32 protein-coding genes and 2 pseudogenes (1 of these 34 running past the window's edge) are annotated in these 57,671 nt (G+C 74.2%); 18 read left to right on the forward strand and 16 right to left on the reverse strand.

All coding sequences use genetic code 11. From position 1 onward, the window contains the following. Positions 1-159: 159 nt before the first annotated feature. A complete protein-coding gene (locus ADL08_RS13985) occupies positions 160-744 on the reverse strand; it encodes a helix-turn-helix domain-containing protein (RefSeq protein WP_199837004.1) in 585 nt (194 codons plus the stop codon). A gap of 141 nt (positions 745-885) precedes the next feature. Between ADL08_RS13985 and ADL08_RS13990 the strand changes: the two genes are divergently transcribed. Both ADL08_RS13990 and ADL08_RS13995 read left to right on the forward strand, forming a co-directional pair. Further along, complete coding sequence (locus ADL08_RS13990; protein WP_053642684.1) at positions 886-1,722, forward strand: EamA family transporter; 837 nt, start codon at positions 886-888, stop codon at positions 1,720-1,722. Positions 1,723-1,880: 158 nt separating this feature from the next. Further along, on the forward strand, positions 1,881-2,588 hold the full coding sequence (locus ADL08_RS13995) for a B3/4 domain-containing protein (RefSeq protein WP_053642686.1): 708 nt from the start codon (positions 1,881-1,883) through the stop codon (positions 2,586-2,588). A 23-nt stretch (positions 2,589-2,611) separates the two neighbouring features. Here the strand turns inward: ADL08_RS13995 and ADL08_RS14000 are convergent, their stop codons facing one another. Continuing rightward, positions 2,612-3,667: a mechanosensitive ion channel family protein gene (locus ADL08_RS14000; RefSeq protein ID WP_053642687.1), complete on the reverse strand. Its 1,056-nt coding sequence runs from the start codon at positions 3,665-3,667 to the stop codon at positions 2,612-2,614. A 543-nt stretch (positions 3,668-4,210) separates the two neighbouring features. Between ADL08_RS14000 and ADL08_RS14005 the strand changes: the two genes are divergently transcribed. The 4 genes from ADL08_RS14005 (at position 4,211) to ADL08_RS14020 (ending at position 6,030) form a co-directional block, all read left to right on the forward strand. Beyond that, on the forward strand, positions 4,211-4,564 hold the full coding sequence (locus ADL08_RS14005) for a hypothetical protein (protein ID WP_053642690.1): 354 nt from the start codon (positions 4,211-4,213) through the stop codon (positions 4,562-4,564). 84 nt (positions 4,565-4,648) lie between these two features. Further along, positions 4,649-4,921 carry a hypothetical protein gene (locus ADL08_RS14010; RefSeq protein WP_053642691.1) on the forward strand — a complete coding sequence of 91 codons (273 nt, stop codon included), beginning with the start codon at positions 4,649-4,651 and terminating at the stop codon, positions 4,919-4,921. A 337-nt stretch (positions 4,922-5,258) separates the two neighbouring features. Next, positions 5,259-5,612, forward strand: a complete 354-nt coding sequence (locus ADL08_RS14015; protein ID WP_234352136.1) for a serine protease inhibitor — start codon at positions 5,259-5,261, stop codon at positions 5,610-5,612. 61 nt (positions 5,613-5,673) lie between these two features. After that, the gene (locus tag ADL08_RS14020) at positions 5,674-6,030 is read left to right on the forward strand and encodes an ankyrin repeat domain-containing protein (protein WP_234352131.1); all 357 of its coding nucleotides are present in this window, start codon (positions 5,674-5,676) and stop codon (positions 6,028-6,030) included. Between the two features lie 123 nt (positions 6,031-6,153). Here ADL08_RS14020 and ADL08_RS14025 read toward each other — a convergent pair whose 3' ends face one another. Beyond that, the gene (locus ADL08_RS14025) at positions 6,154-6,807 is read right to left on the reverse strand and encodes a hypothetical protein (RefSeq protein ID WP_053642695.1); all 654 of its coding nucleotides are present in this window, start codon (positions 6,805-6,807) and stop codon (positions 6,154-6,156) included. A 324-nt stretch (positions 6,808-7,131) separates the two neighbouring features. On the opposite strand from ADL08_RS14025, the gene ADL08_RS14030 reads away from it, so the two are divergent. Genes ADL08_RS14030 through ADL08_RS14040 form a run of 3 tightly spaced genes read left to right on the forward strand, consistent with a single transcriptional unit; the run spans position 7,132 to position 11,193 of the window. Then, positions 7,132-8,622, forward strand: a complete 1,491-nt coding sequence (locus ADL08_RS14030) for a sugar porter family MFS transporter (protein ID WP_053642697.1) — start codon at positions 7,132-7,134, stop codon at positions 8,620-8,622. Continuing rightward, positions 8,619-10,049, forward strand: coding sequence for a glucose-6-phosphate dehydrogenase (gene zwf / locus ADL08_RS14035; RefSeq protein ID WP_053642699.1), 1,431 nt, complete (start codon positions 8,619-8,621; stop codon positions 10,047-10,049). Before ADL08_RS14030 ends, zwf begins: the two co-directional genes overlap by 4 nt. A gap of 52 nt (positions 10,050-10,101) precedes the next feature. Then, positions 10,102-11,193, forward strand: a complete 1,092-nt coding sequence (locus tag ADL08_RS14040; protein ID WP_078968200.1) for an FUSC family protein — start codon at positions 10,102-10,104, stop codon at positions 11,191-11,193. 31 nt (positions 11,194-11,224) lie between these two features. Here the strand turns inward: ADL08_RS14040 and ADL08_RS14045 are convergent, their stop codons facing one another. The 3 genes and pseudogenes from ADL08_RS14045 to ADL08_RS14055 form a co-directional block, all read right to left on the reverse strand. After that, positions 11,225-13,615 carry a SpoIIE family protein phosphatase gene (locus ADL08_RS14045; protein ID WP_234352132.1) on the reverse strand — a complete coding sequence of 797 codons (2,391 nt, stop codon included), beginning with the start codon at positions 13,613-13,615 and terminating at the stop codon, positions 11,225-11,227. A 141-nt stretch (positions 13,616-13,756) separates the two neighbouring features. After that, a complete protein-coding gene (locus ADL08_RS14050) occupies positions 13,757-14,818 on the reverse strand; it encodes a hypothetical protein (protein WP_053642703.1) in 1,062 nt (353 codons plus the stop codon). 57 nt (positions 14,819-14,875) lie between these two features. Then, positions 14,876-15,094: pseudogene (locus tag ADL08_RS14055) on the reverse strand (hypothetical protein); the annotation flags it as partial. Between the two features lie 43 nt (positions 15,095-15,137). Here ADL08_RS14055 and ADL08_RS39190 point away from each other — a divergent pair. Further along, positions 15,138-15,577, forward strand: a pseudogene (locus tag ADL08_RS39190) (endonuclease); the annotation flags it as partial. Positions 15,578-15,727: 150 nt separating this feature from the next. Here ADL08_RS39190 and ADL08_RS14065 read toward each other — a convergent pair. Beyond that, a complete protein-coding gene (locus ADL08_RS14065; RefSeq protein ID WP_234352133.1) occupies positions 15,728-19,063 on the reverse strand; it encodes a DNRLRE domain-containing protein in 3,336 nt (1,111 codons plus the stop codon). 748 nt (positions 19,064-19,811) lie between these two features. Between ADL08_RS14065 and ADL08_RS14070 the strand changes: the two genes are divergently transcribed. Both ADL08_RS14070 and ADL08_RS14075 read left to right on the forward strand, forming a co-directional pair. After that, positions 19,812-26,534 (forward strand): RHS repeat-associated core domain-containing protein, encoded by a 6,723-nt coding sequence (locus tag ADL08_RS14070; RefSeq protein WP_053642712.1) that lies wholly within the window; start codon positions 19,812-19,814, stop codon positions 26,532-26,534. A gap of 8 nt (positions 26,535-26,542) precedes the next feature. After that, positions 26,543-26,935 (forward strand): hypothetical protein, encoded by a 393-nt coding sequence (locus ADL08_RS14075; protein WP_053642714.1) that lies wholly within the window; start codon positions 26,543-26,545, stop codon positions 26,933-26,935. A gap of 197 nt (positions 26,936-27,132) precedes the next feature. Here the strand turns inward: ADL08_RS14075 and ADL08_RS14080 are convergent, their stop codons facing one another. Continuing rightward, positions 27,133-27,816, reverse strand: a complete 684-nt coding sequence (locus ADL08_RS14080; RefSeq protein ID WP_053642716.1) for a hypothetical protein — start codon at positions 27,814-27,816, stop codon at positions 27,133-27,135. Between the two features lie 344 nt (positions 27,817-28,160). On the opposite strand from ADL08_RS14080, the gene ADL08_RS14085 reads away from it, so the two are divergent. Continuing rightward, entirely contained in the window at positions 28,161-28,949 is a 789-nt protein-coding gene (locus ADL08_RS14085; protein ID WP_267889563.1) for a maleylpyruvate isomerase N-terminal domain-containing protein, read from the forward strand. Positions 28,950-28,958: 9 nt separating this feature from the next. Here the strand turns inward: ADL08_RS14085 and ADL08_RS14090 are convergent, their stop codons facing one another. Both ADL08_RS14090 and ADL08_RS14095 read right to left on the reverse strand, forming a co-directional pair. Beyond that, a complete protein-coding gene (locus ADL08_RS14090) occupies positions 28,959-29,438 on the reverse strand; it encodes a diadenosine tetraphosphate hydrolase (protein WP_053642721.1) in 480 nt (159 codons plus the stop codon). 10 nt (positions 29,439-29,448) lie between these two features. After that, entirely contained in the window at positions 29,449-30,099 is a 651-nt protein-coding gene (locus tag ADL08_RS14095; RefSeq protein ID WP_234352134.1) for a VanZ family protein, read from the reverse strand. Positions 30,100-30,302: 203 nt separating this feature from the next. Between ADL08_RS14095 and ADL08_RS14100 the strand changes: the two genes are divergently transcribed. Both ADL08_RS14100 and ADL08_RS14105 read left to right on the forward strand, forming a co-directional pair. After that, complete coding sequence (locus tag ADL08_RS14100; RefSeq protein ID WP_053642722.1) at positions 30,303-30,986, forward strand: DUF4230 domain-containing protein; 684 nt, start codon at positions 30,303-30,305, stop codon at positions 30,984-30,986. A gap of 210 nt (positions 30,987-31,196) precedes the next feature. Next, positions 31,197-32,294, forward strand: a complete 1,098-nt coding sequence (locus ADL08_RS14105) for a glutamate--cysteine ligase (RefSeq protein WP_053642723.1) — start codon at positions 31,197-31,199, stop codon at positions 32,292-32,294. An 84-nt stretch (positions 32,295-32,378) separates the two neighbouring features. Here the strand turns inward: ADL08_RS14105 and ADL08_RS14110 are convergent, their stop codons facing one another. The 4 genes from ADL08_RS14110 to ADL08_RS14125 form a co-directional block, all read right to left on the reverse strand. Then, positions 32,379-32,645, reverse strand: coding sequence for a DUF4235 domain-containing protein (locus tag ADL08_RS14110; RefSeq protein ID WP_053642726.1), 267 nt, complete (start codon positions 32,643-32,645; stop codon positions 32,379-32,381). Between the two features lie 68 nt (positions 32,646-32,713). Further along, complete coding sequence (locus ADL08_RS14115; RefSeq protein ID WP_053642728.1) at positions 32,714-33,532, reverse strand: hypothetical protein; 819 nt, start codon at positions 33,530-33,532, stop codon at positions 32,714-32,716. Further along, positions 33,529-37,791, reverse strand: coding sequence for a DEAD/DEAH box helicase (locus tag ADL08_RS14120; RefSeq protein ID WP_053642730.1), 4,263 nt, complete (start codon positions 37,789-37,791; stop codon positions 33,529-33,531). The genes ADL08_RS14115 and ADL08_RS14120 overlap by 4 nt, the downstream gene beginning before the upstream one ends. Positions 37,792-37,993: 202 nt before the next feature. Then, complete coding sequence (locus ADL08_RS14125; RefSeq protein ID WP_053642732.1) at positions 37,994-39,229, reverse strand: NAD(P)/FAD-dependent oxidoreductase; 1,236 nt, start codon at positions 39,227-39,229, stop codon at positions 37,994-37,996. Positions 39,230-39,538: 309 nt separating this feature from the next. Here ADL08_RS14125 and ADL08_RS14130 point away from each other — a divergent pair, with 309 nt between their 5' ends. Then, positions 39,539-40,723 (forward strand): serine/threonine-protein kinase, encoded by a 1,185-nt coding sequence (locus ADL08_RS14130; RefSeq protein ID WP_078970573.1) that lies wholly within the window; start codon positions 39,539-39,541, stop codon positions 40,721-40,723. Between the two features lie 9 nt (positions 40,724-40,732). On the opposite strand, the gene ADL08_RS14135 is transcribed toward ADL08_RS14130, so the two are convergent. Both ADL08_RS14135 and ADL08_RS14140 read right to left on the reverse strand, forming a co-directional pair. Then, positions 40,733-41,668, reverse strand: a complete 936-nt coding sequence (locus tag ADL08_RS14135) for an oxygenase MpaB family protein (protein WP_078968198.1) — start codon at positions 41,666-41,668, stop codon at positions 40,733-40,735. 70 nt (positions 41,669-41,738) lie between these two features. Further along, entirely contained in the window at positions 41,739-42,161 is a 423-nt protein-coding gene (locus ADL08_RS14140) for an SsgA family sporulation/cell division regulator (protein ID WP_053642734.1), read from the reverse strand. Between the two features lie 814 nt (positions 42,162-42,975). Between ADL08_RS14140 and ADL08_RS14145 the strand changes: the two genes are divergently transcribed. Continuing rightward, the gene (locus ADL08_RS14145) at positions 42,976-43,194 is read left to right on the forward strand and encodes an MbtH family protein (RefSeq protein WP_053642736.1); all 219 of its coding nucleotides are present in this window, start codon (positions 42,976-42,978) and stop codon (positions 43,192-43,194) included. A gap of 403 nt (positions 43,195-43,597) precedes the next feature. Then, positions 43,598-57,671: the 5' portion of a non-ribosomal peptide synthetase gene (locus ADL08_RS14150; RefSeq protein ID WP_053642738.1), read on the forward strand. Its footprint extends 539 nt past the window's final position; only the first 14,074 of its 14,613 coding nucleotides appear in the window; its start codon is at positions 43,598-43,600; the stop codon falls past the right edge of the window.

Raw genomic sequence — 57,671 nt, forward strand, 5'->3', positions numbered from 1 at the left:
GATGCCGTGGTGCACCGCCGACCCCCACGGGCCGGACGAGCGCGCCGTCCCCGTCCCGTCCCCCGAGCGACCTGACCTGCGACGACGCTCTCGATCGAGGACAGCTTCGCCCACCGGCCGCCTCGCGTCATGGGTGCCACCACCCATCTTCGGCGCCCGTCAGGACGTGGCGGCCGGGCCCGGCGGCAGGTGGACGGTCATGATCAGGTGGCAGGTCCCGGTGCCGGCGCCGCGGTAGGTGTGGGCGGTGTCGCCGTCGAAGGCGGCGGTCTGGCCGGCCCCGACGGGGTGCTCGACGCCGTCGACGACCAGGGTCATCCGGCCCGAGGTGACGCTGACCGTCTCGACGACCCCGGCCCGGTGGGGATGGCTGGGGTACTCCTCGCCCGGTTCCAGCCTCCAGCGCCAGACCTCGACCGGCGCCGGGCCCGTGGTCGTCAGCACGAGCCGGGCCTCGCTCCCCTCCCCGCCGGTCCACAGCGGTGTGACGGCGGCGGCGTCCACCACGCGTACGCGGTCCTCCGCCGGGCCCTCCATCAGGGCGGACACCGAGACCCCGAGGGTGTCGGCCAGCCGGACCAGGGTGGCGAAGTTGGGGTTGCCCTGGGCCCTCTCCAGGCCCACCAGGGCGCCCTTGCTGACCTTGGCGCGCCGGCCGAGCTCGTCGAGGGACAGGCCGGCGCGGACGCGCGCCGCCCTGACGTTGTGCGCGAGCGTCCGCAGGGCCGCCTCTGTCTCGGCCAATTCGATCACCCTTCCCGATTCCCGCGAGCCGATTCCCGTGAGCGGATCACTGGAATGTACCGCCCGGTCGATCGGTTGACACGTGGCGGTCGGTTCGTTGTACGGTTCGGTCGTTCTGCTGAAAAAGTAAGGAACGTTCCCGTGATCGCTCTGCTGCTGGCCCTGGGCAGCTCCCTGGCCTACGGCTGCGCCGACTTCCTCGGCGGCCTGGGGGCCCGCAGGGCCCACGTCCTGCGCACCGTGATGGTCGCCGCTCCCGCCTCCCTCGCGGTCGAGCTGCTGCTGTGGCCGTTCCTCGGCGCCTCGTTCGGCCCCGGCGCCCTCGGCTGGGGAGCCGCGTCCGGCGTCGCCTCGGCCGCCGCGTTCGTCCTGCTCTACCGGACCCTGGCCCTCGGCCCGATGAACGTCCTGTCACCCGTGACCGCCCTCGTCTCCGCCGTGCTCCCGGTCGGCGTGGGACTCCTCCAGGGCGAGCACCTGGGGACCGCCGGCCTCCTCGGCCTGCCGCTCGCCCTCGCGGCGGTGGTGCTCCTCAGCGCCGGGCACGGCGCCGGATCCGCCCGCCCCTCCCGTACGGCCCTGCTCCTCGCCCTCGGCGCGGGCGCCGCCATCGCCCTCCAGTTGGTCTTCCTCCACCAGGCGCCCTCCGACAGCGGGGTGGCCCCGCTGATCGTGGGCCGGGCGGTCTCCTCGGCCGTCACCCTGACCGCCGCCGGGCTGATGTACCGCAGGCTGGGGCCCGAGAAGCCCGCGTACGCGGTGTCGGCCGCCGCCGGAGCGCTGGACTCGGTGGCGAACCTGCTGTTCCTGCTCGCCGTGCGCGGCGGTGACCTCGCGGTCGTCGCCGTGGTCACCGCCCTCTACCCGGCCGGCACGGTCCTGCTCGCCCGCGGCGTCCTCGCCGAACGCGTCCACCGCGGCCGGCTCGTCGGCCTCGGCACGGCCGCCGTCGCCGTCAGCCTCCTCGCCCTGGCCTGAGGGCCCGAAGCCGCACCGGCCCGACGAACACGGCGCCGCCCCGTACGAAGACCGCACCGCCCCGTACGAAGACCGCACCGCCCCGTACGAAGACCGCACCGCCCCGTACGAAGACCGCACCGCCCCCGTACGCAGACCCCGCAGGAAACGGAGCCCCCATGGTCGCCTTCCGCCTCGCCCCCGCCGTCGCCGACGCCTTCCCCGGCGCCCGCGTCGCCCTGGTCACCGCCACCGGCCTGCGCGGACGCGAGCCCTGGCCCCGCACGGCCGCCGCCGTCGCGGAGCTCGAACAGCGGCTCGCCGACGGCACCTGGCGCCCCGCCGACGAGACCGACCCCCGCATCGAGGCCTGGCACGCCGCGTACCGCTCCTTCGGCACCAACCCCCGCCGCGTCCGCCCCAGCGTCGACGCGCTCGGCCGCCGCCTCGCCAAGAAGGAGGCCCTGCCGCGCGTCAACCCGGCCGTCGACTCCTACAACACCGTCTCCGTCCGCCACGGCCTGCCCGCCGGCGCCTTCGACCTCGACCACGTCACCGGTGACGTCGACCTCCGCCCCGCCCACGGCACCGAGACCTTCACCCCGCTCGGCGAACCCGACGCCGTCGAGACCCCGAAGCCCGGTGAGATCGTCTACGCGGACGCGGCCGGGATCCTCACCCGCCACTGGAACCACCGCGACGCCCACCGCACCCGCGTCACCGAGGACTCCACCCGGGTCGTCTTCGCCCTGGAGACCCTCCGCGCCGACCACGACGGCCGCCTCCTCGACACCGCCGTGGACGAGCTGCGGGCCCTGCTCGCCCCGCACGCGGAGCGGACCGCGGTCCACCATCTGGACCCGGCCCGCCTCCACGCCACCGTCTGAACCCCGCCCGGACGCGCGCCGGATCAGGCCGCCCTGTCCGCTTCGCCGGGCGCCGGGGCGGTGACGACCCGGGGCAGGGCGCCGGGGTGCTCCCGCGCGAGCCACCGCACGAGCTCCTCCCGTACGGCGCAGCGGGTCGTCCACAGGTCGTCGGCGTCCTTGGCGGTGACGATCGCGCGGACCGTGATGGAGGTCGGCGACGTGTCGGTGACGGCGAGGTCCCAGCCCCGCTCGTCCCAGCTGGGGCAGCCGGCCAGGAACTCGCGCAGGTGCGCCCGCATCAGCGCGACGGGCGTGGAGTGGTCGCAGTGGACGAAGACCGACCCCGTCATCTGGGCACCGCCCCGCGACCAGTTCTCGAACGGCCGGGAGGTGAAGTACGAGACGGGCAGGGTGACCCGGCGCTCGTCCCAGGTCCTGACCGTGAGGAAGGTCAGCGTCACCTCCTCCACCATGCCCCACTCGCCGTCGACGACGACCGTGTCCCCGATGCGGACCATGTCGCCGAAGGCGATCTGGAAACCGGCGAAGAGGTTGCCGAGCGTCGACTGCGCCGCCACGCCGGCCACGATGCCGATGATCCCGGCCGAGGCGAGCAGGGACGTGCCGAGGGTCCGGAAGGAGGGGAAGGTGACGAGCGCGGCGGCGCCCGCGAGGACCCCGACGGCGACCGACACCACCCGCATGATCAGGGTGACCTGGGTACGGACCCGGCGCAGCCGTGCGGCGTCCCGCGCACGCCCGGCGTAGCGCGCGTACGAGGACTCGACGACGGCCGAGGCCGCCCGGACCGCCAGCCAGGCGCCGCCGCCGATGAGGCACAGCAGCAGCACGTGGCCCACCAATTGGGCGTGCTCCTCCAGCACCTGGAAGGTCGACGCCGGATAGGACCAGCGGAGCAGGGCGGTCAGCAGGACGACGAACAGTGGCGTACGGCAGCGGCGCAGCAGTCCCCACAGCGGTGTCTCGTGGTGCCGCGCGTCCGCGTGACGCGCCAGCATGTCCGCGGCGCGGACCACGACGAACGCCACGAGGGCCGAGCCGCCGACGGAGGCCGCCAGCCGAAGAACGCTCTCCATGTACTCCCCAGTCGATGAGTCGGGCAGGTTCGTCGATGACGCCTGACCGCCGACCGGCGCCCCAAACATCCCGTCGGCGCCCCCGGGGTCTCCCGACCGGGACCTTCGGCGCCCCGTCGCCGCCGCGCCACCACACCAGGGCGACGAGGGACGCGGCCGTCCAGACGGCGACCGCCTGCGGCCGCCCGGCCGGTTCGGTCACCTCCAGCATCAGCGACAGGGTGGCCGGCATGACGAGCGCCGCCCCGACGCCGGTGACGGCCCGGCCCGCGATCAGGACGGCCACGCCGGGAGCCGCCGCCGGGACGAGCGCGCCGCCATGACGGCGTACACGGCCCGGCGACCGACGGGACGCGGCACGGAACGCACTTCGTCCAGGGTCATGCTCCGTCCAGGGACATGGGAGGGATCTTTCGTTCGAAGAGACCGGAAGGGAATCCGGAGAAGAACCGGAGGAGAGGGGCCGACCGGCCGCACCGCCACGGTTAGGGCCGCAGCCGACTTGCCTTCAAATGCAACTTCGCGAAGAGATAAGCGCACGCCGTGCAACTGAACCTGGACCTGAACCTGCTGGTCGCCCTGGACGCCCTCCTGGAGGAGGGCAGCGTCGGCGGCGCCGCCGACCACCTCAACCACTCGCGCCGGGGCCGGTTCACCGGACCGATCGACACGGCCCTGGCCGAACACGGCCTGACGCGAAGGGTCGTGGCCATCTGCCCGACCTTCGCCTCGGCCCGCCGCTTCGGCCTGGCCACCTTCCCGATCCCCCTCGACCTGCCGGCCCCGCGCCTCTCCCTCGCCCGGCACCCCCGCTACGCGGCCGACCCCGCCCACGCCTGGCTGCGGGGTCTGGTGGGCGAGGTCGTCAGGAGCGAACTGGGCGACGACGCCGGGTGAACACGCCCTGCTCCACCGAGAGTTGGGGCCGAGTTAACTCCCTGTCCATTTCGGATGACCGCCCCCGGGCATACATTTCGGCGCATGGACGTACCCGTCGCATTCCGCTGGGTCTTCGCCGCCCTGGCGGCCCTTCAACTCATCGCCCTCATCCCCGTTCTGCGCCGCCTGCGCGCCCCCGGGCCGGGAACGCGCACCGAGGCCCGGTTCACCCTCCTCGACGCGGCCTGCAGCCTGACGGCCTTCGCCGGCATCGCCTTCGGCAACCTCGCCCTCATGCTGTGCGGCCTGACCGCCCTCGGCCTGCTCTACGCGGTGAAGGGGATCCGCTGGTACCGCACCCGGGAGCGGGCCTGACCCCCGGAACGCCCCGCCGCCGACGACATCACCCCGCGCGGATACGACGCCGAGCACGCGGAGGTCACCGCCGCACTCGCGCGCCGCACCCACGCCCGTACGGCCGCCCGGGCGATGGGCAGCCACAACCGGCCGTACTCCCACGACTGCGTCCAGGCCGACCGGCTCCTCGGGATCCTCGGCCGCCACCGCGAGGTCTTCCACGACCGCGTCGTCGTCAGGGCGCGTGACTTCGCCGCCTGTCTGGTGGCGCCTGTCTGGTGGGCCGTACAGGTGGTCGAAACCCCGTCCGCGGTGACCGCCGGAGCGGCGAATCGTTCTGCCGGACGTGAAGAAGATGCTCCTGGCGGCCCTCGCCGCCGCCTCCGCCACCGCCCTGATCGCCCCGGTCGCCGCCACCGCGGCCCCGGGCACCGCCGACGCCACCGCCACCACGGCCCCCGCCGTCCTCGACGCGGCCGCCCCGCCCGGCGCCCGCACGACGGACCCCGCCGGGGCGAAGACCCAGTGGCCCGAGACCCTCGGACTGCCGAAGGCCTGGGCCGAGAGGGTGATCCTGCGGGACCGGCCGGACCTGGAGATCGTGCACGTCCCCGAGGGCGCGCTGGTCACCATGGAGTACAACGAGAAGCGCGTGCGGATCGTCCACAACCCCTTCGGCCTCGTCACCCAGGTCCCCGCCGTCGGCTAGGACCTGTCCGGCCGATCAAGGTAACGCCCCATCGGGCAGAATGCCCTGGGTGGATGCCTCAATGACCATGGCGGATGCCCTGAAGATCGAGAACCCCTGGACGCCCGCCCACCAAGCGGTGGAGTTGAGCGAGCACGCCACGCTCACGCGCATCCTCGACGAGGGAGCCGATGCTGACGAGGTCTGCTGCCAGATGACTCTGCTGATGCATGCCATCGACACGGAAGTCGATGTCGCGAACCAGTCGGGGGTGCCGATCGACAGCGCACTGACCGCGGCCCTCCTGGCATACGGTGCTGATCCACATCTCGCGGTCAACGGCGAAACTGCCTATGACTGGGCCCGCAAGCTCCGCCACGACATGGCAATCAGGCTGATGGATCGGTTCAGCACCCGCCAGACCAAGCTGAAAGCCTGATTCGGAAGAGTCCGCCGGCGGTAGCTCTTGCCGATGATCGGCCGGACAGGTCCTAGACGGCCGGGGCCCGTCCGGCGGATCACGGCCGGGCCCGAGGTCGCGGGCCCGGCCGGCCCGTCCGGTTCACGTGTCCGGCCAGTCCAGGCACTCCTCGTGGAACCGCCCGGCGAAGGCGTTCCGGGCGTGGGTCCGCATCCGCGGGCCGTACACGGGGTCCGCGGCGAGCGCGGAGTAGCTCCCCTCCGCCCGCGCGACGAGGCCCGCGGTGTCCGCCAGGTAGACGTCCAGGCCCGGGTACATCAGCTCGACGCACGGCAGGTCGTCCACGTCGAGCGCGAACACCGGGTACTCGCCGTACGCGTCCGGCTCGCCCGTGGCGAGGACCCGGCGGGAGTCGGAACCGCCGGGGAGGAGGAAGCACTCGCCGAAACGCTCCGACAGCGCGTCGAACGGCGCTCCCCAGCCGTCGCCGAACTCGTCGCGGCCGATCCGCCCGAGCGTCCGCGGGGTGAAGCGCGACCCGGAGTCGAACCAGCCGAACCGGCGCAGCAGACCGCTGTCGAACGCCAGCCACCGGCGCAGACTGGGCGGCAGCGGACGCCCGCTGGGGAAGACGGCCGCCGCGAGCACGTCGTCGGCCAGCGGCTCGGCCGCTCCCGCCTGCCAGGGACCCGCCCACGGGTTGTGGTCCAGCACCGGCCGCCCGGGGTCGGCACGGACCGAGGCTATGACGCGGTCGGTCAGCGGAACGCCGTGCTCGGCGGAGGGGTTTCCCATGGGGCGGATCGTCCTGTTCGCGATGTGCGGCCGACGCGGCGTCCCGCCGGCGCGACGTGCCGACGGCGGCTGCCCGGCCGGTGTTCGTCCGGTGCTCGGTCGGCCCCAACCTACGGCCGCCCACTGACACCCGGGAGGCGCGCGGACGGCCCCGCACGTCCCCGTCGGCCGTACCACCCCCGGTGACCTCCCGTTTCACCCGATCGCCCGCACAGATGTCGTCAGCGCCGCCGCGCGGCGACGATGACCGCATCGGACATGGAGAGGACGGCCGTCGAGAGGGCGGCCGCGAGAAGACGGTCATCCGGAAGACGAGGGCGTCGCATGGTCCAGGGATTTTCCAGGGAACCGGGGACCCACGGTCCCCTCACCGAGGTCGCGCCGGAGGGGATCCGGCGGATCACCCTCTGGGCGACCGCGATCGCGCTGGGCGGCTTCCTGTTCGGCTTCGACACCGGCGTCGTCTCCGGCGCGCTGCTGTACATCAAGAAGGACTTCGACCTCAACTCCTTCGAACAGGGCAGCGTGGTCAGCGTCCTGCTCATCGGCGCCGTGGTCGGCGCCACCTCGGCGGGCCGCCTCGCCGACCGGTTCGGCCGGCGCAAGGCCCTGCGCCTCATCGGGATCGTGTTCGTCGTCGGCACCGCGATCGCGGCCCTGGCGAACGGCTACCCGACCCTCATGGCGGGCCGGATCGTCCTCGGCCTGTCCGTCGGCGCCGCCTCCGCGACGGTGCCGGTCTACCTCTCGGAGATCTCGCCGACGAGGATCCGCGGCCGGCTGCTCACCATGAACCAGCTCATGATCACCGTCGGCATCCTCGTCGCGTACCTCGTCAACCTCGTCTTCGCGAGCAGCGAGGCGTGGCGGGCGATGTTCGCCGTCGGGGCGGTCCCCGCCCTGCTCATGATCGCCGCCACGCTGTGGCTGCTGCCCGAGTCCCCGCAGTGGCTGATCGCCCACGGGCAGGAGGACGTGGCCCGCCGGGGGATCGCCGCCCTGACCGACGGGGCGACGGCCGACGAGCTGATCCGGCGGGCCCGGCAGCGCACGGCCGAGGACCGCGAGAAGCAGAAGCGCAACGAGGCGGCGGGCGGGAAGGGGACCCGGCGGCTGCTGGCCCCCGACGTGCGGCCGGCCCTGGTCGTCGGACTCACCCTGGCGGCCGTGCAGCAGTTCGCCGGCATCAACACGATCATCTACTACGCGCCGACCATCATCCAGCAGACCGGGCTCGACGCCTCGAACGCCATCCTCTACTCGGTCTTCATCGGCCTCATCAACCTCGTCATGACCCTGGTGGCGATCAGACTGGTGGACCGGGTGGGACGACGGCCCATGGTCCTCGTCTCGCTCGGCCTGATGGCGGTCTCGATCTTCATGCTGGGACTCGCGTTCGTCGTGGGCATGAACTCGGAGCTGACCCTGGTGTTCATGGTGATCTACATCGCCGCCTTCGCGGGCGGCCTCGGACCCGTCTTCTGGACGCTGATCGGCGAGATCTTCCCGCCGTCCGTCCGGGCCGAGGGATCGAGCCTCTCCACCGCCGTCAACTGGGTGTCCAACTTCGTCGTCAGCCTCGCCTTCCTGCCCCTGGCCAACCTCATCGGCCAGGGCGAGACCTTCTGGATCTTCGCGGGAATCTGTCTGTTCGCGTTCCTCTTCGTCAGCCGGTACCTGCCCGAGACCCGCGGCCGCGACCCCGAACAGATCGAGGCGGCCCTCGACGCCCGCTTCCGGCACCGGCCCGACCGCCCCGACCACCCCGACGGCCCCCGGAAGACGGCATCCCCGCAGAAAGGACGCTCGCGATGAGCGACACCCTCCTCAGCCCCGACGACCTCGAAACGGCCGACGCCCTCGTCCTCTTCGGCATCACCGGCGACCTCGCCAAGAAGATGCTGCTGCCCGCCCTCTACCGGCTCACCGAGGACGGCCGGCTCACCGTCCCCGTCATCGGCGTGGCCGCCGGCGACTGGGACGACGAGGCGCTGCGCCGGCACGCCCGGGAGGCGGTCGCCGCCGCCGTCCCCGACCTCGACGAGGAGGTCTTCGCCCGGCTCGCGGCGAACCTGTCCGTCGTCACGGGCGACTTCACCGACGGGGCCACCTTCGACCGGCTCCGCGAGGCCGTCGCCGGACACGGCTTCGTCGCCCACTACCTGGCGATCCCGCCGTCCCTGTTCACCACCGTCGCCCGCGCCCTCGCCGAGGCCGGCCTGAACCGCGACGCCCGCCTGGTGGTCGAGAAGCCGTTCGGACACGACCTGGACTCCGCGCGCGAGCTCCAGGAGGAGCTGGGCGCCTGCTTCGACGACCGCCACCTGCTGCGGGTCGACCACTTCCTCGGCAACAGCGCCGTGGAGAGCCTGATGGTCGCCCGCTTCGCCAACACCCTCCTCGCCCCGATCTGGCACCGCTCCTACGTCGACAACGTCCAGATCACCCTCGCCGAGGACTTCGACGTCGCCGACCGCGGCTCCTTCTACGACGCCGTGGGCTGCCTGCGCGACGTCGTCCAGAACCACCTGCTCCAGGTCCTCGCCTTCCTCGCGATGGACCCGCCCAGCGTCTCCAACGCCCACGCCCAGGGCCTGGAGAAGTGGCGGGTCCTGCACGCCGCCCGCACCATGGAGCCCGCCGCCACCGTACGCGGCCAGTACGAGGGCTACCTCGACGTCGAGGGGGTGAAACCGGACTCCACCACCGAGACGTACTTCGCCACCCGCCTGTTCATCGACAACTGGCGCTGGGCCGGCGTCCCCTTCTACCTGCGCAGCGGCAAGGCGCTGGCCGTCACCGCCACCGAGGTGATCGTCCAGCTCCGCACCCCGCCGCTCGAACTCTTCGGCGACGACGCGGCGGAGACCCCGCCCAACCTCATCCGCTTCCGCATCGACGGCGACACCGGCATCCGGGCCGACCTGATGCTCCGCAAGCCCGAGGAGGGCGTGGAACGCCCGGTCACCGTGCCCATCGGCGTCGACTTCGCGAAGGTCCTGGGGCGTCAGGAACTGCCGTACGAGAACATCCTCAGGGGCGCCGTCGTCGGCGACCCCGAGGCCTTCGCCTTCTTCCCCACGATCCTGGAGTGCTGGCGGATCGTCGGACCCGTCCTCGACCCCGCCGAGCCGCCCCTGCCGTACGCCCCCGGCACCTGGGGCCCGGAAGCGGCCGACCGGCTCCCCGACCTGAGGCACTGGCACCAGCCGGGACGGCGCCTCTTCGAGGACGTCGTCTGACGGGCCGCCACCCCACGGGGGAGGCCGGCGGGAAACGGACGGAAGGGGGACGATGGCCAAGGTCCTGAGGCGCGTGGGGGACAACCTGTGGCCGGTGCTCCAGCAGGCCGTGGCCGCCGCCCTGTCCTGGTGGATCGCGGACGACCTCATCGACCACCACGTCCCCCTGTTCGCCCCGATCGCCACGCTCGTGGCCCTCAACACCCCCCTGGGCGGACGCGGCACCAACACGGTACGGGTGCTGGTCGGCGTCATCAGCGGCGTCGTCGTCGGACAGCTCGCCTTCACCCTCCTCGGCCACGGCGCCGTCACCGTCGGCGTGGCCGTGCTGTGCGCGCTCCTCGCCGCGCTCGTCCTCGACGGCCGGCGCATCACCATGGCCCAGGCCGCCGTCGGCGCCGTCATCTGCGTCGCCGCCGGACAGCAGGCCGGGACCGACCGCGTCCTGGACGCCCTCGTCGGCGGCGCCGTCGCCCTCGTCTTCAGCCAGCTCCTCTTCCCCGTGCACCCCCTCACCCTGCTGAGGAAGGCCGAGTCCACCACCCTGTCCGGCCTGGCGGACGCCCTCGCCCTCACGGCGCGCGAGCTGGAGGCCACCGACGACGAACGGACCTCCCGCACCTGGGACGAGGTGCGCACGGTCTACACGCTCCTCGACGACCTGGGCCGGGCGCGCGCCGACAGCGTCGCCGTCGCCGGCCGCACCCTCCACCGGCGCACCGGCAGGGAACCCCTCACCCGGGAGACGGCCACCGCGCTCCACCTCGACCTGCTCGGCAACAGCTGCTTCACCCTCGCCCGCCGCGCCCTCGCCCTGGACACCCGGCACCGCCAGGAGTTCGCCCCCACCCTGCGGGCCCTGTCGGGCGCCATGGACGCGCTCGCGGCGGCGCCCGGCAGCCGCGCGGTCCGCCGGCACGCGACCCGCCGGGCCCTCGACGCCGTCCGGGACGCCCCGGACGCCGGACCCACCCCCACGGTCGCCGTGTGGGAGAACGTACGGCTGGTCGCCCAGGACGTCCTGGTCTTCGCGGGCGTCGACGCGGAGGAGGCCGAACGGGCCGTCCACGAGGGCGTCACCGAGGTCCCCGTCCCGGAACCGCCGCACCGCCACGCCCCGCGGACGCGCCGGCGCCGCCCGTGACCGGGCGGGGAGGACCGGACCTCCCCGCCCGCTACCGCTCCGCGTCCGCGCCGTCCGGGATCTCCTGCTCCGCCCAGATCGTCTTGCCGTGCCGCGTGTAGCGGCAGCCCCACCGGGTCGTGAGCTGCGCGACCAGGTACAGGCCCCGGCCGCCCTCGTCGGTGAGCAGGGCGCGGCGCATGCGGGGCTGGGTGGCGCTCGGGTCGGAGACCTCGCAGACCAGACGGCCCGCCCGGATCAGACGCACCTCGACCGGACCGCCGGCGTAACGGATCGCGTTGGTGACCAGCTCGCTCAGGACGAGCTCGGTGGTGAAGGCCAGTTCCGTGAGCCCCCAGTCGTCCAGCTGCCGCGCCGCGGCCCCGCGCACCTCGGCCACGGCGGCCGGATCGGCGGCCACCGGCCAGACGACGTGATCGTACGACGGCACCGCGCGGGTACGGGCGAGCAGCAGGGTGATGTCGTCGGTGAGGTGGTGCGCGGGACGGCCGGCGACGATCTCGCGGCCGAGCCGCCGCAGCGGCGTGTCGAAGACGCCCGGCTCCGCGAGACGGCGGGCCAGGTCGGCCATGCCCTCGTCGACGTCGCGCTCCCGGCTCTCGATCAGGCCGTCGGTGTAGAGGGCGAGGATGCTCCCCGGCTCCACGTCGACCTCGGCGATCTCGAAGGGCAGCCCGCTCACGCCCAGGGGCGGCCCGGGGTTCACGGGGACGAACGAGACGGTCCCGTCCGGGGCCGCCACGGCCGGCGGCGGATGCCCGGCGGAGGCCATGGCGAGCCGCCGGGACACCGGGTCGTAGATCGCGTACAGACAGGTCGCGCCGATCGGGTCGGTCCGGGGCCGGGCGGGCCCCGTCGCGTCGTCGGACTCGTCGCTCCCGTCGGTCTCCACGCCGAGCTGGGAGACCAGGTCGTCGAGGTGCACGAGCAGCTCGTCCGGCTCCAGGTCGAGGTCGGCGAGGGTGCGCACCGCGGTCCGCAGCCGCCCCATCATCGCCGTGGCCGAGAGGCCGTGGCCGACGACGTCACCGGCGACCAGGGCGACCCGGGCGGACGAGAGCGGGATGACGTCGAACCAGTCGCCGCCGACGCCGGTCCCGGTGTCGGCGGGCAGATAGACCCCGGCGGTGGTCACGGCGACGTTCTCGGCCTCCGAGGGCGGCAGCAGACTGCGCTGGAGCCCCACCGAGGCGCGGTGCTCGCGGGTGTAGCGGCGGGCGTTGTCCAGGGCGAGCGCGGCATGGCCGGCGATCTCGTGCAGCAGATGCAGGTCGGCCGCCTCGTACGGCGGTTTCCCGGCGTCGCGGTGGACGGTCATGCGCCCGAGGACGCTGCCCCGGGCGCGCAGCGCGACGGTCATGGAGGTGAGCGGGTCGGCCGGCTTCGCGGGGGCGTCGGGCCTGGCCAGGACGACGTGGTCGAGGGGGGCCTCCGCCGTCCTGTGCCCGGCCACGGCGGTCCGGCGCAGCGGCATGCTGCCGTCCGGGCCGGGCGTGGGCTCCTCGCCGGTGAACACCTCCTCCGCGATCTCCACCACGGCGAGGTCGCCCACCGCCGGCACCAGCGCCGCCGCCAGGTCCTCGGCGGTGCCGACGACCGACAGCGAGCCGCCGACGGCCGCGGTCACGCGGTGCAGCACGGACAGGCGCTCGCTGGTCCTGCGCAGCTCGGTGACGTCCGTGAACAGCGCGGTCACCCCGAACACCTGCCCGTCGGGCGCCTGCAGCCGGAACGCCGAGATGGCCATCACCGCCCCGCCCCCGGGCTCCTGGAGGGTGCGGACCGTCTGCTCCGCCCGCACGAGCGGCAGCCCCGTCCGCAGCACCTCGTGCAGCTGCCGCTCGATGGCCGCCGCGTCCTGCGGGTACAGGAAGTCCATGAGCCGCCGGCCCCGCAGGTCCGGCGCGAGCCCGGTGTACGGGAGGAGGTGGGTGTTGGTCCTGACCAGGCGCAGGTCCAGGTCGAAGACGGCCAGGCCGAGCCGGTCCTGGAGGAACAGCTCCGTGGTGAACGCCTGGTCCTGCCGCCACCGGGCCGCCGTCCCCTCCGGGGCCGCGAGGACGAAGTACCGGGACGACCCGGCGCACGCGCCGGAGTCCGTGAGCGGCAGGACCTGGAAGTCGACCCTCAGCTCCCCGCCGCCGCCCGTGAGCACCTCGGCCACACCGGACCAGGCTTCCGGCCTCCCGCCGGGCGGCGGGGAACTCCGGGTGCCCGGGTCCTTGAGCAGGTCTCCGATGTGCCGCCCGCAGGCCCTCTCGGCGGACAGGGAGAGCAGCTCCTCCGCCGCGCGCGTCCACCCGATGATCCGGCCCCCGGCGTCGAGCAGCGCGCCCGCGGCCTCACCGGCGAAGGGCAGCCCCCGGTACTCCGGTGCGAAGGGCGGGATCTCGTCGTCCACCTCGCGCTCTGCCTCCCTCACACGACACGGCATCCCCGCGCGGGCTCACCTTGAGCGTTTCCTCCATGTCACACCGGGCCCCCCGCTGCGCGAGGCCGGACCTCCATCATCCCTCCGCGCGCCCCGCCCGCCAGTCGACCGGACCCGTCCGGCGGGCGGGCCCTAGTCCCCGCCCCCGCCCCCGCCGTCACCGCCGCCGTCGCTCCCGCCGGAGTCCCCGCTGCCGCCGTCGCCGCCGTCCGAGCCCCAGCCGTCGTTGCCGCCGGGTTCGTTGTCCTCGCGCCCGCCGCCGAGGTTGCTGTACCAGGGGCGGTCCCAGCACGCGTCGACGACGATCGGCTCGCCCCCGTCCGCCGGGGCCCGCCGCGACCGGAACCGGGCCGAGCCCGTCGTGTCCCCGAGGCCGAAGGCGGTGGCGAAGGCGTGGGCCACGGCGGCGTCCAGCGGGTCGGAGGTCTCGTACCGCACCGGGGCGAGCGGCAGCAGGACCGTGCCCGGCGCGAGCACCGGCCGGGGCGGGAGCCGGGTCAGCAGCGCGACGGGCCGCCCGTCGCGCAGCAGCCGGGAACTGCCCGAGTTCTCCCGCCGCAGCGCCCAGTGCTGCCCGGGGAGCCACATCTCCACCGAGCTCTTTGACCTGCGCGGCTTCTTGGTGAGGACGAGCCTCGCCGCGGTGTCGCCGACGGTCAGGGACAGGCCCTTGGCCGGGTCGGGGGAGTCGGCCCGGAAGCCGTGGGGCGCCCGGAGCCGTACGACGGGGGCGTGCGCGCCGAACACGTCCACGCGCACCAGGCGCCGGTCCACGGCGACGCCGACCGGCCCGGCGGGCCCCTCCGCGTACCGCCGCGCCATCCACAGCGGTACGTCCTCGGCCCGGGCCCGGGCCGCCAGCCCGGCCACCCGCTCCGGCCCGCCGCACCGCCGTACCGCCAGCTCGCCCAGGGCGCGGGCGAACGCGGCGGCCCGGCGCGCCCTCACCGGCGTGCTGGTGCCGGTGACGCGGGTCACGGGGACCACGCCGGGCCCCTCCGGCAGCCCCTCCAAGGACCGTTCCGCACCGCCGCCCCCGAGCCACCGGCCGCGCAGGAAGGCCTCGGCCATGGCGGCGAGGTTCAGCTCCTCCGGGGGCGTCGTCCTGCCGCCCCTGCGCAGGCCGTCCTCGGACAGCCCGACGGTCCGCGCCAGCGGATTCCACGACTGCTCGTCATAGAGCGCCTCGCCCACGACAACTCCCCCCGTACGCCTGTTGTCCGACCGAGGCTACCGGCAGGGGGGAAGGCCCTAGAGGCGCTTCGCGCTGCGCAGGGTCTTGGCGTAGTAGCCGTTGCCGTCGAGCCGGGAGACGCCGCCGATGTCGCCGATGGTGGGGCCGTTGACCTCCTCGCGGCTGGAGACGAAGATCAGGTGCCCCCCGGTGTCGTGGCCGAGGACCATGCCGACGTGGTCGAGGCGCTGCCCGGTCCGCGCGTCGAGCTTGAAGAAGACGAGGTCGCCCGGCCGGGTGAGTGTGGCGGCCGGCGGGCGGCATGCGTCGACCCCGATGGTCACCACCGAGGAGGCGTACCGCGCCTGCCGCCGCCTGCTCCTTCAGTACGGCGAACCGGCCCCGGGCACGCCCGGCACCCTCCCCGGCCACGGCCGCCCCGGCCGACCGGGCTGCCTCGCCCCCTACGTCATGCCCGATCCCCGTACCCGGGCCGCATCCCCTCCCGGGACTGGCACGAAGCCGGCGTCGACCAGAAGCGATCCGGCACGATCGTGCCCGCTGCCCGCGTGGTCCCCCGCCTCGAAGAGGTCACCGCCCGTCCGGAGCCGATCCCCGGCATCGGCCCCTGGACCTCCACCGGAATCCTCCAGCGCAGCAATGGCACCGCCGACGCCGTCACCGCCGGAGACCTTCATCTCCCCGGGGTCATCGGCTGCGCCCTCGCCGGCAATCGCGACGCCGACGATGTCGGGATGCTGTCCCTCCTCGCCCCGTACGGGGCCGGCGCCGCCGCGCATGCGCCGTACGGGCATCGGGTGGCTCCGGGGACCGGGGCACCCGGACCGAAAGGGGGAACGGGCCCCGCCCGAAACCGAAACCGGTTTCGAACGGGGCCCGCCCTCCGTGCTCGTCCTGTGGGAGCCGCGTCAGCCGATGGCCAGCTTCTGCGTCCACCCGACGCCGTTGTTGTTCGCGATGATCACGGTTCCGGCCCCGGGCAGCACCCCCGTCTCACCGCCGTAGAACCGCACCGCGCCGTCCTTGGCCAGCGTCCACACGTCCGGGACCCCGTTGCCGTTGGCGTCCGGCGTGCCCGTCAGCAGCGGGATGCTCGCCCGTGACCAGCCGCCGCCGGTGTACGAGATGTCCACCCCACCCGGTGAGGCGGAGTCGACCGCCGCGGCCAGCGAGGACGGGTCCACCCCGCCGCCGGACGCCGGCTTGCCCAGCCGCAGGAACATCTTGGCGTGGGTGTCGCTGCGGTAGAGCAGGTCCGTGATCCCGTCCTTGTTGATGTCCTGGGCCGTGACGAGGTCGCGGTCCGTCCAGGCGGTGGCGCTCAGACGGCGGGCGTCGTCGACGGTGGCGCCGTTGTAGCCGATGAACATCCACAGATCGGAGCTGGTGGTGACGAAGAGGTCCGTCTTGCCGTCGCCGGTCGCATCGCCCGCGGAGACGATCTGCCGGTACGTCGCCGGGTCCGGGGCGTCCGACGGCAGCACGATCTGCTGACGCTTGTCGATGTTGACCGCGCCGTACCCGTCGCCCGGGTAGACCCACAGCTTGCCGTCCTTGCGGGCGATCAGGTCCTGGAAGCCATCGCCGCCGTACACGTCACCGAGGTGCGTGATGAGCGTGCCCTTCCAGTAGCCCGAGGGCGCCCCCGAGAAAGTCGGCAGTCCGTCGTTGCCGTTGGGGTCCTTCGCCGGGTTGGAGCGGTACGCGCCGGCCATGGAGAACCCGAGGTCGCCAGTGCCCTTGGCCAGGTCCGCCTGGTGTTCGGACGGGTACAGCCGCAGGTTGCCGTTGGCGTCCACGACCATCAGGTCGGGCAGCCGGTCGCCGGTGAAGTCGCCGGGGGCGTCCGCCTCGTCCCGCGGGGAGAGGTAGAAGAGGTACTTCCGCGGCTCCGACTTGTGCCCGGCGTCGTCGACGGCCCGCACGTACAGCACGTTGGGGCCGGCCAGCGGCGGTTTGGCGTTGGTCACCGAGGTGACGGTGGTCGTTGCGGCACCGGCCGTGCGCTCCGCCTTGAACGGGTACGAGCCCTGGTTGAACCCGAACTCGTAGTAGTCCACGTCGGTCTGTGCGGCCCTGAACTGGAAGGTGCCGGTCTCGCCGAACTTCTTCTTGCTCCACAGCGAGTCCTCGCCGTCACTGCCGAACCCGTTGTCCAGCGCGTCGGCGTCGGGAAAGTCGGTGGAGACCACGGTCGGGGGCGAGGGCCGCGCGCTGTCGAAGACGAACCGGCAGGGGGTCTTCTCCGGCGAGTACCGCACCGAGGAGGACCCGGTCTTGTCGACCGTCTTGGCCCGCCACGAGTACGTCTGGCCGTTGACCAGCTTCAGCCCGGTGGAACCGGTGGCGAAGGGATCGGTGTGAGTCGTTCCGGAGCTGCCGCCGACGGGCGCCCTGCCCTTGGTGCCGAGCATGTTGCCGCTGCCGCCCGTGGGCCACATCTCGAAGTTGACCGAGGACAGGTTGCCGTCCTTGTCCTCCGCGGAGGCCCAGAACGTCAGCGTGGACGAGCCCACGTTGATGTACGGGGCGGTGGTGTCGCAGCTGAAGTCCGGAGCCAGGTCCAGATTGCTCGGGGGCTTCGGACGCCGGTTGTACTCCAGCAGCACGTGCGGGTCGTTGCCGCCGTCCGCCTGGAACTTCTTCCACGCGAACTGGTCGTTCTCGTTGACCGCCTTGAAGCCGATGGTCATCGTCGGCCAGCCGCCGTTGACCGCGCGCTGCGCCGTGGGCTTCACGTCGAAGCTGACGTACTTGTCCGGGCAGGAGGCGGACTTCCAGCCGTGCGAGAACTTGCCGCCGCCGATGCGGTTGCCCGAGTGCATCGAGGGCGCGTTGTTCCAGTTGGTCTTGCTGGAGATCGGCGTGGTGATGTGGACGTCCATGCTGCGGGCGCTGCACGACCAGGCGTAGGTCTCCAGCGCGTACAGCCGGGCTCCGGTGACCACCGCGCCCTGGAGGTCCTTGTCCCAGTCGATGGAGAAGAAGGAGCGGGAGGTGCCCCAGGTGTCGGACTCGTAGCCGACGCGGGCCTCGTGGGTGCCGCCCTTGTTGAAGTTCTTGCCGTTGTAGAAGCTGGCGTTCTTGTGGCGGCTGTAGGCGGTGGTCCAGTCGTTGGTGTGCTTGTTCACCGACGGGTCGATGAAGACCGGGTAGACCGTCGACGGGTCGTTCAGGAACTCCTGGTCGGCGCTGATGGTCCAGTTGGAGCCTTCGAGGTCGGTGGCGACCACCGTGCCGTGGGAGTCGGGCTGCGGTCCGTTCAGCGCGGGCAGCGACAGGGTCGCGGCGGGGCCGGTCTGCGAGGGCTCCGGTGAGGCCTCGGGAGGGGCGGTCGGCTCCGGGCCCGTGCCGGAGGTGGCCGAGGGGTCGGCCGCCTCGTCGCCCGCCTCCGGCAGGGCTTCGTTGAACAGGTCGCCGTCGTCGCCGTCGTTGACCGAGTCGGTGGGCTCGGGGCTCGCGGAAGCGGAGTCCTCCGGGTCCGGCTCCGGCGTACCGGAGGCGGACTCGTCGGGGGTTTCGGTGGGCAGCACCTCCTCGCCGGGGGTGGCGGTGCCGCCGCCCTGGCCGTCGGTGGTGGCGGGCACGCCCGCGCTGTCCCACATCAGCGGCGTGGGGGACTCGGCGATGTCGGTGCCGTTCTCGTCAAGCGCGCTGACCACGTTGGTGAGCGGGTCGAGGGAGAAGGTCAGGTCCGGGGAGCTCAGCCCGTACGAGAGCGTGGCCACCTTCGGATTGGCCGCGGCCGCGCGGGTCTTGACCACCAGCAGCTGCGCGAATCCGCCGTCGTCGGCGGTCAGCACCAGGTCGGCGCCCGGCAGGATCTCCGGGTACAGGGCGCGGGAGCCGTCGATCACCGGGGTCGGGATGGCCTCGGGCCAGGTCATGACGATCTGATGGTCACCCACGGTGAGCGTGGCCAGGGTGTTCCCGGTGCCCGGGGTGACCCCGGACAGCAGCGAGACACGGCGCACACTGGCCCGGGAGGCGCGCTCCGCGCCCTGATCCGCCTTGGCCGTGCCGGACCCGGCGGCGGGCGCCGGGGCGCCCCCGGAGAACACCATCGGGGTGTTGACCGACTTGGGGGCCCAGCCCCCGGCCACCTTCTCCAGCCCGGTGTCGACGGGCTTCCATACTCCGTCCACCTTGGCGCGGACGGGACTTGCGTGGATCTTGCGCAGCATCGTTCCACCGGGCTTGGCCCAGGTGGTCGAGTACGCCGTCCGCAGGGCCGTCGCCTCCACCGGCTTCCCGGTCTTCGCGGCCCGTGCAGCGGCTTCTGATTCGCCAACAGGAACGTTTACCCGCGGTTCCTTTGAGTCTGCTGTGTCCGCCGTGGACGCTTCGTCCCCGTCCCGGCCGAGTCCGACGTACGTCAGTCCGGTCGCCAGCACGGCCGCCGCCGCTCCGGCCGCTAGCGCCCGGCGTCCGGGCGCGCGGCGCCATCTGCTCGTCATGAGCGAAGTTCCCTTTCCCCCCACCGGCACGACTCGTTATGCGGTCGTGACCAGGCTCTTTTCGCGATCTTGAGCGCGTCGGAAGCCTTCGTCCGACGGGCACGACGCGCCTGCGCATCATGCCTGCCGGGGCGGGAGGCGTCACCTTCGGCGCCCGCGGGGGCCGGGCCCGGCGATCCATCCCGTCCGGGCCGCCGATGCCGGAGCCCGGGGGTTTCAGGGGGAGGGAAACCATTTGATTTCACCTCAATGCACCGCAGAATCCGCAGCAGTTTCTCCCGGATTGGATCGAGCCGTTCTTGAATCGCCGTAGTTGGCGTCTATGACCCGCAGGGCGTCAGAGAGCGGGTTGGTCCGCATCCGGCCCGACTGAAACCCATCGTCCGGTTGATCCCGTGTCGATCATCACTTGATCTAGTTTTTATGTGTCGCATCCGCACACAATCGGCCGATCACCGTGGGAGACCTGTGTGCACGTGCGCACGGGCTCCGTTTCAAAAGTCCGGGGGGACTTGCTTTGCCTGCACAGCCATCCGTGCGCAGACGCCTGCGCGCCACCTTCATCCCGGTGCTCGGCGCCGCCACGCTGGTAGCCCTGCTGCCCGCGCAGGCGCTGGCCCAACCTCCGGACCCGGACGCCGGGACGGTCTCCGTACCGCGCGAGACCCTCGCCCTGGAGGCGCTGCCCGATGCCCGCTTCGTGCCCGGTGAGGACCGGGACGCCAATCTGAGCCGGATCGGCGTCCCCGTGCCGACCACCCAGACGACGCCCCCGGCCGGCACCACCACCAAGCCTCCGGCCGCGGCCGACACCGTCACCTTCGGTAGTGCGGTCCAACCGGCCGGCTTCGCCGTCCCGGCCGCTGACGCGGAGCCGGCGGCCCCGCAGCGGGTCGGCACCCTGCCCGTCAAGATCGGCCAGGCCGAGGGCGCGGCCGCCCCCACCGGCACCTGGCGCGTGGACATCGCGAGCCCCGCCGCCGCCGTCTCCGAGGGCGTCGAGGGCTCCGTACTGACCGTCAGCGCACCGAGCACGGGCACCGTGCCGGTCAAGGTGCAGGTCGAGTACGGGGCGTACCGGAACGTCAACGGCGCCGACTGGTCCTCCCGGCTGCGCCTGGTCCAGTTCCCCGAGTGCTACGCGACCACTCCCGACCTGGAGGAGTGCCAGCAGTACACCGAGCTGGAGACGGTCAACGACACCCAGGCCAAGACGATGACGGCCACCGTCGACACCGTCGCCGACGGCACCACGGTTCCTGCCTCGGCCCCGGCCGTGCCGCGGGCGAACGGCTCCGGCGTCATGCAGGCCACCTGGGTTCAGCCCGCCGCCGCCTCCGCCTCCGGCGACAAGGCCGTGATCGGCGCCGTCGACTCCGGCGCCTCCGAGAGCGGTTCGTTCAAGGCCGGCGCCCTGGTCTCCAGCGGCTCCTGGGCCGCGGGCGACGCCTCCGGCGGCTTCAGCTGGGAGTACCCGCTGACGGTGCCCCCGGCCCCCGCGGGCCCCGCCCCCAAGATCAGCTTCAAGTACAACTCCCAGTACGTGGACGGCAAGACCTCCACCTCCACCCCGCAGTCCTCCTGGCTCGGCGAGGGCTGGGAGTACGACCCGGGCCGCATCGAGCGCCGCTACCGGGCCTGCAAGGACGACACCAAGGCGGTGGCCGCGGGCGCCGCCAACAACACGTCCAAGAAGGACAAGGAGTCCTCCGACCTCTGCTGGGTCTCGGACAACGCCGTCATCTCCCTCAACGGCAAGACCTCCGAGCTGGTGAAGGTGGGCACCACCAACACCTACCGCCTGCGGAACGACGACGGCACCCGCGTCGAGCGCCGCACCGGCATCGACAACGGCGACAACGACGGCGAGCACTGGGTCGTCACCACCACCGACGGCACCCAGTACTTCTACGGCCTGGACAAGATCGGCGGCGGCCACGCCGACACCGACTCCGTCCTCACCGTCCCGGTCTTCGGCAACCACCCCGGCGAGCCCTGCAACGCGAGCGCCTTCGCCTCCTCCCGCTGCGGCGCCGGCAAGCGGCAGGCCTGGCAGTGGGGCCTCGACAAGGTCGTCGACGTCCACGGCAACGTGATGATCGTCAACTGGGCCCGCGCCACCAACTACTACGCGGTGAACAAGAAGTTCAAGACCCCCGAGGTCTACCACCGCGGCGCCCTGCCCGACTCCATCGAGTACGGGCTGCGCAACGACAACCTCGGCGGCACCCCCGCCGCGAAGATCAACTTCGGCCTGTACCAGCGCTGCCTGTCCGGCTCACCGGCCTGCGACTCGGAGAAGTTCGACAACACCAAGGACCCGGCCTCCTACCGACCCTGGTGGGACACCCCCGGCAACCTGAACTGCAAGTCGGACTCCAAGCTCTGCCCGTCCTTCCCGTCCTTCTGGGTCCGGATGCGCCTGGGCTACGTCGCCACCTACGCCCACCGGCCCGGCGCCACCGGGCTCGTCAAGGTCGACCAGTACCAGCTCAAGCAGTCCTTCCCGCGCGACTGGTACAGCACCTCTCCGGCGATGTGGCTCAACGGCATCACGCACTACGGCTACACGCCCACCGCCACCAGCGGCACCCTCATGTCCAAGGAGGGCGTGACCTTCGAGCCCTACACGGTCGGTGCCGGCGAGCCGCTGTCCGGCTACCTGAAGGACAAGCAGCTGCCCAACCTGGTCCCCAAGGACAGCAAGGACCAGCGCCCGCCGTTCACCCGTCCCCGCATCGGCACCGTCTACACGCAGCACGGCGGCCAGATCGACGTCACGTACAAGGGCGGCTGCCAGTACCAGCCGACGGTGGCCCCCGAGGACAACACCAGGACCTGCTTCCCGGTCCGCTGGTCCCCGGACGGCGAGGAGAAGAAGCCGGCCCTGGCCTGGTTCAACAAGTACCTCGTCCACACCGTCACCGAGAACGACCGCATCACCGGCGTCTCCGACCGCATCACCACCCGGTACGACTACTCCGGCGCGGCCTGGGCCAAGAGCGAGGACGAGTTCACCCGGCCCGAGCTGCGCACCCACAGTGACTGGCGCGGCTTCCAGAAGGTCACCACGGTCAAGGGCAAGAAGAGCAGCGCCGCCCCGCAGACCCAGTCGTACTCCGTCGCCCGCTACTTCCGCGGCACTGGCGGAGCGGTCAAGGACTCCACGGGTACGGTCACCCTGCTTACGGACGACAGCGACGCCTACGCCGGCATGGTCGCGGAGACCATCACGTACGACGGCACCGGCGGCCGGATCATCAAGCGGACCCTGAACACGCCCTGGTCCCGCCAGACCGCCTCCCGCACCCGCGAGGCCACCACGGCCCTGCTCGCGCACCAGACCGGGGTCAAGCGCACCGAGGCGATCCAGACCGTCGGCAGCAGCTGGCAGGCGGTCCGCACCGACACCACCGTCGACGGCACCTACAACCTCCCCACGCAGGTCGAGGTGTCCGTGGTCAAGCCCAACGGCACCGGCGAGACCCTCAGCGACCAGATCTGCGCCACCACCCAGTACGTCCACAACACGGATGCCCACCTGATCGGCATGGTCTCCCGGGTCCGCAAGACCGGAACCCCGTGCTCCCAGCACAACACCTCGGCGGGTTCCGCCGCGCTCATCACCGCCGAGCTGACGGCCTACGACGGTCAGGCCTGGAACACCGCGCCCACCAAGGGCCTCGTGACCTACACCGCCGAGTCCAACGCCGACGGCAGCTCGCACACCATCGTCACCACCAGCACGTACGACCCCCTGGGCCGCATCCGCACCGTCAAGCGGCCGGTGACCGGCACCACGGAGACCCGGTACACCCCCGGTGACACCGGCGGCCCGGTCACCTCGGTGACCACCGTCAACGAAAAGGGTCACACGACCGTCAACGAGCTCGACCCGGGCCGAGGCCTGCCGATCAAGATCACCGACCTCAACGGCCGCGTCGTCCGCAACGAGTACGACGCCTTCGGCCGCCTGGTCAAGGGCTGGACGGCGAGCCGCTCCGGCGGCACCCAGAAGCCCGACGTGACCATCTCCTACCGGATGGCGGACGCCTCCTCCTCGACGACCAAGCCCTCTGCGGTCACGGTCTACAAGCTCAAGGACGACGAGACCTACACCAAGCAGGTCACGATCTACGACGGCCTGATGCGCGAGGTCCAGACGCAGGCGGAGGCCCACGGCCCCGGTCGCATCGTCATCGACACCCGTTACGACGACCACGGTCTGACGGCCGAGGTCACCACCCCGTACCTGGTCGAGGGCGAGCCCACGACCGTCCAGTTCAAGCGGGTCTCCGACACCCTCGTACCGATGCTCACCCGCACGCAGTACGACGGCCTGGAGCGCCCGGTCCGCGCCAGCCACTACCGCGGCGGCGCGTACACGAACTACAGCAAGTGGGCCTACGGCGACACCAACACCGTCGCCTTCCCGGTCGGCGGCGCCAAGCCCGCGGTGAACACCTGGACCGACGCCCTCGGCCGAGTGGCCAAGATCCAGCACGCGTCCAGCATCTCCAGCACCCCGATCTGGCGCAGCACCACCTACGGCTACGACTCCCGAGGCAACCGCGAGAAGGTCACCGACCCGGCGGGCAACGTCTGGTCCTGGACCTTCGACACCCGTCACCGCGCCCTCACCAGCACGGACCCGGACACGGGCACCGTCAGCTACGGGTACGACGACGCCGACCGCCGCACCAGCGCCACCGACAACCGGGGGACCGTCCACACCGCGTACGACGCCCTCGGCCGCATCACGGCCGTGCGCACGGGCGGCGCCGAGTCCGCACCGATCCGCGAGTTCACCTACGACACCCTGCCCGGCGCGCTGGGCAAGCTGGTCGCCTCCGTCCGCCACGACCCCAGCGGCGACTACGTCAACCGGGTCACCGGCTACGACACCGAATACCGGCCCACCGGCCGTGAGACCGTCATCCCGGCCAACCCCATGACCACGGGGGTTTCCGGCACCTACAAGTACGCCTTCGCCTACACGCCCACCGGCAAGCTGCTGAGCACCACGCTTCCCGCCAAGGGCGGACTCGCGGCGGAGAAGGTCGTCACCCGCTACACGGCCGACGGCCTGCCCGAGAGCACCTCGGGCGCCACCTGGTACACCTCCGACGTGCAGTACTCCCCGTACGGGGAGCCGCTGCGCACCACCAGCGGTGCCCAGCCCCACCGGGTCTGGACCACCAACTTCCTCAACGACTACACCGGCCAGCTCCAGCGCAGCGTTGTGGACCGCGAGTCCTCGGCCTCGCCGCGGGTCAGCAGCTCGCACTACTCCTACGACTACGCCGGCAACATCAGCTCGCAGGCCCGCAAGCTGACCGACGGCGGCACCTCGACCTGGGACACGCAGTGCTACACGCACGATGTCGCAGGCCAGATGGTCCACGCGTGGACCTCGAACATCACCCCGACGCTGGCCAGCACCGGCTGCAAGAGCGCGGACGGCACCACCTGGGGCCCCCGCACCGACCAGCGGGCCATCCGCGGGCCCATCGCCCGCGCCGCCGACAGCGTCACGGACACCACCGCCCCGGACAGCAGCCTGACCGCCTCCCTGGCGGCCAACGCCCCCGCACCCGGCACGGTCGCGGGCGGTGCCACCGGCTACTACGACAGCTACACCTTCGACGTCGTCGGCAACCGTGCCACCCAGGTCAAGCACGACCCGGCCGACGCCACGAAGGACGTCAAGCTCACCTACGCGTACGGCAAGACGGTCGCCGGCAACGGCACCGCGGCCCCGTACGAGACCCAGCCGCACACCCTGACCTCGGTCACCTCCGCGCCGGGCACCGGCAGTTCGTACGTGTACGACGCGGCGGGCAACACCACCACCCGCACCCTGCCGGGCGGCACCCAGGACCTCGTCTGGACCCGGGAGAACCGCCTCGACACGATCAAGGCGGGTGGGGTCACCACCAAGTACGTCTACGACGCCGACGGCAACCGCCTGCTGGAGAACACCCCCTCCGGCAGCGTGCTCTACCTCGGCGAGATGGAGCTGACCACCGCCGCGGGCGCGATCACCAAGGCCAGCCGGGTCTACAACCACGACGGCGCGCCCTCCGTGGTCCGGTCCACGCTCAACGGCGCCACCACGGGCCACAAGCTGGACGTCCTGATCGCCGACCAGGTCGGCACCGCCACCACCGGCATCGCCCTGACCTCCGGCCAGGCGGTCACCCGCCGCTCGTACAAGCCGTTCGGCGAGGTGCGCGGCACCAAGCCGGCCTCGTGGCCGAACAAGCGCGGCTACCTCGGCGTGGGCGTCGAGGACCCCTCGGGCCTGACCCATCTGGGCGCCCGCGAGTACGACCCGTCGACCGGCCGGTTCGCCTCCGCGGACGCGCTGATCGACTTCGCGGACCCGCTCCAGGTCAACGGCTACGCCTACAGCCACAACAACCCGGTCACGCGCAGCGACCCGACGGGCCTGTTCGACCCGGACGAGCGGGCGTACTGCACCAAGGCCCCGGGCGACTGCACCGGCGGCCGCTACGTCGGCGAGGACAAGGGCAAGGACACCGACCCCACCCCCGACGACGACCCGGACAACAAGCGGCCCACGTACTGGGACGACCAGCACAAGTACGACTCCGACCGCGCCGAGGTCCTGCGCAAGGCCCGCCTCAAGCAGATCATGGACGAGCACAAGTTCAACGTCGGCCGGTTCCTGGACAAGGTCGAGGACATCGACCGCAGGACCTGCCGCCACGCGGGCCCGGAGAAGGCCGGCTGCTTCGGCGCCTCGCTCGGCAGCCAGTGGATGGTCGCGAACTACCTCGAGGACATCCTGGAGCTGATCGACGAGTCCTGGAGCAAGTCCACGGACGGCGCCAGGCCCGACAAGCAGCAGAAGCGGGGCAAGGACGGCCCGCACTTCGCCTTCGACGACGCGGAGTTCGAGCTCGCGCTCTATCTCGCGGGCAACGGGCAGGAGGTCAAGTCCCGCAATGACCAGCCGGGCGGCAAGGGCAAGCACTTCGACGCCTGGGTCGGCGGGGTGGCCACCGAGTTCAAGGTCCTGAAGGGGAACTCCCCGGGCACGGTGCAGACGGCCCTCAAGGCCGGCCGTGACAAGAAGGCGGATGTCGTCATCATCGACGGCCGCAACTCCGACCTGTCCTTCGACAATGCCAAGGCCGGGCTCAAGTTGTTCACCGACCACAGCGGCAAGCCCGACTTCAGCCATGTGCGACTGATCGGCTACGGCTACGATCGGACCTACCACGTGCGTTGAGGACGATTATGAGCGAATACAACATCCACGCCGGATTCCGGGAGCAAGAGGTCCCCAGTGCCACCCTCGCGCAGGCCCTGTGGGAAGAACTCGAAACGACTTTCGGGATCGGGTTCACCGACAACAGCACCAGCTTCGGCCCGTCCTTCACCTGGGGTGACGGGGACCGCTGGTTGACCGTCTGGGTTCCGGTGATCCCGGACAAGGACGAGCCGGACCACTCCCACCCGGCCCGGATCACCGCCAACCAGACGGACACGGACGCCTTCGCGCACCAGGTCTTCGAGGCCCTGGACGCGACCGGCCGCTACTCGCTCTTCATGATCGAGGACGACTGGCAGATGGTCCGGACGAACTCGGACCTCGCCCGCGCCCAGTGGGACGAGACCCACGGGGACTGAGTCCCCGCTCCGAACCGAAAGGCCGGTGCCCCGTACGGATCCCGTACGGGGCACCGGCCTTTTCACGCCCACGCGGCCCACTCACCCGATGTGGCGCACCGTACCGACAGCGCGTTCCACGTCATCGTCACGGAACCGCAGAAGCGCGGGGTTCCCGGCGTCCAACTCCACGACTTCGCGAAGGCCTCGGACCGTCCCTACGACGCCGGGCGCGAGGGCCGGCCCCCGCCGGGCCCGGCGGCCGGGGCGTCGGGTCCGCGGGCGAGCCGGGCCGCCGCCACGACCGGATCCCCCTCCTTCGCGCGCTCGACGGGTTCGGAGCACTCCAGGATCCCCGAACCGTCGACGACCCAACTGGTCGCGCGGCCCGTCGTCCGCTCGCCGTTCCCGCAGGTGTACCGGAAGTCTGCGACGACCTGTTTCACCCAGGAGCAGTTCACGAAGGTCCCGGCGCCGTCCACGGCGGTGTCGTCCCTCCGGGGGTCCGGCGCGGTTCGGCGGACGTCGGTGAACGCGTCGGCGCCGGCGGTGTCCCCGGCGTCCCCGGCGTCCCCGGCGCGGACGCCCGGCGAGTGGAGCACGGCCTTCGCGTCGATCCTCGGCCCCTTCTCGAAGGCGACCGCGACGCGCGGCGTGTGGAGCGGCGTCAGCTCGTGCGTGAGCGAGCCGCCGCCCTTGCCGAGCGTCTGCTTCTCGGCGACGCCCGTCAGGACGTCCCGTCTGTCCACGTCGAACCACACGCAGGTGCCGTTCCCGCACGCGGGGCCGGCCGTCGGGGCCGTCCTGGCGACCGGCTCGCCGCCGTCGGACGTGCAGGCGCCCGCGCCCGCGAGCAGCGCGGCGACGACACCTGCCGCGAGGCAGCCCTTTTCGATCCTCATGTTCGTTCCCCCCTGGACCACTGGTCGACGGCGGGGTCGACGCTGCCCGTTCGGGCCCCCGCCCGGCAAGGGAGTGGAGCCGTTTCTGAGGTCGGAGAGGGCGCGGCGGCCGGAGACGACCGGGACCGCGGCCGCCGGGTCGCCCCGTCCGGGGAGCCACGGCCCGGCGGGGTCGGGTTCCCCGCCCGGACGCGGGATCCGCGGGGCGCGAGGGGTGTCGCAGCCGTGCTACCCGGCGGTAATCCGCGGCTCCGTCCGCGACTCGGGGGAGTGGTACGGGCACCGTCACGACGTTCGATCCCGTCACCGAGCACGAGAGGACCCGCGCCGCCCTGTCCGCCGCGATCCCGCGCCTGGCCGGGCTGTCGCGCGCCGTCCCCGATCCGGACGCGGCATCGGGCGTCCCGGTGTGGTCGGTCGGCGACGTCGGCACGCACCTGGCGGCCGTCTACCTCGCGTACACCTCCCTTGTCCCGCCCGACGGGACGACGGAGCGGGACGGCGTCCCGCCGTCCGGCGAGGGGACGTTCGCCGAGCGGATCACGGCCATGAACGCCCGGTCCGTGACCCTGTTCGACCGTGCGGAACGCGCGAAGACGGCCGACTTCGTCGCCGAGCGCGGCGAGACGTTCCTGCGCGCCACCGAGGGCCTGCCCCCGGACACCCCCGTCTCCGCGCCCTGGTACGGGGAAGTGCCGTTCACCCTGGCGACGGTGACCGGCCTGATGCTCAGCGAGACCCTGGTGCACGGTCTGGACGTCGCGCGCGGCGCCCGCCTCCCGTGGCCGATCGGCCAGGACGAGGCGCGTCTCGTCCTGGGGCAGTCGATGCCGACGATGATGACGGCCGCCCTGGACCCGGTGGAGGCACGGGGCGTGAGCATCGCGTTCGACCTCGCGATCAAGGGGGGCCCGCGCCTCGCGGTCGTCTTCGGCGACGGGACGGTGACGGTGACCCGCGATGCCCCGCCGCGCGCCTACGACTGCCGGATCGTCGCGGACCCGGTCACCTTCCTCCTGGTCTCCTTCCGCCGCACGCCGATCTGGAAGGCGGTCGCGAGCGGGCGGATGAGAGCCGGCGGCCGCAGGCCGTGGCTGGCCACGCGGCTCGGCAGGCTCGTCGCCGCCCCCTGAACCAGGCCGTCAGGCCGTCGCCCGCAGCCGGTCCAGCTCGTCGCCGATCGCCTCCCGCAGCGCGTCGTGCCGAGGGCCGAGCCGGAACCGCTCCTCGCTCCACCGGCCGGGCGGGTACAGCCACACCGGCTTGCCCACCAGCCCGGCCGGTTCCCACTCGAACCGCGGCCACACATGGGCGTGCAGGAACGGATCGGTGTTTCCGAGGATCTCCAGGTTGACCCGGCGGAAAGCCGGATCCCGACGCCGGCAGACCCGCTCGACGGCCTCGCCGAGCAGATCCATCCCGGTGAGGAACGCCAGCCGCTTCGCCCTCGGCAGCTCGGACAGCCGCCGGACGCCCGGGTCGTCCACGAGGAGCACCGAGTAGCCCGGCAGGAACTGCACGTCGCCGATCGCCGCGAAGGCCGCGTCGAGCCGCCGCAGCACCGTCGGGTTCTCGCCCCGCAGCGCGGCCCCGATCCGGTCCGCCCGCCAGTCGCCCGTCACGCCCGGGAACCTACCGCTCGGCGGCCAGGGCCCGCTCGGAGCCCTTCTGCCGGACGGGGCGCCGCTGCCACCACCGGCGCCCGACGCGCGGGTGCACCGCGCGGCCGAGACGCCGCCCGACGAGCAGGTAGCCGAGCAGCGCGCCGGTGGTGTTGAGCATGACGTCGTCGATGTCGAAGGCGCGCCCCGTGATGAGGGCGCCCTGGACCAGCTCCACGAGCAGCATCGTCACGATCGTGAGCAGCGCCACGCGCACCACACCGCGGGTCTTGCGCGAGAACAGCGGCAGCAGCACGCCGAACGGCACGCCGAGCAGGATGTTGCCGCCCAACTGCTTCACCGTCTCCAGGAACGCCGGCTGCTCCAGATAGGCGCGGATGGAGCTGCCCGGCTTCAGATTGCTGTGGGTGAGGGGCACGGACGCCGGCGACGCGTTCAGGGTGAGCTTGGCCAGGACGATCGCGAACGCCACCATCCCCACGAGGGCGACCAGCGCCACCAGTACCCGGACCACCCGGCCCGGCCGGCGCGGCTCCGCCGCCTCCCGGCGCGGCTCCGCCGCCTCCCGGCGCGGCTCCGCCGCCTCCCGGGGCGGCTCGGGAGGCGGCGCGGGTGCGGCGGGTACGGGATCGCCCGCCTTGGTCCCCACGGTTCCGTCCACGCTCCGGTCACGTCTCCACATCTTCATGTTCCGCCCCCATCGTCGGGCCCTCTCCGAGGGGGTGCGGCTACCCGGGAAGCGAAGCCGCAACCCATGCGCGCCGGAGCGCCGCGACAACGGCCACAACCGACCCGGGCGCCCCAACCGGACGTGGACGCGGCGGAGTTCCGCATGGCCGGAAGCAGGGCGGGCACGAGACGCGCATGGGAGACGACACAGAGAGCAGACCTCCGCGCGAACGCCGGCGCCCCGGGCGTGCCACCCGTGGGTGGCCCGTCCTCGCCGCCGTGCTCCTCGCCCTGATCCTGGTGCTGGTCCTGCTGGGCCGGTTCTTCCAGCCACCGGGCCTGGGCGACCTTTTCGGAAGCGAGACCAAGGACCGCTCCGGACCCGCCGTGCTGAAGTCGATCCAGGACATGAACCGCCACGAGGGCGCCGCCGGCTCCTACCAGGTCGTGGTCGACCTGGAGAAGGACGCCCGGTTCCTGCCCGACGCGATCCGCGGCACCCGCACGCTGTACGTCGCCGCCGGCAGCGTCAGCGCCTACGTAGACTTCTCGGGCATCGGCGGGAACGCCGTCGCCGTCGACGAGGAACGCACCACCGCGACCCTCCGCCTGCCGCACGCCCAGCTGGCCCGGCCGTTCCTCGACCCCGAGCGCTCCTACACGGTGTCCAAGCAGCGGGGGCTCCTCGACCGGCTGGGCGACCTCTTCTCCGACAACCCGGCGAACGAGCAGGCGGTCAACGTCCTCGCCGCCCAGCGCATCGGCGAGGCCGCGAAGGAGAGCGACCTCACCACCCGGGCGGAACGCAACACCACCGCCATGCTCCAGGGCCTCCTGCGCGCCCTCGGCTTCGAGAAGGTCACCGTCACCTACGGCTGAGCGCAGGCCCCCGGACTCCGTTCCGCACCGGCGGAGTTGGGGGCGAGTGCGACGCGAAGCGGGAAAACGCCTGCTGAGAGGCGCGACGCGAAGTGCGTCGGAGACGCGGAAGTGGGCATACGCGGGAGAAAGCACCTGCCCCGCACCGCTCCCCGCCCCTTCCGGCGGCGGCCGGCGGCGCGGGGCCGTCACTGACGTAGGGGAGAGTCGATGCGCACGGTAGGAGTCGAGGAAGAGCTGATGCTCGTCAACGCAAGGACGGGCGAACCGTTCGCAGTGTCGTCGGCGGTACTGGCGTCGGCCGCCCTGCGCGGCGGCGAGGCGGGGGAGGTCTTCGAGAAGGAGCTGCACCAGGAGCAGCTGGAGTTCTCCACCCAGCCGCTGACGGACATGGGGGAGATGCGCAAGGAGATCGTCCGGTGGCGGGGCGAGGCGCTGCGGTACGCCCGGGAGTCCGACGCGGTCGTCGCCGCGCTCGCCACCTCGCCCGTCCCCGTCGAGCCGTCCCGCCACCGGGGCGAGAGGTACCGGTGGATGGCCGAGCAGTTCGCCCTCACCACCAAGGAGCAGCTGACGTGCGGCTGTCACGTCCACGTCGCCGTGGACTCCGACGAGGAGGGGGTCGCCGTCCTCGACCGGATCCGGCCCTGGCTCTACCTCCTGAACGCGCTCAGCGCGAACTCCCCGTTCTGGCAGGGGGAGGACAGCGGGTACAGCAGCTACCGCAGCCGGGTCTGGAACCGCTGGCCGTCGGCCGGGCCGTACGAGCTGTTCGGCAGCCCGGAGGTGTACCACCAGCAGGTCGAGGCCATGGTGGAGAGCGGCGTCCTGCGCGACTCCGGCATGATCTACTTCGACGCCCGTCTCTCCGCGAACTACCCGACCGTGGAGATCCGGGTCGCCGACGTCTGCCTGGAGGCCGACACCACCGTGCTCATCGCGACCCTCGCCCGGGGTCTCGTGGAGACCGCCGCCCGGGCCTGGCGTGACGGCGAGCCCCCCGCCCCCCTCTCCGCGGGGCTCCTGCGGCTCGCGTCCTGGCGCGCCGCCCGGTCCGGCCTCCGGGGGCCGCTGCTCCACCCGCTCACCCTGCGGGAGACCTCCGCCGAAGAGGCGTTCGAAGCCCTCCTCGACCACGTCGAGGAGGCCCTGGCGGACACCGGCGACCTCGACGACGCGCGGAAGGGGATCGCCGCGCACCTGGCCCACGGCGGCGGGGCGGACCGCCAGCGCGCCCTGCGCGACGAGGGCCTCGACCTCCACGAGGTCGTGAAGGCCTGCGCCCGGATCACGACCGCCGGCGAGTGAAGGACCCGAACGGCCCGGAGCGCCCCCCCCCGTGGAAAGGGGCGGCGCTCCGGGCCGTCGTGCGGTGTGCCGCGCGATACGGGATCAGGCGGGCCAGGTGCCGGTCACCCGGCGCACCGCCGTGGCCCCGCCCCGGTCGACGGCGGCCTTCACCAGGGCGAAGATCGCGCCGTGCAGCGCCGCGGCGATCAGGACCTCCCCCCAGCCCCGGTGCTCGTCGGTGGCGTCGGGAGTGTCGTCGTCGTGCCCCAGGATCTGCCACGTCTTCTTGAACGCGGCTCCCGCGAGCACACCGGTCCCGGCGCTCACGGCGAGCGAGAGCGGCTTGAAGACGAGGCGTGACGGTTTCATGGTGTTTCTTCCTTTCCTCAGGTCACTGCCCCGGCTACCCCGGCGGCCGACCCGCATGCGCCCCGCGATCAGTGGTGCTGCCGCCGGGCGAGCCGGGCGGCCCTGTACGCGCGGACGGGGTCCCGGTGCGGGCCCGCGACCGGCTGCCAGGTGCCGTCGCGGTCGACGTACGGGTACCACCGCCCGTCCGGGCCGTGGCGCAGCTGCACCCCGGCGGGCGGGTCGGTGAGCCGGTCGCGGCGGCGTTCGACCGGCGTGCCCGGGAAGGGGCGCAGCGGCCGGATCGCGGTCTCCGCCCCGGCGAGCGCGGCCGGGTCCGCGGGCCGGGGGGAGAGACAGGCGGCGGCGCCGTGCGGACCGCCGTGGTGGTAGGCGGCGGTGAGGCGCCGCATCAGGAGGGGCGTGAGGCCGAGATGGGCGGCCGCCGTCTCCCCGTGCTCGCCGCCCGCGCCGACGGTGAAGCGGACGATGTCGGCGACGGTGTCGTGGACCTCGGGGACGTGGCCCTGGAGGAGCGCGGTGGCGCGCCGGGCGGCGTCCCGGACGAGCGCGCGCAGCACGGCGAGGTCCGGCAGCGGGGCGGGCGGTTCGGCGGTGATCGCGTCGAGGAGCGGCGCGGTGCCGTGGAGGTCGAGCGGCGGGAGCGGGGGCAGGGCCCCGGTCCGCACCCCCTGCGTGGGGAGGAGCGGCGCCCGGTCGGCCGCGGACGACGCGGGTACGGCTCCGCCCGCCGGAGCCCCGGGGGACGGAACCGCCCCGGACGGCGGGCCCGCCGGGGCCGTCCGTCCGGTGGTCACGGTGTCGCCCTCCACGTCCTCGACGGGAGGGCGCGTACGGGCCGGGTGTCCGGCGGCGGTGGCGCCCCGACGGGGCGGGATCGTGGTCATCCGGGTGCTCCCAGGCGGACGAGTTCGGTGAGTTCGCGGTCGGTGAGGCGGGCGAACCCGCTGCCGCCGGAGGCCAGGACCGTGTTCTGCAGGGCGCGCTTGTGGGTGAGGAGCTGGTCGATCCGGTCCTCGATCGTGCCCCGGGTGACGAGCCGGTGGACGGTGACGGTCCGGCGCTGACCGATGCGGTGGGCGCGGTCCGACGCCTGGTCCTCGACCGCCGCGTTCCAGCTGCGGTCGAAGTGGACGACGTGGCTGGCCCGGGTCAGGTTGAGGCCGGTGCCGCCGGCCCTGAGGGAGAGGACGAGCAGGGGCGCCCCACCGCCCTGGAAGGCGTCGACGAGCTCCTGCCGCCGCCCGGCGTCCAGGCCGCCGTGCAGGAACAGCGGGCGGTGGCCCAGGTGCGCGAGGTGCTCCTCCAGGAGCCGGCCCATGGCGACGTAACTCGTGAAGACGAGGGCTGCCTCGCCGCGCCGGGCGATCGTCCCGGTGAGTTCGGCCAGCGCCTCCAGCTTGGCCGACCGCCGGCCGAACCGCCGTGCGTGCGCCGGGCCGGGATGGGTCTCCCGGAGGTAGTGCGCGGGGTGGTTGGTGATCTGCTTGAGCGCGGTGATCAGCTTCAGGACCAGGCCGGAGCGGGTGGCGGCGGAGGAGCCCGCGATCTGGTCCATCGTCTCCCGCACGACGGCCTCGTACAGGGCGACCTGCTCGGGGGTGAGTTCGACGATCCTCCGCGTCTCGACCTTGGCGGGCAGCTCCGGCGCGATGCCGGGGTCGCTCTTGGTGCGGCGCAGGACGAACGGCGCGACGAGGCGGGCGAGGGCCTGCGCGGCGGGACCGTCGGGCTCGCGCTCGGCGGCGGTCGCGTAGCGGGACCGGAACGCCTTCAGCGTGCCGAACAGGCCCGGGTTGGCCCAGTCGATCAGCGACCACAGCTCGGAGAGGTTGTTCTCCACGGGGGTGCCGGTCAGGGCGAGACGGGCGGTGGAGGTGAGCGAGCGCAGCGCCCCGGCGGTCGCCGAGGCGTGGTTCTTGGTGTGCTGGGCCTCGTCGGCGACGACCAGGTCCCAGGGGGTGGCCGCGAGTTCCGCGTCCCGCCGCAGGACGCCGTAGGTGGTGAGGACGACCGTGCGCCCGCCGACGGGGTCGAGGCTCCGGCCCGCGCCGTGGTAGCGGACCACGTCCAGATGCGGGGCGAACCGCTCGATCTCCCGCTGCCAGTTGGTGACCAGGGAGGACGGGCACACCACCAGGACGGGGCCGGTGTGCCCGGTCTCGTGGCGGTGGAGGACGTAGGCGATCGCGGTGAGGGTCTTGCCGAGGCCCATGTCGTCGGCGAGGACGGCGCCGAACCCCGCGCCGCCGGTGTGGGCGAGCCAGGCCAGGGCGCGCTCCTGGTAGCCGCGCAGCACGGCTCCGAGCCGGGCCGGAACGGCGACGGGGGAGACGTGCTCGCCCCGGCGCAGCGCGGTGACGACACCGGCGAGGTCACCGGCCGCCCGGCAGGCGACCTGCCGGCCGTCGACGCCGACGGTGCCGGTCAGCGCGGCGGCGAGCGCGTCGATCCCCGCCAGCCGGCCGATCTCCCGGCGCCGCGCGCGGGCGCGCACGGCGGGGTCGAGCAGGACCCACCGCCCGCGCACCCGGACCAGGGGGCGGGCGGCCTCGGCCAGCGCGTCCATCTCGGCCTCGTCGAGCGTGTCGTCGCCGAGCGCGACCTGCCACCGGAAGTCCAGCAGGGCCTGGAGGCTGAAGCGCGGCGCCCCGGCACCACCGGCGCCCGTCGCGGTGCCGACGACCGCGTACGAGGACAGGCCCCGGCGCAGGCGGTCCGGCCAGCGCAGCCGCAGGCCGGCGGCGGCCAGCTCCTCCTCCGCCCGCAGCAGCCGGGTGATCCCCGCCGCGTCCACGGTGAACGCCCCGGGCCGTGAGGCCAGGCCGGAGAGGCCGGGACACAGCCGGTCCAGCCGTTCCAGCCGGCGCCCGACCCGCTCGCGCGACCGGTTCCGGTCGACGCCGCGCAGGAAGGCGCGTCCCGACCACAGCAGGTGCGCCGCGACCTCGTCCCCCTCCGCTCCGGGCCCGGTGCCGATCAGGAGACGTCCCGTCAGGCGCCCCGCCAGGGCCTCGTGTTCGGAGGGCTCCCGCATCTCCAGGACGAGTCCGGGCGGCGGACCGTCGTCCAGCCGGTCCTCGACCGCGTCCAGCCAGGGCCGTACCGCCTCGGCCACGGCGTCCGGAACGCGACCGCCGGCGGGACCCGTGAACGGGCCGGGGCCGAACATGACCGCCGCGGGTGTCCGCACCAGGCCGTCGGCCACGGCGTGCAGGAAGACGAGGACCGCCTCCCGCGCCGGCAGGGCCGCCTCCCGTGCGGGCGGGGCGGACCCGGCGCCGATGACGGCGTGGGCGTGCGGCGACATGTGGTGCGCCAGCTCCTCCACGGCCTGTAAGGCGGCGTCCGGAAGGGGGCCGACCCTCCACCGGCCGACCCCGTCGGGGCCGAGCGCCGGACGGACGAGCCCGGCGGCCACCAGCCGCACGCCCAGGCGCGCCGCCTGCTCCCACTCCACGGCCGTGGGGTGCCACGCGGCGAACCGGGACCGTCCGAGCAGGAGCGGCACGGCCTCGTCGAGGGGCAGCCGCCAACCGGTCACCTCCACGAGTCCGTCGGCCGCCGGCACGACGAGCCGGCGGACGGTCGGGGCGAGCGGGGCGGGCAGCGGCACGACGGGCATCGGCGCGCCGTCCGCCCGGTACAGCAGCATCCCGGCCACCGGCTCGTCGCCGGTCGGGGGGACGAGGGAGAGCGCGCACCCGGCCGCGAGCGCCTCACCGGCCACGGCGCCGGCCGACAGCCCTTCCCCCGGCACCTCCTGGATCCCCGGCACCTCCGGCGGCGCGGGGGCCTCCGTGCGCGGCGAGGGCAGGACGACCGCGGGCCGTGCGGCCCGGGGCCCCGGGATCACGACGGACGCGGGGGACGGCGGCACCGGAGGCGCGGACCGTTCCGGCCGCGCGGCGCCCCCCGCGTCCAGCCGGGCCAGCTCCTCCAGGAGCGCCGCGGCCGCCTCCCGGCGCGCGTCCCCCTTCAGCCGCGCCGTGCCCGTGGCCCGGACCGTCGTGCCCGTCGCCACGTGCCGGCACGTGTACGCGCAGACCACGCTCCTGGGCCTGGAGGTGACGGTCGGCTCCGGCTTCGTGATCACCTCCAGCTGGGTGTACTTGTTCAGGTACTTCACCGGATCCCCGCCCCGGGGCACCGGCTGGATCCGGGGCGGGACCTTCCGCCGCTTCTCCTCGACCAGGTCACGCGGCTCGGGCAGCCCGCACAGCAGGGCCAGGAGGGCGACCGCGGCGCCGTGCAGGGACGTGCGCCGGTCGCCGGAGACCCGCTCGGGGCCCGTCCGCACCCGGCCGTCGGCCTCCTCCCAGCTCCACGCCGAGGCGAACCCCCCGGGGCGCTCCACCGTCGTGTGGCGCAGTCCGGCGCTGCACGCCTCGGCCCGCCACTGCAGCAGGGTCGCCGCCGACGGAGGCATCCGCGCCGTCTGGTCGAGGGCGAGCAGCCGGACCTCCCGCCACCCGGGGGCCGTCGTGCCGAAGAGCAGCCGCAGGGCGTCGCGGTGCCGCAGGCGCGAGGCGGCCGCCCGCCGCACGAGCTCGGCGTGGAGCTCCTCGCCCGGATGCGCCGCGCTCTCCAGCCGCGTGCCCAGCAGCGTGTCGAACAGCTCCGCCGTCATCCCCGGAAGCCGCAGCCGCTCCGTCCCGACGCCGGCCAGCGCCCGGAGCACGGCGTCGGCCGCCGCCCGGCGGGCCCGCTCCGCCGAAGGGCCCGTCCGGACGGGGCCGTTCACGACCGCGTCGGCCGGGCCGATCCGGAGCTCCGCCCGGTGGAGGGTCCCCCCGTCCGGCTGCGGCGCCGAGGACTCCGCGTACGCCGGGGGCGCCCAGGCCTCCTTCTGCGCGTGCAGGGCCAGCACCTGCTGCGGCACCTCCGGGCGGTCGCCCAGGGCCGCGACCGCGCACCTCCGGGCGGGAAGCCACCCGGGGTGGTCGTCCGTCACGAGGAGCAGGATCCTCAGGTCCCGCGGGCTCAGCCCGCCCGCGAGCGCCAGCTCCTCCGCCTCGGCCGCGAGGCGCGGATCGAACCCGCCGAACGCGACGACGTCCCGCGCCCGCTCGTGCCACGGCCCTCCGGAATCGCCCGGCGGGGGCGGGGGCGAACTGATACCGGCCGTCCGGGACTGCGTACCCAACAAGAGACTCCCTGCACAGTGCGTGACACGACGAACACGTAAAGGATACGAACCGTCGTCCCCCGCCCGCCCCGATACGGCACCCGAAAAGCGCCAACCCTTGGCGCATGTCAAGCCCTTGGGCGCGCGTCGCCCCTTCCGGCGGCCGGCCGGGCCGCCCGTACGCGGCCCGTCGGCGCGCCCCCGCACCGGGCCGTGGGGATCACAGGTCGGCCAGGACCTCGCGGGCCGTGCGGGTGCCGGAGGCCAGGGCGCCCTGGACCGAGCCCGTCGCCCGGTGGTCGCCGCACACGTAACGGCCGGGGGAGACGCGGCCGGTACGGGAGAGCGGGAGGGGCGGCGGCATGGCCGGGAGGGCGTCCCGCACCACGACGCGGTGCACCGGCTCCCAGGAGCGGGCGTCCGTGCCGTAGACCTCGGAGAGGGCGGTGAGGACCGCCTCCTCCCGCTCCGGATCCGGCTCCCCGAGCACGGAGGTCGACACCAGCGCCCGGCCGTCCGTCGCGAAGCCGCGGTGCACCTCGGTCAGCACGCAGGTGTTGAGGAAGCGGCGCCGCGCGTCGACCACCAGGATCGGCTCGGACAGCGGGGAGCGTTCCGCCGCGTGGTACAGGGTGGTGACGACGCGTCCGTCCGGCACGTCCAGGCCGGGGAGCAGCCGGGCGGCGGCGCGCGGACCGGTGGCGACCACGACCGCGCGGGCGGACACCTCGCCGCCCCCGGCCAGGGCCACGCCCCGGTCGGTGAGCGACGCGACCGGCTCCCCGGTGCGCAGCACACCGCCGGGCAGCCCGGACGCGAGCTGCGCGGGCACGGCCCCGATGCCGTCGGCCGGCAGGCACAGGGTGCCGCGCAGCATGGTGCGCCAGACGAAGTGGAAGAAGCGGGCGGAGGTCTCCAGTTCGTCCTCCAGGAAGACCCCCGACAGGAACGGCCGGAAGAAGGTCTCCACCAGGTCCGCCGAGATTCCGGCGTCGGCCAGGGCGGTGAGGGTGGTGGCGTCGGGCCGGGTCCGCAGGTAGCGGGCCGGTGCCAGCACGTCCCTGGCCGACAGCACGCCCAGGGCGGCCAGGTCGCGGGCCGAGGCGAGCCGGCCGGGCAGCAGGTCCCGGCCCTCGCGGGGCCGGCGGGTCGGATCGACGAAGCGCCGGAACCCGTCGTCGGTGTGCACGAGCACGCCCGGCGTGAACGGCCTCAGCCGCAGGGCCCGCAGGTCCAGCCGCCTCTTCACCTGCGGGTAGGAGGTGTTGAACACCTGGAAGCCGCGGTCGACGGTGAAGCCCGCGACCCGGTCGGTGCGCATCCGGCCGCCCACGGCGTCGGAGGCTTCGAGCAACTCCACCCGCAGCCCGCCGGCGACCAGGTCGGCCGCACAGGCCAGACCGGCGGCCCCCGCTCCGACGACCACCACGTCGACCCCGTCGTCCCTCTGCCCCATGAACGTCGTCACTCCTCACCGGACCGCCTGACTCCGGGCCGCCACGTTACGGCGGACACCCCCTGCGCGAGGGGAGGGCGCGCCGCTCTTCCGGCTACCCGGCCCGGCGGCGCCGTACCGCCGTGGCCCCGGCTTCTCCTCCACCGGATTTCCCGGCGCGGCACGGGGATGCCCCGGCGTTCCCGGGGCACGCGTACTCCCGTGCCCGAGCGCGGGCGGGGCCCACGGCCCGGAGCCGTACGGCGGCCGGGGCCGGCGCGTACCGGCGGGCGGGCGGCGGAAGACGGCAACGGAACGCAGGGAGCGTCGATGATGGTCCGTCCATGGTCGGTCCGACCGGATCTCCGGCTCACGGCCCACGCGGTCGCCGGGCGGTACCGGCTGGACGGCCTGCTGGGGCGCGGGGGCGCCGCCGACGTGTACGAGGCGCTGGACCTGCGGCTGCGGCGGCCGGTGGCGGTCAAGCTCTTCCGGCCGGGCGGCGAAGCCTGGACGGAGGAGCGCTTCGACGACGAGGGCCGCCTGTTGGCCCAGATGCAGCATCCCGGCCTGGTCACCCTGTACGACTCCGGACGGGAGGAGGGGCGGCCCTACCTGGTGATGCAGCTCGTCAGGGGGACGACCCTGCGCCGGCGCATCGCCGCGACCCCCCTCACGCCCCGCGAGACCGCCCGGACCGGCGCCGCGCTCGCCTCCGCCCTCGCCCACGTGCACGCGGTCGGCGTCGTGCACCGCGACGTGAAGCCGTCGAACGTCCTCCTGGACGGGGCGGACGCCCCGTACCTGACCGACTTCGGCATATCCCGCCTGCTCGACGCCACGAGCCGCGTCGAGACCGGCCCCCTCGTGGGAACCGCCGCCTACATGGCGCCGGAGCAGGCCCTGGGCAGAGGAGCCGGGCCGGCGGCGGACGTCTACAGCCTCGGTCTGGTGCTCCTGGAGGCCCTGAAGGGCGAACTGGAGTACGCGGGCGCCCCGTTGGAGTCCGCGCTCGCGCGGCTGCACCGGCCCCCCGTGATCCCGCCGGGCCTCCCGCCGGCGCTCGCCGAGCTCGTGGAGGCCATGACGGACCCGAACGAGGCCGGCCGGCCCGACGCCGACACCTGCTTCCGCGTCCTGACGGCCGTGCCGGGCGAGGCACCCCCGCCGGCGCCGCCCGCCGAACCCCCGCTTCCCCCCGCCCGCCGCCCGGATCCGGTCTCCCGCCGCTCCGTCCGCGCCCTCACCGCCTGCGCGGCGCTGACCGTGCTCGGAGCGACCCTGACCGGTTCGATCGGCACTCCGACCGCGAGCGGGGAGGCGTCGTCCCGGGCGCCGCACCGGACCGCGACCGCGTCACCGCCGCTCCGCACGGACCGCGTCGCGGATCTCCCGCCCGGCCGCGCGGACCGCCCGGGACCGTCCTCCCCGTCGGCGGCGCCGGTCTCCGTACCCCGCCCCCGTACGGTGTCCTCCTCCGGGAAGCCCGCCGCGTCGACCGGGCCCGGGAACTGACGCCGTCCGTCACCCGGGCCCGGTCGACGCGGCGGTCCCCCGCCCGCGCGGCGGCCCGTCGTGCCGCCCCGGTGGGAGGGTGGGCGGAGGAGGGCGCATCGCCCAGCGGATCCCCCCGGTCGCCAGCCGTCCGCCCGTCCGCGCCGCCGCCCGCACGGGCCGGGGGAGCGACGGGAGCCCCAGCTCCCCGAGGGCCCACGGCGGCAGCAGCTCCACCGCCCCCGCCGTGAGCAGGGCGTACGGCACGCGGGCCGGGCGGGGGAGCGGCGGGTCCCGCAGCAGGAAACGGGCGGTCTCCCGGGCTTCGGGGGTGCCGCCGAGTTCGTTCCGGTACGACTCCATCCGCCGCGCCAGTTCGGCCAGGCTCCGGGGCGGTTCCTCCACTCCCAGCTCCTCGGCGATCCGGGCCGTGTCCGCCACGTAGCCGTCGTAGCCCGCGCGGGTGAGCGGCGACGCCCCGTAGCGCAGGTGCGCCCGCAGGAAGCCGTGGACCTCGGCCACGTGCACCCAGCCCAGGAGGTGGGGGTCGGAGGCCCGGTAGGGCCGGCCTCCGGGCGTCGTGCCCCGCACTTGCTCGTGGACCGCCCGGACGCGATCCACCGCGTGCCGCGCGTCCTCGGCCGTGCCGAACGTCGTGACCGCGAGGAACGTGCTGGTCCGCTGCAGCCGTCCCCACGGATCGCCCCGGAACCCCGAATGGGCCGCCACGGCCGCCATGGCCGACGGGTGCAGCGACTGGAGCAGCAGCGCCGTCAGGCCCCCGACGAACATCGACGCGTCGCCGTGGACCGTGCGGATCGGCCGGTCCGGGCCGAACCAGCGGGGCCCCGGCGTTCCGTGGACGCGGGCGCGCGTCTCCTCGCCCGAGGGTCCGGCGACGCGCCGGAAGAGCTCGCTCCCGAGCCGTTCCCTCAGGTCGTCCACGAAGGGCGGCGGCCATTCCACAGGGACAGTATGCGCCCGTCGTGGTGAAGGCCCCCGGCGCCGCGGGCCGCCGCCCCGGGGCGGACCGGGGTCAGTCGGCGAGGACGTCGAGGAGCGGCCGCCAGTCGATGTGGTCGCTCTCGCTCCCGGCGGGCACGACGGTGTACGTCGTGTTCAGCCAGCGCAGCGCGGGTCCGCGGCCGAGGCCGATCAGGGCGGCGCGGGAGGGTTCGCCCAGGCGCAGGACGACCTGGTCGTAGGGGGCGGGGCGGATGTGCACCTCGCCGATGCCGACCGGCTCCTCGGTGCCGGCGAGGAACATGTCGCGGTCCAGGTGCCACACCGTGTCGCCCGTCGGGGTGTGGAGGGTGAGCTCGATGACGAAGGGGGAGCGGGACCGGTAGCGGACGGTGGCCCCGAGCGGGACGCGGCAGGAGTCGGCGATCAGGAAGGCGGTCGTCTTCCACTTGATCTCGCGGCAGACCGGCGGGACGGCAGAACTGGAACGGGACACGGAGGCTCCAACCTCGGACGCCACCCGGGGCGGTGACGCTTCACAACGCGGTTACCCCGTGAGCCGAGATCACTCCCCGGAAGTGTGTGACTACGGAGGGGAGTGTGTCGAGGACTTGTGAGGAGCGTCAACCTCCTACGCCGGATGTCCCCCTCAGGAGTTGCCTCGGGTCTCCCGCGGCCGGAGCGGGGGACGGGCGGCGGTCGCGCGCGAAGTGGCCGACACCTTCCGGTCCGGCGGGTTCCGGACTGTCGTCAACCGGCCGTCCGGAGCGCGTCGCGATGGCCGGAGGGACCACTTTTTCCGGCTGGAGGTTGCCTCTCGGGTGGGGCGCATGCCCGGCGCATGGGAGCGCGCCGCGCTCCCGAAGGGCGTACCGGGGAACCGGAGGGTGCGTCGGGCGGCCAGCCGGAATGGTGTGGGTGATAAGAGGTCAAGTGGCGATGAAATGGACTTCGCATGGCTGGATATCCGATCGGGAGCGGCTATTGGCATATGACTCTCGCCCTTCCCGAGCTTTCCACTTGATGAATTACCCGGAAGTAACATCGCGGCTCGCATCCTTGGCCGAGGAGGATCCTTTAATGTGACCGGAGTGAGTTCGGTTTTAGGGGGAAGTCTTGGCCGGGGGTGCTCGTATCCCCGATCCGGAGCGGAGCGGATCGCCCGCCTCCGCGGTCGTGCCGGGCTCCCCTCGAAGGAGCGGCGTACGCGTCGCGCCGGATCGGGTAAATCCCGCTCCGGTCGCCCGGTGGAGCCGGGTGGACCGCACGTGAAAAAAGACTGGAACAAGATATCGAGAACGGGTGGGAACGTGAGCAATCCCTTCGATGACGAGTCGGGTCGCTTCGTCGTGCTGGTGAACCGCGAAGCCCAGTACTCCCTCTGGCCCGCGCACCTCGACGTCCCCGGCGGCTGGGACCGCGAGGGCGTCGAGGGGTCGCGCCAGGAGTGTCTGGAGCGGATCGAGAGCGTCTGGACCGACATGCGCCCCGCCGGCCTGGTGGCGGCGATGGAGGCCGAAGCGCGTTGACGGGCCGAAGGGCCATCGGGAGGCGCCGCGCAGGTCAGGCGGCCCTCCCGATGGCCCGGGTGTCAACTTCGTTCGCGTAATGAGCAGTTCTGCTCAAAAATAATCTCCTGTCGGTCATGTGCGGTCGACAGGTGTCAGTGGCGCCCTGCAAGCCCCTCCAGAAGCCGGCGGCGGGGCGCCTCGCGACCTCCCTCTCCTCCTGTGCGGACCGTGCGGACCACGCCGCCCGCACGGGGCGGGCGCGTTCCCGCGCGAGAACTCCACAGCACCCGCGGCGAAAGCCGCGCGGTGTCTCCCCCTGTGTGTCGCCCCACGGGAAAGGGCCTTCCCCGATCCCGTCGCGCCGAATGCCCGCCCTCCGCTCGACCGTCCCCTGTGAAACCTCACCGAAGGTGTCGTCGGCATGCCTGAATACCCCTCCTTTCCGTCGGAAGAATCCGCCCCCGAATACCTCGAACTGACTACGGCCCAGCAGGGTGTGTGGTACGGGCAACTGGTCGATCCGGGCAGCCCGAAATACAACATCGGGGAATGCCTGGAGATTCGCGGGGGGCTCGACGAGAGATTATTCGCCGCTGCTCTCAACCGGGCGGCCCACCTCTGCGACAGCCTCAACGTCACGTTCGTCACCGACGACGGGTCCGTCCGGCAGCGCGTCGTCCGCCCGGCGGCCGAAACCGACCGGCTGCACCGGGTCGACCTCACGGGAGCCGACGACCCCGTCGCGGCGGCGGAACGGTACATGGCCGACGACATGGCCGCCGTCGACCACCTCGAAGCGCCGTCCCACCACTTCGCCCTGCTGCGGCTCGGCCCGCGCCTCCACCACTGGTACGTCCGCTACCACCACGTCGCCGTCGACGGCCTCGGCGGAGCGCTCTTCGCCCGCACCGTGGCCGACTTCTACGCGCGTGCGGCGCGCGGCGAGGACCTCGCGGAGCTGGAGCCGCCCACCGGCCCCCTGCGCGCCCTCGTGGCCGACGAGGCCGCCTACCGCGCCTCCGACCGGCTGGAGGCGGACCGCGCCTACTGGACCGGAAGGTTCGCCGACCGGGACGCGGACGGCCCCGGCCCCGAGGGCGGCGACACGGGCGGGAGTCCCCTCCTCAGGAGGCGCACGGACCGGCCGGGGGACGGGAACCCGCCCGCGACCGCCGGTCGGCCGGGAAGCGACGGCCCGCCCGGACCCGTCGACCGGTCCGCGCCCGCCGACCTGCCCGCTCCCGCCGACCGTTCCGAGCCCGTCGCCGACCTGCACACGGGCGAGACCCTCCCCCCGTCCGTGTTCGACGGCCTCCGGCGCCTCGCGGCCGGCAACCGCACCACCTGGAGCGCCGTCCTCGTCGCGGCCGTCGCCGCCTACACGGCACGGGTCACCGGACGCCGGGAGGTCTGCGTGGGCCTCGCCTCCCACGGCCGCCACGGCGCCCTCCGGCACGTGGTCGGCATGACCTCCACCGTCCTGCCCCTGAGACTGGCCGTCGACCCCGGCACGACGGTCGGGGACCTCGTCCGGAGCGTCGCCGCCGAGATGCGCGGAGCCCTGCGCCACCGCCGCTTCTCGCGCGAACAGCTCGCCCGCGAACTGAACCTGACCGACGGGGCGGCCCGCCTGACCGACCTCGTCGTGAACGTCATGGGGTACGACTACGACCTCGACTTCGGCGGCAGCCCCGCCACCTCCCGCCTGCTGTCCATCGGCCCCGTCGACGACGTGTCCCTGTTCGTCTCCGAACGGGCCGAGGGCACCGGCCCGCTCATCGGCTTCGACACCAACCCGGAGCTCTACCACCCCGACGACGTCCGACTGCACCAGCAGGCCGTCGTCGGCTTCCTCGCCGCGCTCGCCGGCGCGGACTCCGACATGCCCGTGCGCGACCTCCCGCTGCTCGACGCGGAGGCCGCCGGGACGCTCCTCGACCACGGGCGCGGCGCGGCGCTGCCGGCCGGGACCACGGCCACGAGCCTGCCCGAGGCGTTCGCCGCACGCGTCCGCACGGCTCCCGACGCCCCCGCCGTCGTGGACGGCGCCACCACCCTCTCCTACGGGGAACTGGCTGAACGGGCCACGGCCCTGGCCCGCGCCCTCACCGGCTGGGACCTCCGCGCCGAGGACGGGGTCGGCGTCCTCGCCGGCCGTTCGGCCGCCGTCGTGACCGCCTCCCTCGGCGCGGTGCGGGCGGGGACCGCCTACGTGCCGATGGACGCCGACTGGCCGGCCGAACGCCTCGACCGCGTCGCCGGGACCGCCCGGGTCCGGGCCCTGGTCGTCGACGAGGAGGCCGCCGGACGCGACTGGGTGAAGGTGGCCGCCACCCGGCTGCCCGTCCTCGTGGTCGACGGCACGGGCACCGTCCTCCGGGGCGGCCCGGACCGGCCCGGCCCGCTGCCGGGCCCCGTCCGCGGCGACCGGCTCGCCTACGTCATGTTCACCTCCGGCTCCACCGGCCTGCCCAAGGGCGTCGGCGTCCACCACGCCGACATCCTGGCCCTGGCCGCCGACTCCGCCTGGACCGGCGGCGCCTGCGACGCGGTCCTCATGCACTCGGCGTACGTCTTCGACGCGTCCACGTTCGAGATCTGGGTGCCGCTCCTCAACGGCGGCCGGGTCGTCGTCGCCCCCGCCGGACTCCTGGACGCGCGCGGGCTCAAGGAGACGACCGCCCGCGACGGCGTCACCGCCGTCTTCCTGACCACGGCGCTCTGCAACGTCGTCGCCGAGACCGACCCGACGGCCTTCGACGGCCTGCGCCTGGTCGCCGCGGGCGGCGAGGCCGCCGCCCCCGACCTGATGGGACGCATGGCCGCGGCGGCGCCCGGAACCCGCGTCCTCCACGTCTACGGACCCACCGAGACCACCACGTTCGCCTCCCGCCACCGGGTCCCGGCCGGCGCCCCCGGCGTCCCGCCCATCGGCCGGGCCCTCGACGGAACGCGCCTGTACGTGCTCGACGACTCCCTCCGCCCCGTGCCGCCCGGCGTCGTGGGCGAGCTGTACGTGAGCGGCGCCGGCGTCGCCCGCGGCTACCTGGGCCGGCCCGGCCTCACGGCCACCCGGTTCGTCCCCGACCCGTACGACGCGGACGGCGGCCGGATGTACCGCACCGGCGACCTGGCCCGCTGGACGGCGCACGGGGACGTCGAGTACGCGGGGCGGACCGACGGACAGATCAAGCTCCGCGGGTTCCGGATCGAACCGGCCGAGATCGAGAACGCCCTGCTCGCCCGCCCCGGCGTCCGCCACGCGTGCGTCCTGGTCCGCGAGGACGCGCCGGGCGACCGCCGGCTCGTCGCCTACGTCGTACCGGCCCCCGGACCACAGCGGCCGGACGGCCCGGAACTCGCCCACGCCCTCGCCCGCGTCCTGCCCGCGTACATGGTGCCCGCCGCGTTCGTCCTCCTCGACGCGCTGCCCCTGAACGCCAACGGCAAGGTCGACCGGCGGGCCCTGCCCGCGCCCCAGGCCCCCGCCGTCCGGGGGACCGCCCCGCGCACCCCGCAGGAGGAGGTGCTCGCGGGCCTGTTCGCCGACGTCCTCGGCGTGCCCGCCGTGGGCGTCGACGACAACTTCTTCTCCCTGGGCGGCCACTCCCTGCTCGCCACCCGGCTCGTCGCACGGGTGCGGGCCGCGACGGGCGCCGACACCGAACTGCGCCACCTCTTCGAGCACCCCACCGTGGCCGCCCTCGCCGCCACCCTCGGAACGACCGGGGAGGCCCGGCCCGCCCTCGTCCCCACGGACCGGCCCGACCCGCTCCCGCCGTCCTTCGCACAGCAGCGGCTGTGGTTCCTCAACCGCGCCGAGGACGCGGGGGACACCTACAACGTGCCGCTCGTCCTCGACCTCGAAGGACCCCTGGACACCGGGGCGCTGCGCGGCGCCCTCGCCGACGTGGTCGCCCGGCACGAGAGCCTGCGGACCGTGCTCGCCGAGCACGACGGCACCGCCCGCCAGGTCGTGACCGACGCCCGGACCGCCGCCTCCCTCGTCCCCCTCGCCGTCGAGACGCCCCCGGCGGACGAACCGGCCGGCGACTGGGCCGAACGGGCGGTGCGCCGACTGACCTCGGCGCCCTTCGACCTCACCACCGACCTCCCCGTACGCGCCCGGCTGCTCGCGACCGGCCCCGACCGGCACGTCCTGGTGCTCGTGCTCCACCACGTCGCCGCCGACGGCTGGTCGCTGGCCCCGCTCTGCCGGGACCTCGGCGCCGCCTACCGCGCCCGCACCACCGGCACCGCGCCCGACTGGCCGGAACTGCGCGTCCAGTACGCCGACTACACCCTCTGGCAGCGGCAACTGCTCGGCGACGACGGCGACCCCGGGAGCCCGGTGGCGCGCCGCCTCGACTTCTGGCGCGACGCCCTGCGCGGCGCCCCCGACCTCCTCGAACTGCCCCTGGACCGGCCCCGCCCGACGGTCCCGGACCACCGGGGCGACGCGGTGCCGTTCGACCTGCCCGCCGACGCCTACGCGCGGCTCGGCGCCCTCGCCCGCGACGCGGGCTGCACCCCCTTCATGGTCCTCCAGGCGGCGCTCGCCGTGACGCTCCGCGCGCACGGCGCGGGCACCGACATCCCCCTGGGCACCGCGGTGGCCGGACGGACCGACGAGGCCCTGGACGAACTGGTGGGCTTCTTCGTCAACACCGTCGTGCTGCGCACCGACCTCTCGGGGAACCCGACCTTCCGCGAACTGCTGCGCCGGGTCGCCGCGTTCGACCTCGCGGCCTTCGACCGGGCCGACCTGCCGTTCGAGCGGCTGGTCGAGGAGCTCAACCCGGACCGGTCCGGCGGCCACCACCCGCTCTTCCAGACCATGCTGGTCCTCCAGAACCAGCGGGGGGCCGAACTCGACCTGCCCGGCGTCACCGTACGGGACCGGTCCCGACACACCGGCATCAGCAAGTTCGACCTGACCTTCTCCCTCGTGGAGGTCCCGGAGACCCCCGGGACCGTCCGGCTCGGCGGCCACCTCGAATACGCCACGGACCTCTTCGAGGACGCCACCGCCCGCGCGCTCGCCGACCGGTTCGCCCGCGTCCTCGCCCACGCCGTGGCCGAACCCGACCGCGCCGTCGACGACTTCGACCCGCTCACCCCGGACGAGCGCGCGGACCTCCTGGAGCGGGGACGCGGCGAACGCCGCCCGCTGCCGGCCCTCACCGTGCCCGAGGCCGTGGGGGAGTGGGCCGCCCGCACCCCGGACGCGCCCGCCGTGCGCGACCCGCGCACCACCCTCACGTACGCCGCCCTGCACGCGCGGGCCGACGCCCTCGCCCGCGTGCTGCGCGAGCGCGGCGCCCGCCGCGGCACCCTGGTGGCGCTCGCGGTCCCGGCGTCGGCCGACACCGTCGTCGCCATGCTGGCCGTGCTGCGGGCCGGAGCCGCCTACGTGCCCGTCGACCCCGAGTACCCCCCCGCCCGCATCCGCCAGATCCTGGACGACGCGCGCCCCGTACTGCTCCTCACCGGGACGGACGTCCCCGCCGGCATACCGACGGGCGGCATACCCCGGCTCTCCCTCGACGACCCGTCCGTACGGGCCGAGGACCCGTCCGTACGGGCCGAGGACCCGTCCGTACGGGCCGAGGACCCGTCCGTACGGGCCGCCGCCCCGCCGCCCGGCGCCACGGAACCCGCCGCCCTCCACCCGGCGGACGCCGCCTACGTCATCCACACCTCCGGATCGACCGGCCGCCCCAAGGGCGTCGTCGTCCCCCACGCGGCCCTCGCCAACCACATGGCCTGGATGGCCCGCCACCTGGACCTCACCCCGGACGACCGGGTCCTCGCCCGCACCTCCACCAGCTTCGACGCCTCCGTCTGGGAGCTGTGGCTGCCGCTCGCGCACGGCGCCGAGGTCTGCGTGGCACCCCCCGGCGCCAACCGCGAACCGCGCGAACTCCTCTCCTGGATGCGCCGCTTCGACGTCACCGTGGCCCAGTTCGTCCCCTCCCACCTCGAACTCGTCCTCGCCGAGGAGACCGGGGCGCCGCCACCCGCCCTGCGGGCCGTCCTGTGCGGCGGCGAACCCCTCCCGCGCGCCCTCGCCGACGCCGTCGCCGCCCGCTGGCACGCCGAGCCGCACAACCTGTACGGGCCGACCGAGGCGACCATCGACGCCACCGCGCACCGGGTGGACCCGGCGGAGCCCGTCCGCGCGACGCCCGGCGGATCCGTGCCCATCGGGCGGCCCGTCGACGGGATGCGCGCCTACGTCCTCGACGAGCGGCTGCGCCCCGTGCCCCGGGGCGTCACCGGAGAGCTGTACCTGTCGGGCCCCAACCTCGCCCGCGGCTACCTCGACCGCCCGGGACTCACCGCCGCCGGTTTCGTGGCCGACCCGTTCGACGCCTCCGGCGCCCGCATGTACCGGACCGGCGACCTGGTCCGCTGGAACCACGACGGACTCCTCGACCACGTGGCCCGCGCCGACGACCAGACCAAGCTCCGCGGCTTCCGCGTCGAACCGGGCGAGGTGGCCGCGACTCTCCTCGGCCTGCCCGGCGTCACGGCCGCCTGCGCGGTGGTCCGCGAGGACGCCCCGGGGCGGCGCCGGCTCGTCGCCTACGCCGTCACCGCCGACCCGGCGCCGGGAGCCACCGCCCTGCGCGACGCGCTCGCCGGGACGCTGCCCCACCACCTGGTGCCCGAGGCGGTCGTCGTCCTCGACGCGCTGCCGCTGCTGCCCAACGGCAAGGTGGACCGCGCCGCCCTGCCCGCGCCCGGCGAGGACCCGGCGCGGACGGCCACCGGCCCGCGCACCCTCCGCGAGGACCTGATCGCGGGGATCTTCGCCGACGTCCTGGAACGCCCGGCGGTCGGACCGCACGACGGCTTCTTCGACATCGGCGGACACTCCCTCCTCGCGATGCGCGTCGTCAGCCGGATCCGCTCCGTGCTCGGCGCCGACCTCGCCGTACGGACCCTCTTCGAGCATCCGACGGCCGCCGCCCTCGCCCGGGCCCTGGACCCCACGGGACCGGCCCGGCCCGCGGTGACCGCCGTCCCGCTGCGCCCCGACCCCCTGCCGCTGTCCTTCGCGCAGAGCCGGCTGTGGTTCCTCAACCGCTTCGAGGGACCCAGCTCCACCTACAACGTCCCCCTCGTCCTGGAACTGCGCGGCACCCTGGACGCCGACGCCCTGCGCGCCGCCCTGGCCGACGTCGTGGAGCGCCACGAGTCGCTGCGCACGGTCTTCCCCGAGCGGGACGGGGTGCCCCACCAGACGGTGCTGCCCGCCGCGACCGCCGCGCCCCGGCCGCCCGTCGAGAGCACGGCCCCCGCGGACCTGGAGGCCGCCGTCCTCGCCGCCGTCCGCGAACCGTTCGACGTGCTCACCGACCCGCCGCTGCGCGCCCGGCTGCTGCGCGCCGCCCCCGAACACCACGTCCTGGTCCTGGTCCTCCACCACATCGCGGGCGACGGCTGGTCCCTGGGGCCGCTGACCCGGGACCTGGGCGACGCCTACCGGGCCCGGCTCGCTGGCCGGACGCCCGAACCCGCGACCGGCACCCCGCTCCAGTACGCCGACTACGCCCTCTGGCAGCACGGCCTCCTCCAGGAGGACGGCGACGTCCTCGAACGGCAGCTCGACCACTGGCGGGGCGCGCTCGCGGACCTTCCCGAACTGGTCGAACTGCCTCTCGACCGGCCCCGCCCCGCCGTCGCGGACCCCCGGGGGGCCGTGGTCGCCTTCGACGTGCCGCCCGCCCTGCACGCCGACCTCCTCGACCTGGCCCGCGCCTCCGGCAGCACCCTCTTCATGGTGCTCCGGGCGGCCGTGGCCGCACTGCTGCGCCGGCACGGCGCGGGCGACGACATCCCGATCGGCTCACCGGTCGCCGGCCGCACCGACGAGGCCCTGGAGGACCTGGTCGGCTTCTTCGTCAACACGCTCGTCCTGCGCACCGACCTGTCCGGCGACCCGACCTTCCGCGAACTGCTCGGACGCGTCAGGGAGTTCGACCTCGCGGCCTACGCCCACCAGGACGTCCCCTTCGAACGGCTCGTCGAGAGCCTCAACCCCGTCCGCGCCCGCGACCACCACCCGCTCTTCCAGACCATGCTGGTCCTGCAGAACCAGCGGCCCGTCCGCCCCGACCTGCCCGGCCTCACCGTCGAACACCGCCTCGTCCACAACGGACTGAGCAAGTTCGACCTCACCTTCGCCTTCGGCGAGGACGAGGAGGGCGGCGGCCTGTCCGCGGGCATCGAGTACGCCACCGCGCTGTTCGACCGCGCCACCGTCGAGGCGCTCGCGGCCCGGCTCGTCCGGCTGCTCGCCCAGGTGGTCGCCGCACCGGACCGGCGCCTGTCCGGACACGACCCGCTCACCCCGGAGGAGCGCCTCCGCGTCACCCGCTGGAGCACCGGCCGCGCCCTCCCCGCCGGAGCCGGATCCGACGCCGTGCCCGAAGGCGGCCACGAGACCGCCGACGCCACGCTGCCCGCGCTCTTCGCGCGGTGGGTGCGCCGCACCCCCGGCGCGCCGGCCGTCACGGACGGCGCCACCGTCCTCTCCTACGCCGAACTCGACCGGATCTCCGCCGGTCTGGCCGCCGCCCTCGCCGGCCTCGGCATCGGACCCGAGGACTCCGTCGGCGTGCTCCTGGGCCGGTCGCCCGCCGTGGTCGCGGTCTCCCTCGGCACCGTCCGCGCGGCCGCCGCCTACGTGCCGCTGGACGCCCGCTGGCCCGCCGAACGGCTCGACCGGGTCGCCGCCGTGGCGCAGCCCCGGGTCCTGGTCGTCGACGAGGAGAACGCCGCCTCCGCCTGGGTGACCGCACGCGCCGACGGCCTGCCGGTCCTCGTCGTGGACCGGCTCGGACGGGTGCTGCGCGGCGCGCCGGACCGGCCCGGCACCCCGGCGCCCGTACCCGCCCCGGACGCCCTCGCCTACACCATGTTCACCTCCGGCTCCACCGGCCTGCCCAAGGGCGTCGGCGTCGGCCACGCGGACGTCGTCGCCCTCGCGCACGACGCGGCCTGGGCGGACGGCGCCGCCGACGCCGTCCTGATGCACTCCGCGTACGTCTTCGACGCCTCCACCTTCGAGATCTGGACCCCCCTCCTCAACGGCGGCCGGGTCGTCGTGGCGCCGGAAGGACTCCTGGAGGCCCGGACCCTCGACGCCGCCGTCCACGAACACGGGGTGACGGCCGTCTTCCTGACGACCGCCCTGTTCAACGTCATGGCCGAGACCGACCCCGGAGTCTTCGCCGGACTCCGGACGGTCTGCGCGGGCGGCGAACTCGCCTCCCCCGACGCCATGCAGCGGGTCGCCTCGCTCGCCCCGGACACCCGGGTCCTGCACGTCTACGGACCCACCGAGACCACCACCTTCGCCACCCGGTACGCCGTCCCCGCCGACCTCCCGGCCGGACCGCCGCCCATCGGCCGCCCCCTGGACGGCATGCGGCTGTACGTCCTGGACGACGCGCTCCGCCCGGTCCCGCCGGGCGTGGTGGGCGAGCTCTACCTCGCCGGGCGCGGCGTGGCGCGCGGCTACACCGGACGCCCCGGCCCGACCGCCACCCGGTTCGTCGCCGACCCCTTCGCGGCCGACGGCGGCCGCATGTACCGCACCGGCGACCTCGTGCGCTGGACCCCGGACGGGCACGTCGCCTACGTCGCCCGCGCCGACGGCCAGGTCAAGCTGCGCGGCCACCGCGTCGAACCCGGCGAGATCGAGGGCGTCCTCGCCGGACGCCCCGAGGTCGCCGACGCGTTCGTCCTGGTCCGCGAGGACGTGCCGGGCGACCGCCGGCTCGTCGCCTACGTCGTCCCGGCCGCCGGCGCCCGCCCCGACCCCGGCGAACTGGCCCGCGAGGTCGGCCGCGCCCTGCCCGCCTACATGGTGCCCGCCGCGATCGTCCCCCTGGACGCGCTCCCGCTCACCCCCAACGGCAAGGTGGACCGCGCCGCCCTCCCGGCACCCGCCCACGACGCCCCGGCCCACGGCCGGGCCCCGCGCACCGCCCGCGAGGAGATCGTCTGCGGCCTCTTCGCCGACCTGCTCGGCCTGCGGACGGCGGGCGCCGACGACGACTTCTTCGCCCTCGGCGGCCACTCCCTGCTCGCCACCCGCCTCGCCGCCCGGCTGCGCACCGTCCTCGACGTGGAGATCGAGGTCAGGACCGTCTTCGAGCACCCGACGCCCGCGGCGCTCGCGGCCGTCCTCGACGGCGCGGAAGCGGCCAGGGCACGGCTCGAACGCGTCGCGCGCCGCCCCGACCCGATGCCGCTGTCCTTCGCGCAGCAGCGCCTGTGGTTCCTCCACCGCTTCGAGGGCCCGAGCCCCACGTACAACGTGCCGCTCGTCCTGCGCCTGGACGGCCCGCTCGACACGGACGCCCTGACCCGCGCCCTCACGGACGTGGTCGAACGGCACGAGAGCCTGCGCACCGTCTTCCCCGACACCGGGGGAGTGCCCGGCCAGCGGGTGCTCGACGCCGCCGGCGCCGACATCGACCTGACGCCCCGCGACGTCGAACCGGACCTGCTCGACGCGGTCCTGGGCGCCGAGACCGCGTACGCCTTCGACGTGAGCGCCGAACGGCCCGTACGGGCCCGGATGCTCCGCCTCGGGGACGACTCCCACGTCCTGGTGCTCCTCGTCCACCACATCGCGGGCGACGGCTGGTCCCTCGCCCCCCTCGCCCGCGACCTCGGCACGGCCTACCGCGCCCGCGCCGCGGGACAGGACCCGGCCTGGGCCGCGCTGCCCGTCCAGTACGCGGACTACACGCTGTGGCAGCGGACGCTCCTCGGCGACGAGGAGGACCCGTCCGGCACGGCCGCCCGCCAGCTGGAGTTCTGGCGGACCGCGCTCGCCGGACTGCCCGACCTCCTCGACCTGCCGCTCGACCGGCCGCGCCCGGCCGTCGCCACGCACCGGGGCGACGCGTTCGCCTTCCCGGTCGACGCGGCGACGCACCGCGCCCTCGCCGACCTCGCCCGGTCCCGGGGATGCAGCCTCTTCATGGTGCTCCAGGCCGCGCTCGCGGTGCTGCTCCGCGCGCACGGCGCCGGCGAGGACGTCCCGCTGGGCACGCCCGTCGCGGGACGCACCGACGAGGCGCTCGACGACCTGGTCGGCTTCTTCGTCAACACCCTGGTCCTGCGCACCGACCTGAGCGGCGACCCCACGTTCGAACAGGTCCTCGACCGGGTGCGGGAGTTCGACCTCGCGGCCTACGCCCACCAGGACGTGCCCTTCGAACGCCTCGTGGACGCACTGGACCCCGAGCGGGCCCAGAACCGCCACCCGCTGTTCCAGACCATGCTCGTGCTCCAGAACCACGCCGGGGCGAGCGTGGACCTGCCGGGCCTCACGGTGACGGAGCAGCCGGTCCGCACCGGCATCAGCAAGTTCGACCTCACGTTCACGTTCACCGAGCGCCGGGACGAGGAGGGCCGCCCCGCCGGCCTCGACGGGCACCTGGAGTTCGCCACCGACCTCTTCGCCCACCCCACCGCGCACGCCCTCGCCGCCCGTCTGACCCGGCTCCTCGGCGCGCTCGCCGCCGCCCCGGACCGGCGCGTCCGCACGGTGGAGGTGCTGACGGCGGACGAGCGGACCGCGCTCGTCCGGAGCGGCCACGGCCCCGCCCGTACGGTACCGGCCCGGACCGTGCCCGAAGCGTTCCGCGCCCAGCGCGACCGCACCCCCGGGGCGGTCGCCGTGCGGGACGGCGCACGGAACACCACCTTCGCCGAACTCGACGCGCTCTCCGACGCCCTGGCGCGCCTGCTGCGCGGGCGCGGGATCGGCCGCGGAGACGTGGTGGCACTCGCGATGCCCGGCACCACCCACCAGGTGGTGGCCATGCTCGCGGTCGCCAAGGCCGGCGCCGCGTGGCTGCCGGTCGACCCGGAGTACCCCGCCGCCCGGCTCGGCTTCGTGATCGACGACGCCCGGCCCGTCCTCCTCGTGACCACGACGGCGACCCTGGGGACGCTGCCGGACCTGCCGGTGCCCGTCCTCGCGGTCGACGGCCCGCGGGCCGCGGCGGAGACCGTGGCGGAACCCGCGCAGGAAGCCGTACCGCAGGTCGTGCCGGACCCGGGGGACGCCGTCTACGTCATCCACACCTCGGGCTCGACCGGCCGCCCCAAGGGCGTCGTCGTCACCCACGCCGCCCTCACCAACCACATGGCCTGGATGGCCGGCCACCTGTCCCTCACCGACGCCGACCGCGTCCTGGCCCGGACCTCGCCGAGCTTCGACGCCTCGGTGTGGGAGACCTGGCTGCCGCTGCTGCACGGCGGCGCCACCTGCCCGGTGCCGCCGTCCCTCAACCACGACCCGGCCGGACTCCTCGCCCGGATGCGCCGGGAGGGGGTGACCGTCGCCCAGTTCGTGCCCTCGCTCCTGTCCCTCGTCCTCGGCGAGACCGAGCGCGAGGAACCGCCGGCCTCCCTCCGGGCCGTCCTGTGCGGCGGCGAGCCGCTGACCGCGTCCCTGGCCGAACGCGCCGGACGGGCCTGGGGCGCCGAGACGCACAACCTGTACGGACCGACCGAGGCGACCGTCGACGCCACCGCCCACCACCACCGGCCCGTCGGCGCGACGGCGCCCGGCGCGACGGTGCCCCTCGGCCGGCCGATCGACAACACCCGCGCGCACGTCCTCGACGACGCCCTCGCCCCGGTCCCGCCGGGCGTCGTGGGCGAGCTGTACCTGGCGGGCGAGGGCCTGGCGCGCGGCTACCTCGGCCGTCCCGGCCTGACCGCCGAACGGTTCGTCGCCGACCCGTTCGGGCCGCCGGGGACGCGGATGTACCGCACGGGCGACCTCGTCCGCCGCGCCGCGGACGGCCTCCTCTCCTACGTGTCCCGCGCCGACGACCAGGTCAAGCTGCACGGCCTGCGCATCGAACCGGGCGAGATCGAGGCCGCCCTCACCGCGCTCGACGGCGTCGCCGCCGCCACCGTGCTCGTCCGCGAGGACCGGCCCGGCGAGCACCGCCTCGTCGCCTACGCGGTCCCCGCACCCGGCGGCCCCGGCCTCCCGGACGCCCGCGAACTGCGCGAACGGCTGGCCGAGTCCCTCCCGCCGTACATGGTCCCCGCCGACTTCGTCCCCCTGGACGCGCTGCCGCTGCTGCCCAACGGCAAGACGGACCGGCGCGCCCTCCCGGCCCCCGCCCGCCCCGCCGCCGAGGCCGGGCGCACGGACGGAGGGAAGCCGCGCACCGCGCGGGAACGGATCCTGTGCGACGTCTTCGCCACCGTGCTGCGCGTGCCCGAGGTGCGCACCGACGACGACTTCTTCGCCCTCGGCGGCGACAGCATCCTGTCCATCCAACTGGTCAGCCGGGTCCGCGAGAACCGGCTCGGCATCACCCCCCGGGACGTCTTCCTGCACCGCACGCCCGAGGCCCTCGCGGCGACCGCCGAGGAACTCGACGGGCGGACCCCGGCCCCGGCCGACGACGGGGTGGGCACCATGCCGCTCACCCCCATCGCGGCCTGGTTCCTGGACCGGCCGGGACCCACGGACGGCTACAACCAGTCCGCGGTGCTGCGGACCCCCGAGGGCGCCGACGAGGAGCGCCTGGCCGCCGCGCTCCAGCTCCTCGTCGACCACCACGACATGCTGCGGGTGCGGGTCACCCGCACCGCCGGGGGCGAACCGGCCCTGGAGACCCTGCCCCGGGGGACCGTACGGGTCCGTCCCCGCCTCACCCGGATCGACGTCACGGGGCGGGACGAGGACGGGATCCGCGCCGCCCTCGCCGAGGCGGGCGAGCGGGCCAGGGAACGGCTGCGGCCCGCGCACGGCGAGGTGTTCGAGGCGGTGTGGTGCGACGCCGGCCCCCGGGCCCGTGGACGCCTGCTGCTCGTCGTCCACCACCTGGCGGTCGACGCGGTGTCCTGGCGCGTGCTCGCCGAGGACCTGGTGACGGCCTGGCGCGCGGTGTCCGACACCACCGGCGCCCCGTCCCCCGCCATCACCGGCCCCGCACCGCAAGCCCCCGCCCCCGTACCCGTCCTGCCCCCCGTCACCACCTCCTACCGGTCCTGGGCGCGGCTCCTCGCCGCCCAGGCCCGGGAGGGCACGCGGACGTCCGAACTCCCGCTCTGGGAGACCGCGGCCCGCGCGTCCGACCCGCCGCTGGCCGGGCGGCCCCTCGACCCCGCACGGGACACGGCGGGCCGCACCCGGACCCTCATCACCCACCCGGCGGCCTCCCGCACCGAGGCCCTGCTCACCACCGCCCCCACCGCCTTCCACGCGGGCGTGGACGACGTCCTGCTCACGGCCCTCGCCCTCGCCGTCCGCTCCTGGCGCGCGGAGCGCGCCGACCGGACCGGGGCACCGCGCCCGGAGGGCGGCGGCGTCCTGATCGACCTGGAGAGCCACGGCCGCGAGCAGATCGCCGCGCACCTCGACCTGTCCCGTACGGTCGGCTGGTTCACCAGCCTCTACCCGGTCCTGCTCGACCCCGGCCCCCTCGACCCGCGCG

It is taken from the genome of Streptomyces sp. NRRL F-6492 (genome assembly GCF_001280125.1).
GTDB lineage: Bacteria > Actinomycetota > Actinomycetes > Streptomycetales > Streptomycetaceae > Streptomyces.

Excerpts from the sequence above, each read along its gene's own strand:
- ADL08_RS13995 (WP_053642686.1), top strand. The coding sequence starts at position 1,881 with ATGGTCGCCTTCCGCCTCGCCCCCGCCGTCGCCGACGCCTTCCCCGGC.
- ADL08_RS14080 (WP_053642716.1), bottom strand. The coding sequence starts at position 27,816 with ATGAGGATCGAAAAGGGCTGCCTCGCGGCAGGTGTCGTCGCCGCGCTG.
- ADL08_RS14115 (WP_053642728.1), bottom strand. The coding sequence starts at position 33,532 with ATGACCACGATCCCGCCCCGTCGGGGCGCCACCGCCGCCGGACACCCG.
- ADL08_RS14015 (WP_234352136.1), top strand. The coding sequence starts at position 5,259 with ATGCTCCTGGCGGCCCTCGCCGCCGCCTCCGCCACCGCCCTGATCGCC.
- ADL08_RS14010 (WP_053642691.1), top strand. The coding sequence starts at position 4,649 with ATGGACGTACCCGTCGCATTCCGCTGGGTCTTCGCCGCCCTGGCGGCC.
- ADL08_RS14100 (WP_053642722.1), top strand. The coding sequence starts at position 30,303 with ATGGGAGACGACACAGAGAGCAGACCTCCGCGCGAACGCCGGCGCCCC.
- ADL08_RS14125 (WP_053642732.1), bottom strand. The coding sequence starts at position 39,229 with ATGGGGCAGAGGGACGACGGGGTCGACGTGGTGGTCGTCGGAGCGGGG.
- ADL08_RS14000 (WP_053642687.1), bottom strand. The coding sequence starts at position 3,667 with ATGGAGAGCGTTCTTCGGCTGGCGGCCTCCGTCGGCGGCTCGGCCCTC.
- ADL08_RS14025 (WP_053642695.1), bottom strand. The coding sequence starts at position 6,807 with ATGGGAAACCCCTCCGCCGAGCACGGCGTTCCGCTGACCGACCGCGTC.
- ADL08_RS14020 (WP_234352131.1), top strand. The coding sequence starts at position 5,674 with ATGACCATGGCGGATGCCCTGAAGATCGAGAACCCCTGGACGCCCGCC.
- ADL08_RS14105 (WP_053642723.1), top strand. The coding sequence starts at position 31,197 with ATGCGCACGGTAGGAGTCGAGGAAGAGCTGATGCTCGTCAACGCAAGG.
- ADL08_RS14110 (WP_053642726.1), bottom strand. The coding sequence starts at position 32,645 with ATGAAACCGTCACGCCTCGTCTTCAAGCCGCTCTCGCTCGCCGTGAGC.
- ADL08_RS14040 (WP_078968200.1), top strand. The coding sequence starts at position 10,102 with ATGGCCAAGGTCCTGAGGCGCGTGGGGGACAACCTGTGGCCGGTGCTC.
- ADL08_RS14030 (WP_053642697.1), top strand. The coding sequence starts at position 7,132 with ATGGTCCAGGGATTTTCCAGGGAACCGGGGACCCACGGTCCCCTCACC.
- zwf (WP_053642699.1), top strand. The coding sequence starts at position 8,619 with ATGAGCGACACCCTCCTCAGCCCCGACGACCTCGAAACGGCCGACGCC.
- ADL08_RS14075 (WP_053642714.1), top strand. The coding sequence starts at position 26,543 with ATGAGCGAATACAACATCCACGCCGGATTCCGGGAGCAAGAGGTCCCC.
- ADL08_RS14130 (WP_078970573.1), top strand. The coding sequence starts at position 39,539 with ATGATGGTCCGTCCATGGTCGGTCCGACCGGATCTCCGGCTCACGGCC.